The following is a 56,871-nucleotide window of genomic DNA, read 5'->3' as shown; positions in this document are numbered from 1 at the left end:
TGAGTAGAATTAACGTTATTACTGCTACTTTCATTTTGAGTAGAATTAACGTTATTACTGCTACTTTCATTTTGAGTAGAATTAACGTTATTACTGCTACTTTCATTTTGAGTAGAATTAACGTTATTACTACTACTTTCACCTTGTGTAGCATTTTCGCCATTGCTAGTACTATTACTCTGTGAAGAAGTATCGTTATTATTGCTACCTGCACCTTGTGTATCATTTCCGCCATTGCTAGTACTATTATTCTGTGAAGAAGTATCGTTATTATTGCTACTTTCACCTTGTGTATCATTTCCGCCATTGCTAGTACTATTACTCTGTGAAGAAGTATCGTTATTATTACTACTTGCACCTTGTGTATCATTTCCGCCATTGCTAGTACTATTACTCTGTGAAGAAGTATCGTTATTATTGCTACTTGCACCTTGTGTATCATTTCCGTTATTACTACCACTTTCATTCTGTGTACTACAATTACTTTTCGTATTATTTCCTTGATTACCGTTAATTTTGCGAATCTTCGCGACAATTAATAAAACTAATGGTAAAAAAACCATGAAAACGAAGGAAAATATAGGCCATGTGTCTCTATTGTAAATATCTGAATGAATGATATTAGGATGAACAATTTGTGAAAGTCCAAGGATAATCATTCCGAATGGAAAAATGAGCGGTCGATGATTGTTAATTTTACATATTTGTGCGATGCCGACGACCGCAGCGTAAAAGTACATAAAAGTTCTAATATAAATTGAAATAATCCACATGGTTGCCATAATAACTTCAATACGCTGCAAAAAATTCCCGATTGAAATTCTTTGAGCTAATGAATAGCTTGGAAATGTCCTAGCTGCTGTATTTGCCGGACCTAGGACAAGGATAGACAGTGTAATGATAGTAACTAAGACAATCCCTCCAATAATTGAACCAATGTAAAAGCCTTTTTGTGCAGATTTTTGGACGTTAACTGCAGAAGGGAAAATCATTAATAATATGACAAGTGGGAATGAAAAAAGACTTATAAATCGAATCATACTAAAGAATATTGATTTTTTTGGCGTTTCCAATATTGGCTGCAAATTTTCAATCTTGATGGATGGTGAAATACAAATTACAAAGAAAATAAAAATTAAAATAAATACAGGAAATAGTATTTCTGCAGAACGGGCAAAAACTTCAATTCCGAGAAATGCAGCATAAATAATGATAATACTGAACAGAAATGCAAAGGCCATCGTAGGTGTTTCTGGCATGATTTCCGTTTTCATGAAAATTCCAATGAAATATAATAATTCACCTGCAGAAAGAAGGGCTATAAGAATAAAGCCAATCGAAGTTAATTTTCCGAAAAAACGACCTAGTATCTTTTCATTAGCCTCTATAAATGTAAGGGTAGGTGTCCGTTTTCCTAGAGTAACGAAAAGCTTTATTAAGGGTAAACTTAAAACGACACCAATGATAGCTGCAATCCATGCATCTTGCTTTGCTTCGATTGTTACACTAGCAGGGAGAATTAAAATGGCTGTCCCAATTGAAAAGAGAAGGGTAATGATCATAAATTGTCTTGAACTAATTATTTCTTTTTCCATATGAACGAAACCCCTTTCTCTTAACATAAAGTTCCCTCTTATTTTATCAGGGAGACGATTAACTCTTTAATAGGTGAAAAAATAAAGGTAATCAAATCAAGTGGACTTGGAATTTTGATTCTTAATGAGACCCCAATATTTAATGCAGCGCCGATCAATAAAAAAATCGAAAAAATAACAATCGTTTTCGTTTCTTTATTTTTTTTTAATTTTGGAATGAAGGCAAAGGCAATAACAGCAGAAATTATTAGTATGAATATCGTCATAATCATGGCTTATTCTCCCTTCGTCTTATTCACTAATGAGTTTTCCATCGTTCCTAATCCTTGTGTGTTGACATGTACTTTAACTTTGACTGGTAACTCTTGAAATATCGTTAGCCAGTCTTTTTTGATTTTTTTCCACTCTTTAGGATTTGTGCGATGAAGTTCTTCACCAAAACCAAAAATATCGACCTGGTAATTTTGTTGAACTGAACGAATTGTTTCTTCGATTCGTTTTTTAATAAGTTCTTCTGTTTTTTTATTTATTAAGTGAATCGATTTTTCTTTCGTAAGGTCTATATTACATAGAACTTCTCCGACATTTTGGTTAACATCTATAACAACATCGATTTTGGGAGCTCCATTTTCAAATTTACCTTTTACTTTCGTCTTTGAGTGAGTAATCTCTGTTGCTAACGTACCACCCTTAGGGCAAGCAAGAATTTCAATTGTACTGTCTATTTTGTCCTTTAAAAAACCTAGGCTTCTACTCTCATCTTCCGTTAAAAGCCCAATGAGTTTACCTTCTTTAAAAACAGCTAAGCCCGCATACTTCAATAGCACAGGAGATTTCGATCTTTTAACATTCGTTTGCTCCTTGCCAATATTTTTATCCCCCTGTATTTCAATAGCAGACATGACTACACTAGTTTCTTTAGTATTTAAAGTATTGATTAATTCATCAATTTTTATGGATTCGGTTGTACCCCAAGTTTTCTCTGACGTTTTAAGAGAATTTAGTAATTTATTTGCTGGTACTTTTTCGATAGGTGTTAATACATTTAATACTTCATCGGCAGTCGCGTCATGGGCAACGATGACATCGAAATCATTTCTGAATTCATGATCTCTTGAAACCAAATCTAACGGTTCGTTAATTCCTTCTTCTGCCAATTCGTTACCGAGCACAACTATTTGAAGATGAGCAAAATAAAGTTTTCTAGCTGTTACTGTTGTCATTTTTCTAATGGCCTCAAAGACCGTTGCCCCTGTTGAATGATAGGTAATAACAGGTGATCGTCCTGAAGAAGGCTGTTTTGAGGAAATTTCACCAGTATCCACAACTTGAACAGTTATTTCAAATTCATTATCTACTTTATCTATACCTAATGCTGCGACAATCGCTAATTCATTGAGTTCACGCTTACTCCAACAACCACCTAAAAGCAAAGTAACAATCATTAGTAAACAGAGTGCTTTAAATTTTGACATAGTTCATTCCTCGTTTAATTCCTTTTTTTCGTATCGAAATATTTATGACCCCTGACAGTATTTTTTTGACTAATTAAGCGTGGTCGAGTCAATAAAGCTCTACGAGGGAACAACACTAGTGCGTCTTTTTGATCTTTTAGAATTAATGGGCCGAATGGACTTAAATATGGAACACCAAAAGTTCGTATGCTGCACATGTGTAGGACGATGATCATAAGGCCTAACATTACACCAAACAATCCAACAATTGCTGCTAAAATCATTAATGGAAAACGAAGAGCACGAACGGTATTTGATAAGCCATAAGCGGGGAATAAAAAGCTACAAATGGCTGTTAATGCTACAATAATAACCATTACGGCTGATACAATTCCAGCTTCTACGGCAGCTTGACCGATCACTAATGTTCCAACAATGGATACGGCTGGTCCAATGGTTCTAGGCATTCGAAGACCCGCTTCTCGTAACACCTCGAATGCAACCTCCATAATGAGTGCCTCTACAACGGCGGGGAAGGGGACTCCTTCTCGTTGAGATGCAATACTTATCAGCATAGGGGTTGGTAGCATTTCTTGATGGAAGGTAGTGATAGCTACGTAAAGAGATGGTGCCACCATGGCTAGGCTAATTCCGAAAAACCTCAAAAGGCGTACAAGAGAACTAATCATCCAATGCTGATAATAATCTTCAGCAGATTGTAAAAAGGCTGTAAAAAGGGCAGGTACAATTAGGACAAACGGTGAACCGTCCACTAAAATAGCAATTTTTCCGTCTAATATTTCGCCAGCTATAACATCAGGTCGTTCAGAATTATAAACTGTAGGGAATATCGAGGATTTTGAATCTTGAATAAAATCTTCGATGTAGCCACTTTCTAAAATACCATCAATATTAATACGGTCTAAACGGGCAAGAACCTCAGCTACTATTTTGTCATTAGCAACGCCATTTAAATACATAACAGCAACTTCCGTTTTCGTTACTTCACCGATAATACGGGACTTGATCCAAAGATTCGGACTTTTAATTTTTCGACGGACAAGAGCCGTGTTAGTACGTAACGTTTCCGTAAAGGATTCCCTTGGTCCTCTAATGACCGACTCTGTTGATGGCTCCATTACCGCTCTATCTTTTGCACCTTTTGTACTTGTCACGATACCAGTTGAAGATTCATCTAATAAGATGACCGTATCACCATTCAAAATAGAATTGTACAGTGCTGAAAAATTGAAAATATCATTCACATCGCCGACTGTTAAACAAGAATCTCTTAAATATCGAATAATCTTTTCTATTTCTTCATCCTGATTATCCTCAATATCAAGCATTAGTTTAGAAATCACAGAATTAGAAATGCTTATTTTATCGGATAAGCCATCTACATAGATAATCGCCAACGTATATTTTTCAGCTTTTCCAATGGTAATTTCTCGTATGACAAGGTCATTACTATTCCCGAGTGTGTTTTTAATCAACTTTAAATTTTGAGAAAGAGAACTATATAGTTGGTCATTGTTTTGGGAGGTATCGGCAATTTTAGAAATAGACATGTTTTTTCCTCCTCAAGTTTTTACATAAATATAGAATGTACAACTTTGAGAGAAGATAAACCAAAATTAGAAGTGAACTCATATAAAAAAGCAGTGTTCCCTTCGTCTAACGAAAGGAAACACTGCTTTATTTTTTATACTCATATTTTAATTCGTCATTTGTAGCATCCACATCTACATATAAATCGTGATCATTGAAAAACCATAAGTCTTTTTCATCAATATAGTAGATAACATCGTCAATTACTGTCTTTACACCAATTTCGATTGGTTCTTCACGTGTCATACCAAGAGAAAAGCCTTCATGAAAAGGACTGGAACCACCATATCTAGCATAAAAACGAATAGTATCTCCGGATTCTACTTCCATCTCTTGTTTGAACCATTGTAGGGCTTCATCTGTTAGTACGATATTCATTAGAATGTTCCTCTCCTCGTTACAGCCATTTCACCTTTGGCTCGGTACCATTTTTAATGCGGGCAATATTTGCTCGGTGACGGTACATGATAAAAGTAAATAAACATGCTACTAAAATACCTAACGCAAAATCGCCTGTAACAAAATAATATACGATTGAATAAATAAGTGCTACTAAAGCGGCAATCATAGAAGTTAAACTTACAATCTTCGTTATTTTTAATGTTACAATAAAAGCAATAAATAGTAAGACAAATAGTGGCCATGAATATCCTAAGAGAACTCCAGCTGATGTTGCTACCGCTTTCCCTCCACGGAAACCTGCAAAGATAGGGAACATATGACCAATAACGGCTACTAGTCCAAGTATTAGCGAGTGGATAGAGACATCAGAGAATAGAGGAAGAGCTACAAGTAATACGGCTACTGTACCTTTTAAGACATCCATAATCGTTACGACTATTCCTGCTTTTTTTCCTAAAATACGAAAAGTGTTTGTCGCACCTAGATTACCACTTCCGTGTTGACGAATATCAGTTTTATAAAAAACTTTGCCTATCCATAACCCAGAAGGGATCGAGCCGATTAAATAAGCACATAAAATAATAAGTCCATTTAGCATAGCTGGACTCCTTTCATCCATAGATTATTACTTGGTACTAATAATATGTAATAAATATTCTACACTTTTTCTCTACAATCTACAATGTCATGAAGGAGATTTCTTCGTGTATCTTGAATTCATTATAAAAGATAACTATTTTTCAAGGATTTTTATATGTAGTTGAATATATGTTAGGCTTTTTGACATGATTCATGTTGGTTGCATGAAAGCCCTTTCTAAAAATATAGGTATAAAGGCAATTTTGTCAATCATCCATTCCTTTGGTAGAATAGAAGTCTATCTTTAATTTCTAGAGTAAGTTAGTATGAATTTTCTAATAGACAGAAGAAATCTATTAAGTACTGAATTGTATATTTTTCAGGGGATATTCAAATGCTTCTGTATGGAAGACCAAAACCTATAGCGATCGGTATCGTTTTGAAATGAGAGTAATGACCAGAAGATAGCCCTATGTTGTTTCATTTATGCAACTAATGTTTACGATCCTGCGTCAAGGGAATAGGATAGTTAGTAATACATATTAAAGCAACTATTGCAACTTTTTCTTTCGGTAAAAAGCTCAAAACGACAAAGCTGTGAGGAAATTTTAAAAATTTATTGGGTCTGTCACTAGCTATTGACAGGAAATGCTATTATTATTAGGAAGAGAACATAAATAGAACATGCGTTTTGTTTTTTGGAGGGGAAATTTTTGGCGAATAAACAGTCACCAAGCGTCTATAATGATGACGCCATTCAAGTATTAGAAGGATTAGAAGCGGTACGAAAACGACCCGGCATGTATATCGGTTCTACAGATGGCCGTGGACTTCATCACCTAGTATATGAAATCGTAGATAATGCGGTGGATGAAGCACTGGCTGGCTTTGGTTCTCATATCATTGTCCATATTCATAAAGATCAAAGTATCAGCGTTCGAGACTTCGGCCGTGGAATGCCAACAGGTATGCATAAGATGGGGAAACCCACTCCCGAAATTATCTTTACTGTCTTACATGCTGGTGGTAAATTCGGGCAAGGTGGCTATAAAACAAGTGGTGGCTTACATGGCGTAGGTTCGTCTGTTGTTAATGCCTTATCTACTTTTTTAGAAGTAACGATTCACCGCGATGGTAAAAAGTATCGTCAACGTTTTGAAAACGGTGGCCATCCTGTGACGACATTAGAAGAAATTGGACAAACAAAGCAGACAGGAACGCTTGTTCATTTTCTGCCAGATGACACGATTTTCTCTGTAACAAAATACAATTATGATACGCTTGCAGAACGATTACGGGAGTCAGCGTTTTTATTAAAAGGCTTAAAAATTGAGTTAATCGATGAACGCGAGGAAGGCAAAGGTGATGTTTTCTTTTATGAGAACGGCATTGAAGCTTTCGTTGCGTATTTGAATGAGGAGAAAGACGTACTTCATCCTGTTAAGTATGTGGAAGGGATTCAAGACGAAATTGAAGTTGAATTCGCCTTTCAATACAACGATGGCTACTCAGAAACAATCCTTTCATTTGTTAACAATGTGCGTACACGAGATGGTGGGACACATGAAACTGGTGCCAAGGCGGCTTTAACACGTGTTTTTAATGAATATGCACGAAAAATTGGCCTGTTAAAAGATAAAGATAAAAATCTTGAAGGGACAGACATTCGAGAGGGCTTAGCAGCGATTGTTTCTGTTCGTATACCAGAGCATTTATTGCAATTCGAAGGTCAAACGAAGGGGAAACTTGGGACAAGTGAGGCACGCTCGGCAGTAGATAGTGTTGTTTCGGAGCAAATTTTATATGTGCTTGAGGAAAACGCTGAATTGTCTGCATCACTTGTTCGTAAAGCTATTCGTGCGCAGCAAGTACGTGAAGCGGCTCGTAAAGCACGTGAAGATGCACGAAACGGCAAGAAGAGCAAAAAAGCAAGTACCATTCTTTCTGGAAAATTAACACCTGCACAATCTCGAAATGCGGCGAAAAACGAGCTGTATTTAGTCGAAGGTGACTCTGCAGGTGGCTCTGCAAAACAAGGACGAGATCGTACGTTCCAAGCGATTTTACCTTTGCGAGGTAAAGTTATTAATACAGAAAAAGCAAAGCTTCAGGATATTATGAAAAATGAAGAGATTTCAACGATTATCCATGCCATTGGTGCTGGCGTCGGAACAGATTTTTCTGTCGAGGATGCAGCGTATGACAAAGTCGTTATTATGACCGATGCTGATACGGACGGAGCGCATATTCAAGTGCTGCTACTAACGTTCTTCTATCGTTATATGCGACCATTGATTGAAGCTGGAAAGGTATTTATCGCATTACCACCACTTTATAAAGTATCAAGAGGCACTGGTAAAAAAGAAGTGATTGAATATGCTTGGACCGAAAATGATTTACAAAAGGCCATTAAAAAAGTTGGTAAGGGTTACATATTACAGCGCTATAAAGGTCTTGGTGAGATGAATGCTGACCAGCTGTGGGATACGACGATGAACCCTGATACACGTACATTAATTCGTGTAACGATTGAGGATGGTGCACGTGCTGAGAGACGTGTGACAACATTAATGGGCGATAAGGTAGAGCCGCGCCGTAAATGGATCGAAGCTAATGTAGACTTCGGTATGGAGGATGATTCAAATATTTTAGAAAATGAATTCATCCAACAAGAGGAGGACCAAGCATGAGTAGTACGGAAAAATTCCAAGATTTACCCTTAGAAGAAGTGATGGGTGACCGCTTTGGTCGCTATAGTAAATATATTATACAAGACCGCGCGTTGCCTGATGCACGTGACGGTCTTAAGCCTGTGCAACGACGTATTTTATATGCGATGTTTACAGAGGGCAATACGAACGAAAAACCATTCCGTAAATCAGCCAAAACTGTCGGTAATGTTATCGGTAATTATCACCCACATGGTGACAGCTCCGTATATGAAGCAATGGTGCGCATGAGTCAGGATTGGAAGGCGCGCCATATGCTTATTGAAATGCATGGGAATAACGGCTCTGTTGATGGTGACCCTCCGGCAGCGATGCGTTATACAGAGGCAAGGCTTTCTGCAATTGCAGCGGAAATGCTCCGTGATATTGGCAAGAAAACTGTTGAATTTGTACCGAACTTTGATGATCAGGATATGGAGCCAACTGTTTTACCAGCTCGTTTCCCGAATTTACTAGTCAACGGCTCAACTGGTATTTCGGCTGGATATGCGACAGATATTCCTCCTCACGCACTTGATGAGGTGCTAGATGGTGTTCTCATGCGCTTAGATAAGCCGAACACTACTGTTGATGAATTAATGACTGTAATTAAAGGGCCTGATTTCCCAACAGGTGGGATCATTCAAGGTGTCGATGGTATTAAAAAGGCGTATGAGACTGGTCGTGGTAAAATTATCGTGCGCGCTCAAGCAGTCGTGGAGCCAATTAAAGGTGGCAAAGAGCAAATCGTTATTACGGAATTACCGTATGATGTCAATAAAGCAAATCTTGTGAAGAAAATCGATGAACAACGCGTGGATAAACGACTTGAAGGAATTGCAGAAATTCGCGATGAATCGGATCGTACCGGCCTACGTGTTGTCATTGAACTGAAAAAAGATGTTCCAGGACAAGGGATTTTACAATACTTGTTCAAAACAACTGATTTACAAGTAGCCTATAATTTTAATATGATTGCTATCCATAATCGTCGTCCGACAATGATGACATTGCCATTGTTACTGGATTCTTATATTGCCCATCAAAAGGAAGTTGTGACGAACCGCTCCGTTTATGATTTACAAAGAGCTAAAGATCGTTCGCATATCGTTGATGGCTTGATTAAGGCGCTTTCTATTTTAGATGAAGTTATTGCAACGATTCGTTCGTCTAATGATAAACGAGATGCGAAAACGAATTTACAGGTGAAATTTGACTTTACAGAAGTGCAATCAGAGGCGATCGTTAGCTTGCAATTATACCGATTAACGAATACAGATATCACAGAGCTTCGCCATGAACAGGATGAACTAAATAAACTGATCGCCAAGCTTGAAGGTATTCTTAATAGTGAAGCAAAGCTTGTACGTGTTATTAAACAGGAACTACTTGACATTAAAAAGCGCTTTGCAGAGCCACGTCGTTCAAAAATCGAACAAGAAATTGAAGAAATCAAAATTACGTTAGATGTCCTTGTCCCAAGTGAAGAGGTCGTAGTGACTGTCACAAAGGATGGCTATATTAAGCGTACATCTACACGTTCACATGCAGCTTCGAATGGTCAGGATTTTGCGATGAAGGATTCCGATTATTTATTATATGAAGCAAATTTAAATACACAGCATCATCTACTGCTGTTTACAAATCGAGGCAATTATATTTATCAGCCTGTCCATGAACTACCTGATATTCGTTGGAAGGATCTTGGTCAGCATATTTCTAGTATTGTGCCGACAGGGGAAGATGAATCTATTATTGCTGTATATGGTTTTGAGACATTTGAACAGGCCAATACGTATATTTTAACGGCTACGAAAGATGGACAAATTAAACGCTCACCTGTAGCAGATTATGCTGTTACACGTTATTCGAAACCAATCAAAACGATGAATGTTAAGTCAGGCGATGAAATGATTTTTGCAGGTATCGTGACAGACGAAGTAGAACTAATGTTAACAACAGATACTGCCTATGCTATTCGTTTCCCAATGGAGGAATTGCCAGTAACGGGTGTGAAAACAGGCGGTGTAAAAGGGATTACGCTGAAAGTCGGAGAAGCATTAGTCGGCATCAATGTTTTACCGCCAAATGCCACGGCATATGTTGCGATTGTGACACATCGTGGTGCGGTGAAGAAAATGAATGTTGCCGAGGTAGAGATGACGAGTCGTGCAAAACGTGGCTTAAAAGTGTTAACAGAATTAAAAGCGAACCCACATCGTATCGTGGCTGTAGTCAAGGTAACTGATGAGGAACGGCTAACAATCGAAACGGAAAAAGGCGTGCAAGAGATCCTTGATGTACAAGCATTAACTCGAGCAGATCGCCATTCCAATGGCTCCTTTAAAGTGGATATAGCTACAGACGGTGCTATTTCACATGTCTTTACGGTCAAAAAAGAAGAGAAATAAAACTGATTTTATAGCCCATGCTCCTTAGAGAGCTGGGCTTTTTTTCTATATAGTCTAATCAAAAGAAAGGGTAGGTGTATAGTGACAATAAAGTTTTTAGGCAAATTGGTGAATCGGGTGTAGCTTTACAAGTAAGTTGTTATGAAGATTACTGATTCTTATTCAACGTCTTACTACTAAAAGCAAAAATTAAAAACCACAAAAGGTTCTTGATTTGATTATCAACAATAGTATTTAACAGTGCCTATTAAAACTTCGAACAATATACCGCTTCTTGATTTCAGGAGGGGATTCCTTTTAAATAAAAAATGTTTTACCAAAAAAAGCGGTGAATATTCTCAGGAAATGGAATTGTTGAAGAGAAAGATGAGGCTTTAAATTATATTTACGGGGCTTTCAGAAAACAGAGCCTTGTCATTTACGGATAGATATGGGTATAATAATCACGAAAAGTTCATATGGAAAGAATGTAGGGGGGCTGGTGTTGCCAGCTGAGATTGTGTCCGATAGACGCTGACTCTTTGAACCTGATTTGGCTCGTACCAGCGTAGGGAACATCTATTCAAAAAGTAAAAGTTTTTGATATTGATTACAAAACGTCTGGGAGGAATCCTAGGCGTTTTTTATGTTTTCAGACTTTTATTCATGCACAGACTTTGGGTTTGGGTGTAAACAGACCGTGAATACGCTTTCTTCTGGTAAACACATTCATTTATGAACAATTTCACACTACTTTACTTGGAGGATTCAGCATGAAAAAATGGTTATTGATCCTGTTGGCTACACTGTTAACATTAGTGGGCTGTAGCGAAAAAGAGGATAAAAAGGATACTAAGGGATTAACAAAAGTATCAGTCGTTCTCGATTGGACACCGAACACAAATCATACAGGTTTATATGTAGCGAAAAAACTTGGCTTCTTTAAGGAACAAGGCTTAGATGTCGATATTTTATTACCTGGCGAAACGGGTGCTGATCAGCTTGTGGCGTCTGGCAAGGCTCAGTTTGGCGTAAGTTATCAGGAAGGGATTACACAGGCCCGTGTGCAAGGTGTACCTTTAGTATCGATTGCAGCGATTATTCAGCATAATACTTCTGGCTTCGCATCCATTGCATCAAAAGGCATTTCGTCACCAAAGGATTTTGAAGGTAAAACATACGGTGGCTGGGGTGCACCACTTGAAAAGGCTGTACTACAATCACTTATGCAAACAGAAAATGCGGATATTAATAAGTTAGATATTGTCAATGCAGGCGATATAGATTTCTTCACAATGATGAAAAAAGATATTGATTTTGCGTGGATCTATTATGCATGGACAGGTATCGAAGCAGAACTACGTGGCGAAAAACTGAACATGCTATATTTAACAGATTATAGTGATCAGTTAGATTATTACACGCCTGTACTCGCTACAAATGAAAAAATGATTAAGGATGATCCTGAGACGGTCAAAGCATTTGTCGCTGCTGCAGCAAAGGGCTATGAATATGCGATAATACATCCGAATGAGGCAGCTGATATTTTACTAGAAGCTGTACCTGATTTAGATAAAAACCTTGTGCATAAAAGTCAGGAATGGCTAGCAGATAAGTATCAAGACGACGCTAAACAATGGGGCGAGCAAAAGCTAGCTGTCTGGGAAAACTACGCGAAATGGATGGCCAGCAACAAAGTTTTAGAGGGCGAATTTAACGCAAAACAAGCATTTACAAACGACTTTTTACCGAAAAAGGAGACAAAGTAATATGGCAAACTCATTAATAAGTGTACAAATTATCCCGAAAACTGAAAAATATGAGGATGTGATCCCATATGTCGATGCAGCGATTGCGGTTATCGACGCTTCAGGAGTTAAATATGAAGTTCACCCGTTAGAAACGACAATGGAAGGTGAGCTACCGGTTTTATTACAAATCATTGAAAAAATGAATGACAAGATGATTGAGCTGGGCGCGATCAATGTCATCACGCAAGTGAAAATTTTATATCAGCCATCTGGTATTACAATGGGTACATTGACGGAGAAATACCAGTGATGAGGCAAGCTTTCAAACAAGGAAGGACGATAATTTTTATCGCCTTCCTCTTATTCATATGGGAACTAATTGTCCGCTTTGCTGATACTCCACATTGGCTTTTGCCTGCACCGAGTGCCATTTTGAAAGAAGGTTTTCAATCGTATGAGACGTTTGTGCCACATGCTTTAGCGACTGTTCAATTAGCACTTCTTGGTCTAGCTATCGGGATAGTATGTGGGCTAACGGTTGCCGTGCTATTACATCGTTTTACGTTTGTGCGGGAGCTATTTTATCCTATTCTGATTATGTCACAGAATGTCCCGGTGCTCGTTCTAGCACCACTCTTAATCATATGGTTTGGCTTCGGTTTATTGCCAAAGCTCATTATTATTTGTCTTGTGTGCTTTTTTCCTATTGTTATTTCGGCAATGGATGGCTTTCGTCAAACTTCGCCTGAGCTGAAGCATTATTTTAGGATGATTGGTGCAACGAAAGCACAAACCTTTTGGAAGCTTGAATGGCCTTATGCGTATCCAGCGATTTTTTCAGGCGTAAAGATTGCGGCAACCTATAGCGTCATGGGAGCTGTCATTGCGGAATGGTTAGGTGCGAAAATGGGGATTGGTGTCTATATGACATTAGCACAATCTTCATTTCGAACGGATCGCGTGTTTGTAGCTATTTTTGCTATCGTATTTTTAAGCTTACTATTATTTAGTGCTATACAATTGTTAGAAAAACTTGTTGTGAAGGGGAGAGGACTCCATGCTAAGCATTCAAAACATTGATAAATCCTTTGATGCTCTTCCGGTTATTCGCAATTTATCGTTTGAGGTGAAGGACGGGGAATTTGTGGCGATTATCGGACCGTCAGGCAGTGGAAAAAGTACACTCTTTCAATTAATTGGTGGTGTTACTTCTATTGATAAGGGTGCTATTTTATTAAACGATACAGATATCCAGCAAAAAAGAGGGACGATTGGCTATATGCCACAGCAGCCGTGTTTATTACCATGGCGTACGATAGTAGAAAATGTCACGATGGTCGAGGAACTTCATGGAAAACCAAACGTGAACTTGGCCAAGGAATGGTTAGACAAAGTAGGGCTTGCAGCGTTTGAAAATGCGTATCCCAATGAGCTGTCAGGGGGTATGCAACAGCGTGTATCGTTTATTCGTGCCATTGTTAGTGATAAGCCCATCTTATGCTTAGATGAGCCGTTTTCTGCACTTGATGAGTTTACAAGGCTTGAAATGCAGGCGTGGCTTTTATCGATATGGGAGGAATATCGAAAGTCTATATTATTCGTTACACATAGTATCGAGGAAGCTCTGTTTTTAGCTGATCGTATCATTGTACTCACGAAACGACCAGCGACAATGAAAAAGGAAATAATCGTACCTTTTGCAAGGCCACGCCAAGAAGAAATTCGTCATTCCGCTTCGTTTACGGCTTTGAAGCAACAGTTATTCACGTATTTAACAGAAGAAAAGGATGAAGCGAATGTTGATTGATGCACATATTCATTTAGATCAGTATAAGGAAAACGATATACCAACTTTACTAGAGGAAGTTGAACATGTCATTGCCGTTAGCATGAATCTTCCATCGTGTGAAAAGACGTTGAAACTGTCGAAAGCCTATGCAAAGGTAAAGGCAGCTTTTGGTTTTCATCCTGAACAACCGTTACCAAGTGATGTGGAGGAAGACGTTTTATTCGATTGGATACGCCAACACGCTCATGAAATGGTGGCAATTGGCGAGGTAGGGTTGCCTTATTATTTGAGGCAGGAGAAGGCGATTGATGTTCGTCCGTATGTAGCATTGTTAGAACGGTTTATTGTATTGGCAAAGGAGTTAAATAAACCGATAGTGTTACATGCTGTTTATGAGGATGCGGCGATTGTTTGTGATTTGCTAGAAAAACATCATGTAACGAAAGCGCATTTTCATTGGTTTAAAGGCGATGAGGAAGTGATTGAACGGATGATTTCTAAAGGGTATTTCATTTCTGTCACGCCGGATTGTACGTATGAGGCAGAAATTCAACAACTTATTAAAAAATATCCAATCGAACTAATAATGGTAGAAACAGATGGGCCATGGCCGTTTGAAGGTCAGTTTGACAATAAGAGAACATCACCTTGGATGATGGATCATTCCATCGAGGTTATCGCTTCGATAAAGGGGCTTACAATACAGGAAGCGGCGCGCATCATCACAAGAAATACGACAAAATTTTATAATTTATAGCAAATAACGCAGCTACTCTTTTGAAGGGCAGCTGTGTTTTTGTTAAAAGTAATAGAATCGCTGATAAAACGTTGAACATCGCTGATAGAAGAGCCAGAATCGCTGGTAAAACGTTGAACATCGCTGATAGAAGTGCCAGAATCGCTGATAAAACAAGCTCAAACATTGCTGATAAAAAGAGCCAGAATCGCTGATAAAACGTTGAACATCGCTGATAGAAGAGCCAGAATCGGTGGTAAAACGTCAAACATCGCTGATAAAAGAGCCAGAATCGCTGATAAAGCGTCGAGCATCGCTGATAAAGCATCAAACATCGCTGATAAAACGTCGAACATCGCTGATAGAAGTGCCAGAATCGCTGATAAAGCGTCGAGCATCGCTGATAAAAGAGCCAGAATCGCTGATAAAACGTCAAACATCGCTGATAGAAGAGTTAGAATCGCTGATGAAACGTCAAACATCGCTGATAAAAGAGCCAGAATCGCTGATAAAACGTCGAACATCGCTGATAAAAGAGCCAGAATCGCTGATAAAACGTCAAACATCGCTGATAGAAGAGTTAGAATCGCTGATAAAGCGTCGAACATCGCTGATAAAAGAGCCAAAATCGCTGATAAAGCATCAAACATCGCTGATAAAAAATTACAGAATCACTAACTTTGGTTACGCTGGTGTTCATAGGAATCTCTCGCTATTAAGCGAAGTGGGGTAGTTTATTTGACATTATTTTCATTAGGTACTATCATTAAACGGAAAACAAGGAAAATAAAAATATTTTTTCATTTTCCTAAAGGCAGGTTATCACGTTGAAAGATAGAATTTTAAAGGTATCCATAAGTGAAGCTGAACGAAAAGGATTCCGGTTTACAATGGGGGATTTAGCAAAGCAACTAGGTATGAGTACTAAAACATTGTATGGATACTATCCCTCAAAGGAAGAACTACTAAATGAAATGATTGATCTAGCAATTGAAGAGCTGAAAATGAAAGAGAAAGAAATTCTGCATGATGCAACGTTAAATCTTGTAGAAAAACTACAAAAAAGTCTTGTACTAATTCCGGCTGATTTTAAGTTTGCTCAGCTCAAATATTTAGAGGAACTTCAACGATATTATCCAAAGCAATGGGAAACTCTTGATGAATTTATTCATGAACAATGGACAGGTATCTTTTCGTTGTTAGATGAAGGGATTGCTGCAAAAAAAATACGTCCCTTTAATAAAGAGATATTTATAGAAGTCTATATTGGAGGGCTTTATCGATTGATGGAACATGCATCGAAAAATAGAAATATGAGTTCGCTTCAGGATACAATGCAGGAAATGGTGGACATTCTTATGCTTGGGATTCTTAAAGATAACGTTCATGAAGAAAATTAAATGGGGGCTGTAAATGAGTAAAACTTTAAGATACCTATTTTTAGTGACAGATATCTTTTTTATAGTCTATTGGCTAGTCACCTTTTTTCATTTGATTCCAGAAGAGTATTTATATCAGGATTATCAAAATGAATTATTAGTTATATGGAATTGGTCGTTTTTCCCGCTAGATATTTTAATCTCAGTTACGGGTTTTATTAGTCTCTATCTATTTAAAATAAAAAATGAAAAGTGGAGAGCATTTGCCTTACTATCTCTGACACTAACATCTTGTTCTGGATTGCAGGCGATTGCTTTTTGGACAATAAAGCTTGATTTTGATCTTATGTGGTGGATACCTAACCTTTTTCTTTTACTGTATCCGTTGTACTTTATACCAAAACTGATTACTTCTAAACATCAAAATGTCTCATTACAAGCAAAACACAACCACTAATCGTCTTCAACGTGGTTGTGTTTTCTGTGCTTTGTAAAATTTTGTTCAATATTTTCTTTTTTCGTTTTCGTTACACGCTCATGTGTACTGAAAGGGGAAGATTGACGATTTTTTTCAACGTCCTTCCCTTTAGTGCGTTTTATATGCATGCGTTTCTTTTTTGCTTTTGAGTTTGTCATGTTACCTTACCTCCAACTATCATTTGTAAATATAGTACCGAATACGGAAGAAAAAGTAAAACCTCGTAAGTATTTAACTTACGAGGCGATTGTCCTATTATTAGTGAGATACGTCTTGTACAGAAATACCTGTGTTTGCTTTAACATCCACTTCACGATATTTCTTAGCATCTGATTCCTTAGAAAGTAATGTTCCGATGAGACCCCCAAGGAAGCCAAGTGGTACAGAAATTATTGCTGGGTTCGTTAACGAAATTAACGGATTCCCAACGAAAATTGCTTTTCCTTCAACTGGATTCCAAAGGTTTGGTGAAACTGCAACAAGAACTAAAGCAGAGATTAAACCTGTCAACATTGCTGTAATAGCACCAGCTGTATTAAAGCGTTTCCAGTAGATAGTATAGATGATTACAGGTAAGTTAGCTGAACCTGCAATACAGAATGCAAGTGATACTAAGAACGCTACGTTTAATGTTTGTGCACCAAGTGCTAAAAGGATTGAAATAACAGCGATTGTGATAGAACCGATACGAGCTGCAAGTACTTGCTCCTTCTCTGTGATTTTGCCTTTTTTAATGATTTGACCATAAATATCATGCGAAAGGGCAGATGCGCCAGAAAGTACAAGACCAGCTACTACCGCTAAGATTGTTGCGAAAGCTACCGCACATACGAATGAGAATAGAATGTCCCCACCAAGTGCTTCCGCGAGAAGTGGAGCAGCCATGTTACCCGCCGCGTTTGCTTCAATAATTGCTTCTTTACCAACGAATTTAGCTGCACCGAATCCTAAGAAGATTGTAAGAATGTAGAAGATACCTACAATCCAAGTAGCCCAAATAACAGAGGAACGAGCAGTTTTCGCATCTTTTACTGTAAAGAAGCGCATTAGGATATGTGGAAGACCAGCTGTACCTAATACTAAAGCGATTAACATTGAAATAGTATCAACGCCATTTTGATATTTAAGACCTGGGTTCAAATAAGCTGCACCGCTATCAGTTGCAGTTTCCATTTCTTTGAACATCGTTGCAATACTAAAGCCGAACTCTTTTAATACTAAGAATGAAATAATAACTGTACCTAACATTAAAAGACAAGCTTTAATAATTTGTACCCAAGATGTTGCAGTCATACCACCGAATAGTACGTAAGTCGTCATCATAAAACCTACGATTAGAACGGCAACCCAATAGTCGATTCCTAAAAGTAATTGAATAAGTGCTCCTGCACCAACTAGTTGTGCAATCATGTAGAATAAGACGATTGTAATAGTGCTTAAAGCTGCTGTACCACGAACTTTAGAGCTATCAAAACGCGCTGTGATCATGTCAGCTAATGTAAATTTACCAAGATTACGTAATGGTTCAGCGACGATGTATAGAACCACTAAGTAAGCTACTAAATAACCGATAGAGAAGAAGAATCCATCAAATCCAAATAATGCAACTGCTCCAGCGATCCCTAAGAAAGATGCTGCTGATAAGTAGTCACCAGCGATGGCTAGTCCATTTTGCCAGCCTGTTAACCCACCGCCTGCAGTATAGAAATCACTTGCAGAAGAAGTTCGTTTTGATGCCCACCATGTAATAACTAATGTTAAACCAACAATGGCTACGAAGAAGAATATGGCTGTAAAACTCATTCCGTTATTCATCGGCGGCCACCTCCGTTCTCGTATTCAGTGATAATCGCCTTTGCCTCTTTATCAAAGCTATTTGCTTTTGCTACATATAAGTGACATAAGCACCAAGTCATGATGAATAACCCTGCTGAATATACCCACACCCAAGTAATTTCCCCAAATGCCTTTTGGTGTAGTACTGTCGTGTACGAAGTAAGAATTGGAAGCAACATGTATGCTGCTAAGAAGAACACAGTCATTGACCAAAGAAATGATTTCTTTCTTCGCACAAGCGCTTTAAACGATTCTTGATTTGCAATCGCATCATAATCAATCATGATGCTCTTATTGCCTTGATTGTTCCCCATTAACATTCCCCATTTTGTGTTTATTTTTACTGCTTAAAGACTCAATTTTGCTAGATTAGTGAATTCACATCTTCATTTTATGAGACAGTTCACAAAATTGCAATACTTTTCAGAAAAAATTATAAAAAAATAGTTTTTGAAAAAATAGTCTTAAAAGAGAATATACAAGACAAATGTAAGAAATAAAAGGGTTTTGGAAAATTCTGATAAATAAATGAAGTTAGGTCAATTCTAGATTTCCGAGCGGAAAATATGGTTGAAATTTCAAAAGGGAAATGATTTTTTATAAAAAATAAACACTATTTACTCAGTGAAAATCGTTTTTTTTTGAAAGAGAATAGTATTGTTCGATAAATAAATTGGCAATTTTTTTATAATAAAAAGTTAAAAAACCCGATAAAAAATCGAGTTTTTTAACTTGATATTTTTATTATGAATGATAGGACGATTGATATAGCCTTTTGCAATTATTTGGATTGCAGAAAGTGATCAATGAGAGATATCAGAAACAGATACACCTGTGTTTGCTTTCACACGAATTTCCTTGTAAATACGATCTGCTTCTTCCTGTGGTACTTTGCTAGAAGATAGAACAGTGCCTAAATAACCTGCGATAAAGCCAAGTGGAATTGTAATGACCGCTGGAACTGCTAACGGTACGATAGGATTACCAACAAAAATAGCTGCACCTTCAACAGGACTCCATACATTCGGCCCCATAGCACCTAACACTAAACATGATACTAAACCAGTTACCATCGCAGTTATAGCACCTGTTGAATTGAATTTTTTCCAGTAAATTGTGTAAAGAATAACTGGTAAGTTTGCTGAAGCACCGATACAAAATGCAAAGGATACTAAGAACGATACATTCAAGTTTTGCGCAAATAATGCAAGGATAATGGATACAATGGCAATAGAAATCGAGCCAGTACGAGCGGCTACAACTTGTTGCTTTTCTGTTAATTTACCATCTTTAATGATTTCTCCATAAATATCATGGGAAATCGCAGAAGCTCCTGTTAAAACTAAGCCCGAAACAACTGCTAAGATGGTTGCGAATGCTACGGCACCGATAAATGCCATTAACACATCACCGCCCAAATAATTAGCAAGAAGTGGGGCTGCGGTGTTACCAGCTTTACTTTCAGCAAGAATTTTATCGATTCCTACAAAATTTAATGCGCCAAAGCCTAAGAAAATAGTTAATGAGAAGAAAATAGCTGTAATCCAAGTTGTCCATGAAATAGAAGAACGAGCAGTTTTGGCATCTTTAACAGTGAAGAAGCGCATTAAAATATGCGGTAACCCAGATGTACCTAAAACAAGCGCCATCATCATCGAAACCGAATCAATTGAACTTGTATATTTCATCCCTGGTACAAGGAATTTCTCGCCATGATCCACAGCGATCGTATCAAACATTTTCATAAGAGAGAAGTCGAATTTAATTAATACTAAAGTAGCTAATACGCCTGTCCCAAATAAAAGAAGGCTAGCTTTAATAATTTGCACCCAAGAAGTAGCTGTCATGCCACCGAATAATACATAAGTAGTCATCATAACACCTACGATTAACACTGCAATCCAATACTCAATACCAAATAATAGTTTAATAAGGGCACCTGCACCTACTAATTGTGCAATCATATAAAGGATTACGATGATAATTGTTCCTGACGCAGCAACCCCGCGAATGCGTTTTTCATTAAAACGGGCAGTAAGCATATCTGCTAAAGTATAACGACCTAAATTTCGCATCGGCTCCGCAATTACATAAAGAAGCACTAAGTTAGCTACTACATAGCCTACAGAGAAGAAGAAGCCATCAAAACCAGTTAATGCAATCGCACCGGACACGCCAAGAAATGCAGCGGCAGATAAGTAGTCACCAGCGATCGCAAAGCCATTTTGCCAACCTTTAAGACCACCACCAGCTGTATAAAAATCAGCCGCAGAAGATGTACGTTTCGCTGCGATATATGTTACTACAAGAGTTAAACCAACGATTGCTAAAAAGAAACCAACGGATACTAAGTTCATTTATTTTCCACCTTTCGCCTGATACTCAGCTAGTACTGCTGCCGCAGCTTTATCGAATGAAGAAGCTTTTTTCACATACACTGTACAAAGTACGATTGTCATAATGAATAATCCTGCTGAATAAACCCAAACACCCGTAATATTTCCGATAATTTTTTGTTGTAGTACAGGTTGGAAAGCGAGGATTGGTAACAAAATATAAAGTGTTAAAAATATTGCTGTAATCGAGAAAAGGAAGGTATTCTTCTTTTTCACGAACTTGTTGAACGATTCCATAGCTTCAATTGCGCTATAGTCAACTGAATCTATACTTTTGTTCTCAGAAATGTTTGCCATTATTATTCCCCCTAAAGTGATATATTTCTTTCTTAAACGACATATTTCTTTATTACTCGTCGTTATACTCACTTATTTTATGGGGAAGATTCTTATAATGCAATACTAAATTTTGAGTTTTTTAAATTTTTAATAACTTTTGAATCGTGGAAATAACGTAGAAATAATAAGGATTTAATAGAAATAATCCGTATGAAAGAGAATGGTATTTTTTTTATAGAATAATATTCCGATAATAGTTTAATGATGATAATTGTGAATGTAGAAGAAAATTTGAACATGAAAGAGAATTTTTAAGAATTTATTATTGTGTCTTCGTATAGAGGATTTGCTTGGAAACTAAAAAAACTTTGTTATATAACAATTATATGATGCCTTGGGAAATAACCAAAATAGTAAAAAACAGCTTTAATTAATTTTTTAAAAAAGTGTGAATTGTCCGGAATATACAGGATAGTAATATACCAAAATCGTACAATATACATTGAAATGACATAAAAAAATGAAAGGATAAGCGCATATCTTGTATTAAGTACCTATTATTTATACAATAAACAACGATGGTAAATTGAAGGGAAGTGAGCAAATATATGAAAAAGAAAAGTGCAATGCTCGTGTTGATACTAACATTAAGTAGCATTCTAACTGCTTGTGGAAGTTATAAATTTGAACCTGAAATGAACATAGAAGTACAGGATTTTTCGGTTACAAATCAAAAAAATGAAAAGGTTAGCCTTAATGACTTTAAGGGCAAGCCATGGTTAGCGATGTTCGTCTTTACTAATTGTAATACCATTTGTCCACCAATGACGTATAACATGACAGAGGTGCAAAAAGGGATTCAGGATAAGGGCGTGGAAGATTATCAAATTGTAGCTTTTAGCGTTGATCCTCAAGTGGACAAGCCAGAAGTTTTAACGAATTATTTGAAAACGTATTCAGTGCCTGACGAAAGCAAATGGCAACTATTAACTGGCTATGATCAAAAGTTTATTGAACAGTTTGCAATGAAATCGTTTAAATCACGCGTGAAAAATGATCCAAATACTGACCAAGTTGTACATATGGGAAGGTATTACTTAGTTAATGCTGATGGGATTGTTGTGAAGGATTATCCTGCTGTAACGGATGTACCAGTTGAGACGATTGCAGCAGATATGAAGGCGTTAACTAAATAATAAAAAATAACTCAGAGGTTGGAATGACTTCTGAGTTATTTTTTATGGCCGTAAATATGAAAGGGGTTCCACAATCTTATCAAAACGTTGAGGTGTTCGAGTACCTATCAATAAATTTGTTTTTTTTTTTTTAGAAACCTGAATATTAGTGTTAATAGTAGCAGAACAATTGGTGTCAGTTCGATGTATTTAAAAGCATTTACACGTATTTATAATTAGAATGAAGAAGTGAACTTCCTTCCGCCTTTTTCTGCTGTGATATGCGCATATCCTCACATTTGCCACAAAACATACTAGCTATAGTGATCAAAAGTAAAATCTATTCTAAGCCTCTAACATCTTCGTAACTCATCATTCAAACTTTAAATTACCGATAATTATATTATGTCTACTAAAAATCAAAACAAAAGAAACTGATGCATTTTACCCGTATGGGAAATCATTTCATAAATCTTCTATTTGATAAAATGTATTTTTTACCAAACGTGTATATATTTAATTTTATCAGCTTATATATTATTAGAATGATTTAACTGCTTTTGCTTGAGCCCGGACGAAATAATGCCGATTCATAACTGCCGTAAACATCATGAAACCTTCTTGAAGCCGTGAATCGTGTTGTGGTTGAAACTGCTACAGAGAATGGTAGATTGAATTTCTTTTTAAGTCGATATAAATCTCTAACATTTTACCGTGATTAACGGCTTCTTAATAAAGCCAATCAGCAAAAAGAAACAACTAAAGAGTAACTCTAAAATATACGACAAATGTTGTTTATTTTAGAGTTACTTGACGTTGATAAAAAATTATTTGAGGAGATGAAATAAATGAAAAAGCTGATCGAATTTAAAAATGTAACGAAAGAATACAAAATAGGAGAAGTCCCAATCAAGGCTCTGAATGGTGTTGATTTTTCCGTAAATGAAGGGGAATTCGTCGTTATTTTAGGGGCAAGTGGTGCGGGTAAAAGTACGATTTTAAATATTCTTGGCGGTATGGATACAGTTACCTCAGGGCAAGTCTTTGTTGGGAATCAAGAAATAACAAGGCTGAACGAAAAAAACTTAACTGAATATCGTGGTGAGAAAGTTGGCTTCGTCTTTCAATTTTATAATTTAATTTCGAATTTAAACGCTCTCGAAAATGTTGAATTCGCCACTGAAGTATGTAAAAACCATCTGGATGCTAAAGATATTTTACATAAAGTCGGATTAGCGGATCGTATTAAAAATTTCCCTTCCCAGCTTTCTGGAGGAGAGCAACAAAGAGTCGCTATAGCTAGAGCAGTTGCGAAAAATCCCTTACTTTTACTCTGTGATGAACCAACCGGCGCTTTGGATTATGTAACTGGCAAGTCTGTATTAAAGCTTCTGCAAGATTTAAACAGGGAAACAAAGAAATGTGTTGTTTTAGTCACACATAATTCTGCCATTGCTCCTATGGCTGACAAAATTATTAAAGTAAAAAGCGGAATGATCGAAAGCGTTACGATCAATGAGGAAAAACAAAGTGTTGAAGGGATTGAGTGGTAATCATGAAATTGTTTTTAAAATTATTGAGGGACATCAAACAGTCTATGGGGCAATTTATAGCCGTTGTGATTGTTATCGCAGTAGGTGCTTTTTTCTACGCGGGACTAGTAACCTACAGCAATAATCTTAATGCGTATACGAAGGATTACTTTCAAAAACATAATTTAAGCGATTTAAATGTGTACTACAGTCAACTTTCTAAAAATGATGTCACCCGGTTAAGTAAAATTGAAGGTATCCATAAAATCGAAGGACGTTATACCTTTGATGGTACGCAAAGCTTTGAAGATTACAAAACGTCATTAAAAATTCATTCGATCCCTGACAACAATGAAATAAATACGCCTACTATAACTGAAGGTAGTATCCCATTAAAAAAGGATGAGATTTTATTAGATTCTCATTATGCAAAAGAACATCATTATCGTGTCGGCGATCAAATCACGATAAATGCGAATGAAAGCAGTTTTAACTTTACGATTAGTGGCTTAGGTGAAAATGTTGAACATGCAAAAAAGAATGACATTCAAGACCATAAAACATATGGAGTCGCTTATATTGCTGAAGAGTCATTACCCGAAATCTTAAATGGCTTTTACTTTAACGAAATCATCGTGGATGCTACAGAAGGTTACGATATTGAAAAGTTAGGCAAATCAATTGAAGAACAGTCCAAGCAACTCAGCTATTTAGATCAAATAAGTAAGGAACGGACTTTCAACTATTCTAAAATCAATCAAACGATTAATAATAATAACTTAATGAGTAAAGTTATACCTTTAGTACTTTTTTTGATTGAAGCGATTATCCTATTTCTCGCCATGTCGAGGACGATCGCTTCTCAACGGAATCAAGTTGGTATTATGAAGGCTTTAGGTGTAAAAAACAGCAACATTATGCTTCACTATATGGGATACCCTGTGCTGGCAGGTATACTAGGCTCCATCATTGGTTGTGTAATTGCCGTTTTTGTATTTATTCCTTTAGTAACTAAGTCGTGTGCAAGGGCCTACTCTTTGCCTGACATAACATTCTCACTCTCTCTATTTTCGATCATTCCACCGATTATTTTCTCCAGTGCTTTCGGGGTTCTGTCATGTTACTTAAGCGGTAGAACTATATTAAAAGAACATGCGGCTCAGGCTATGCGTCCTAAACCGCCAAAGAAGATGAAAAAGCTCTTGATAGAAAGAATTCCAGGTCTATGGAGTCATATTTCCTATAGTTATAAACTCATTCTGAGAAATATATTTTTAAATAAACAAAAAGCATTAGCAAGTTCAATTGGTGTTGTTGTAAGCACCGTTTTATTGATTACTGCTTTCGGTACTCAAGCTTCCTTACTAAAAGTAGCAGACCAAATTGAAGATGTTTATACTTATGATTTAAGAGTCGATTATACGATGGGCACAAATTTTAATACGCTAAAACTACCTTCTGAAATTAAAACTAGTTATTTGTTATCCACTCTTCCTATTGAAATGATAAAAGATAATGACAAAGAAAGCGCCAATTTAGTTGTTACTGAAAAAGAAAACAATCTCATTCATTTCTTTGACGAAAATGACAATAGGATATCTTTAGAAAATAACGGTGTGCTTGTACCCAAATCTTACGCTGACAAATATCATATTTCTAAAGGGGATCGTATCAACATAAAGTTTACAGCGCCAGAGCTAAAAGACACTTCTGTAGAAATGAAGGTTTTAAATATATCTACACAGTATTCGAATCCATCATTTTATAGTACACCAGAGTACTTAAAGAGCTTTAACATAGACTACAATCCAACCTCACTTTTAGTTCAAACAAATAACTCTACAGATGCTATGAGCGCTCATAAGTTTTTTGGAAAAGATCGCCGTGTAGATACAATTGCAAATAAGAATGATTTAAAAAAATCAGCTCAATACATTGTGAAACAAAACAGTTTTGTATTTATCATGTTTATCACAAGCGCCATCATACTGTCCTTTGGCGCCATCTATACGATATCCTCCATCAACATATATGAAAGGAATCGTGAGCTAGCAACACTGAAAGTACTAGGCTATCAAAAAAATAAAATAAACAGATTAATATTTTTGGAAAACATTATCCTAACGACATTTGCGGTCATTGTAGCTTTACCAATCAGTGGCTATGTCTATCAAATTATAGTAAAGGCTCTATCAAGCACCCATCAACAAATCCCAGATAAATTAAATATGTTTATCATATTAATCTCTATAATTGTCGCGTTCTTACTTACTATAGTGTCTAACTTACTTCTTAGAAGGAAAGTGACGAAAATAAATATGATTGAATCGCTTAAAAGTGTGGAATAGAGTTTTTGTGGTAAAGGTGTAAAATGGTAACCTTAATCAAGGAGCATCGATTGCCTAAAGATGTAGACAAAGAACGATGTGTGGTTAAATACACGATTATAATGTAACGAATCAGTCCGATTCTCTTTGGGCTGATTTTTTAATTTGGACGAAAGCTTTTGTTAAAAATATGTAATGTCGTTTGTATTTTTGTTAAAAGTGAACAATGTTATTTAATAACTCATATCATACAATCAGATTAAGCAAATAGAATAAAAATATGAAAAAAACGGGAGTGTTAAACTATGTAAATACTATATTTTTTGTGCGAAGTATACAAAATAATAAAAGAAGTGTGATCTCTCTTTTCTAACGATGGTCACTAGTTAATCAACAGACGTATTCGACAATAATAGGAGGGAATGGATTGTATGTTAGTAAAATTATTAGAACCATTAAATGTTCCAGATTCGATCATTGAAAAATTAGCGGAACCAATCAAACAGGGCGGTCATGAATTTGTATATTACAACGAAAAAACTACTGATTGGGCAGAATTAGCAAGTCGTAGTGAAGGTGCAGATGTTATTATGATTGCGAATAATCCTTATCCTACAGAAGTAATTGATCAAAATGACAAGTTAAAATTAATCAATGTTGCCTTTACAGGGGTTGATCATGTAGGTATCACTCAAGCTAGAAACCAGGATATTATGGTATGTAATGCAGCTGGATATGCGAATCAAGCGGTTGCGGAATTAACAATTGGCTTAGTATTAGATGTATATCGTCGTATTACTAAGGGTGATAGTGAAAATCGTGCCGATAATTTCCCAGGGGCATTCCAAGGTAGTGAAATTAAAGGTAAAACAGTTGGTTTGATTGGTACAGGTAAAATTGGATTAATGACTGCCCGATTGTTTAAAGCATTTGGTGCAAACTTAATCGCTTCAGATCAATCCAGCAGAAATCCAGAAGCTAAAGATTTAGGTATCGAGTATATGGAATTAGATGAGTTATTAGCACAATCTGATATTGTGTCATTACATATTCCATTACTACCAAGCACGAAAGGATTAATTTCTAAAGAAAAATTACAATTAATGAAGAAATCAGCCATTTTAATCAACTGTGCACGAGGACCAATTGTTGATAATGACGCATTGGCGGATGCATTAAATGAAGGGCGAATAGCAGGAGCCGGTATCGACGTATTTGATATGGAACCGCCTATACCAGGAGACTATAAACTATTACACGCCAAAAATGTAATTTTAACACCACATGTAGGTTTCTTTACTGACGAGGCGATGGAATTGCGTGCTGAAATTGCATTCGATAACACCATTGCATTTTTAGAGGGTAAACCCCAAAATATTATTAAACGCTAAATAATGTGGGTTTTTTGAAAATTTGAAACAAGGAGAAAATACAATGACATTAAAAAAAAGAGCAAGAAAAGATTTAAAAAATCGTATTTTCCATTGGCCAGATATTCAAGAGTTTAGAGAAGAAGAAGCGACAAAACATATTTTCTATGAAACACTTAATACTGTAGGAGCTGTTTGGTGTATGCATCCAGGACAAGATTTGCCAATTCACTCGCACGAGAAAGCTGATGATATTTGGATTGTTGTAGAAGGAACAGCAGATTTTTATCCAGAGTGTGGTGAAATGGTTCAAATTAAAGCTGGTGATGTTGTTGTTGCACGTGCGGGTGAAAAGCACGGAATGACTAATAATTCTGATAAAGATTTTGTTATGTTAGGGATTGCGGGTCCGACACCAATCGGTTTTATTCCGCATAAACATCATTAAGTGAAATAGCACGTCTGTTGATTAACTAGTTTTCATAGTATAAAAAGAAAGATTCCTCCTTGTAGAAGCAATACCTACAAAGGGGGAATCTTTCATGCCATCATAATAAATTGTCATACCTCAATAAAACTTTATATTATAATGTGTTGCACTGTAAATATAGGTCAGTCCGATAACCTTAAGGGTAATCGGGCTTATTTTTTGTTTGTTGCACCTACCTTGCTGTGCAGAGAGTTATCGAGGGTGCAAAAGTACTACGTAGAGATCAGTTAGCGAGAATATCATAAGTCACACTTTTATAAATATTTTAAGTATATGCTTTTGTCTAAAATGTGCAAATCCATTTCTGTTTTTGTTAAAAGTGAACAATGTTATTTACTTACTCATAACCTAAAATTAACTTAAGCAATACATAAGTAAAAAAACGAAAAATAGGAGTGTCATATTATGGGACAAACAGTTAAAAATGACCCGAATTATTACAAAAAAATAATTGTTGCACTGTGCTTAGGTTGGGTAGTTATTTGGATTTATCGTACAATACTTACGCCCATATATCCACAAATTCAAGAATCGCTAGGGAATATTAGCGATACTCAGGTCGGACTAGTTGCTTCTATTTACTTTTTTGCCTATACAGGTATGCAAATTCCATCAGGTATACTAGTTGATAAATTTGGTCAAAAAAGAGTATTAATCCCTGCGTTTATCGTTTTTGCATTAGCGGCATTTGTCATTGGGACAAGCTCGACAATCACTCAAGTTTATATAGGCGCCTTATTGGCAGGTCTTTCGACTGGTTCATACTATGGTGCAGCGTTCTCCTTATCAGCTAAATATATGCCTAAAGATAAGAAAAGTTTTTCTAATGCGATCATCAATAGTGGTGCAGCATTAGGTATGGTCATTGGTCTAGTAGGCTCATCTGTTTTAGTTGGTGGTCTTGAAATCAAATGGAATTACATGCTTTATATCACATCTATCTTAATAGTAGCTGTAACATTTGTGTTTGCTTTGTTTGTTAAACAAGACAAAAAATCACCTACAGAAGGAACATCTGAAGATAAGAAAATAGCACAAGACGCAGATTCTCAAGGCATGAATTTATTCTCACCAAAACAATTAGTCATTTATTTCGTCTATTTTGCAACATGTTATGGCTACTACATGATTGTGACATGGTTACCATCATTCCTTGTCGCAGAAAAAGGATTCGAACAAGGTTCAGTAGGCTATGTAGCTGCTTTAGTCGCCATCACAGCAGTTCCTGGTGCATTAATATTTTCTAAATATATTGATAAAAATGCACATATGCGTCTGAAATTAATTTTATTCTTGTTAATTGGTGCAGCTGTAACAATTAGTTTAACCGTGTTTGCACCTAATCCTTCAGTGCTTTATGTTGCGCTTATTTTATATGGATTACTAGGAAAACTTGCAATTGATCCAGTTTTAATAACATATGTATCTGATTCAGTACCTTCAGATAGAGTTGCTAAAGCATTAGGTTTCTTTAACTTCTTTGGTATGAGTTCATCAGTTGTTGCGCCAACGCTTACTGGTTATATTGGTGATATCACTGGAACGAAGGTATTAGCATTCTATATTGCAGCCATACTTCTTGCAGTAGCAGCGATTCTATTTTTCCTTGTCGTAATGTTACGAGAGAATAAAGCAACCTCACCCCTAACGAATGAATAAAGCAAAGCTACCTATCAGTGGAGATTTTCCCCATATCCCGCTGATGGGTAGCTTTGTGATTGTCCTCTAAACATTTCTTTCCCTAAAAAATAAGGCTGTTTTCGTATAGATTGTTGCTGTTAATTTTTATTTTTTGATATCATTTTTTCGAAATGCAGCAATGATATAGAAGGGTTATCTACATGCGAAATAAATTGCGTTTCAATAAACGAAAATTCTTTTGGTAAAGGCACGAATTGTAACTCATAGTAACGAACATAGCGTTCATAAACAGATCTGGGTAGAAGAGTGATGCCTAAACCTGCTGCCACACAACCTAAAATGGCTTCTAAAGAGCCGAGTTCCATTATGCGATAGGATTTAACCTTTTGATGCCGTAAATATTTTTCTAGCTGAAAACGATACGAGCATCCAGCTCGAAAAACTAATATATTCGTATTTTCTATAGAAACGTACTTTGTATGGCCTGGATAAATCAAAACCATCTCTTCAACAAATACTGTTTTACTTTGTAACAAACTATGCTGAATAGGTCCTGAAATAAAGGCACCGTCAAGTTCATAATTTAAAACCTTATCAATTAAAATCGCAGTTGGATTCGTTTTTAAATTTAATGCAACATTTGGATACATTGTGCAGAAATCAGATAAAATAGTAGGTAAATGAACTGCTGCCGTCGTTTCAATCGATCCTATTAGTAAGGAACCAGTGGGATTTTCTTGATCTTGCATTGCATTTTCCGCCAGTTCCATCGTTTTGAATATTTGCATCGCATAATGGTACAATTCTTCCCCTTTCGGCGTGACACTACAGCCTCTATTATGACGATAGAGGAGTTTTGTTTGTAATTGTTCCTCTAACTTATGGATTTTTATCGTAGTGTTTGATTGCGAATAATTTAGCCTTTCCGCAGCCTCTGAAATACTCCCTAATTCTACTACGAACCGAAATGCTTTTAATGCTTCAATATCCATGATCTCACCTCTGATATTGATATTATCAATACCTAGTATACAAAATTCAAATTATATTTAATACCTAAAAATTGATAAGATTTAACAGTGGTAGACATGTGAAAGTACTACTAGCTGTCACAATACAAAATCTTATTTATATAAAGAAGGGAAAATGATATATGATTTTTAGCGAATTACGTTATCCTATTATTCAAGCACCAATGGCGGGAGGAGTAGCCACTGCTAAATTAGCAATCGAGGTTTCTAAAAATGGTGGACTCGGTTTTTTAGCAGCAGGATATAAAACGTCCGATGTTTTAGAAAATGAGATAAAAGCCTGTATAGAGGCAAATGTATTATATGGGGTTAATCTATTTGTACCTTCAAATGAAATGCTCGATGAGGCTGCATTAAAAACATATAAAAAACAATTAGAAAAAGATTTTTCAATGTCATTACCTGTAATGGAATGGTCGGACGATGAATGGCTTGAAAAGCTGGCTTTGATAGAAAAATATAAAGTACCGTTTATAAGCTTCACATTTGGTTGCCCAGAAGAGCAGATTATAAAAAGATTACAAAAAATAGGCTGCAAAATTATTGTGACCGTTACAAATATAGAAGAAGCAAGAATCGCATATGAAAGATCGGCAAATGCCATTTGTGTACAAGGTATAAATGCAGGTGGGCATCGTGGAACATTTCAAAATACAAATTCGCAAAATTACGAACCTTTACACGAATTAATTATAAAAGTTAAGAATGCAGTAAATATGCCTATCATTGCAGCTGGAGGTATTATGACAGGACAACAAATAAAAGTTTTATTAATTGCTGGAGCAAGTGCTGTTCAATTAGGAACTGCATTTATTTGTTGCGATGAAAGTGGTGCGAATGAAGTATACAAACGAGCGTTGATAGAAGGACATTTTCAAGAAACAGTATTGACCAAGTCATTCACAGGTAGACTAGCAAGAGGTTTATCTAATGAATTTATGAAAAAATATGAACTTCAAGCACCTAATGTGTATCCAGCTTTGCATTATTTGACGCAGCCGATTCGGAAACAGGCATTAGAAAATGAAAACCCACAAGCTATGTCTTTGTGGGCAGGCACAGGATTTAAGATGATACAGGCATTACCAGTGAAGGATTTGCTAGAAAAACTAGTAGAAGAAGCGAATTTGTAAATTAAGAACATAACTCATAATATGTTGGAAGCTAATAACAATGGATGAACACATTAATATATTAACTGGCAACAAACTTTACGAAAATAGCCTAATTTTTTTTAGCTGTTTTATCACGATTAATAATTATTGTTAGAGCATTTAATAGAATCGTGCTGATTAATAAGAAGGTAACAGCAAATACTGAACTACTAGTTGTATCCATAAGAGCAGACCAATCCTCAATCTCAACTAGATGATGATTATAAAATAATTGGAAACTTATCGATATAGCACAGGCGCTGAGACTTAAAGTAGAAATAATTAATCTATAATTGCGGACTTGTTTATGCGTACTCAAAAGACTACCAATTGGTAACAGAAGTGCTATTACTCCAAGTACAAGGCTTCCAAGATTAAGTAAACCGTTCATAATACATTTCACCCCTTTTCAAATTAGATAACGAAATAGATTGGAAAATGTTTCTTGTTAATATTTTTGAATTTATTAAGTTTGTGACCATGAAAATAAAATCCCGCTAAAAAGCATTCCTATCAGCTTTTTAGCGGGATTTTAAGTTTAAAATGTTATTTTCTCTGATGCAAATAACGCTAATCGTATATCCAATGAAGTATCAGGTGCATCGATTGGCTGACCTAAAATTTCTTCGCATTTTTTAATACGATATTTTACCGTATTACGATGGATATATAAATCTTCAGATGTCTTTGTAAGATCACAATGATTCGCCAAATAAATTTCTAAAGTATGTTTTAGTTCTTTCACTTTCGTTGTCTTTGGATAGGCTAATGAACCTAATGTGTATGTGATAAACGGTTTTAATTTATTGGCCGGAATGAGTTGTAATAATTCTTCCACACTTTTAGATTTATAGAGTTCTATATATCCAACTTCATCACTTTCAAACTTATGATCAAAAGCTTCATTCGCTTCGAAATAAGATAGCGGTAACTGTGAGAATTCAGTGACCTCATTACCAATGCCAAATGAAAGTGTGCTATTAAATAATTTTTGATACTCTTTTTGAAGATACTTGCAGTAATCTAAATAATATTGATGTTTAGTTTGTAAAAGTATCGTAAACCGATGATTACCTGGAGACATATATAAACTGATAGACGGATCAATGTCAATCAACTTATGCGTTAGCCATTCAAAAGTCATTTGATAGCGCTCATTCAAATAGATATTATTTTCTACATTTTTCTCTTTATCAATCGCACAAATTATCACTTGGTAGAAGTTTGATGTTTGGATATGATGCTTTTTCAAAAACTCAGGATGTTGCTTGACTGACATAAGATTATCAGGATGTTCAGACATGAGTGTTTCGAAAAATCGGTTTACCTCTTGTTGTTCCGCTTCTTTAATTTTACTGTTTTTATAAATGGCGAGACTGAGTGTATTTACGGCTTGTTCTATGGCAAGCAAACTAAATGGATAAGTAAGCGTATTGACATTTGAAACCATCAGATAATATGGGAAATATTTAAAAGCTGGCACCTCAAATATAATATGTTCTTCTTGGAAAGATGCACGATTATTAGGCGGAATGTGCTTGGAATTTAAAGATCTTTTGAAGTAACTAAGATTTTTTTGAACCTGTTCTGAGTGTTCTTGGAAGTGATGGCTCATCGATTTAATTTGATAAAAAGGATTTAAGAGCATTACAGGGACACGGAGGAGCCTACTCATCCGTTCAATCATCATTTCCAAGCTTAAACCTCTCATAAGCATTGTATTTAATTCTTGTTGGATATCTAAAGCAAAATATAATTTTTCAGTTTCTTCATCCAAGATATAGGATGAAATATGATGAGTGATCGATCCAAGATTCCAACTTTCGGGGATTCTGATAATTGGGAATTTTAATTTGTTCGCAAACTCTATCACTTCATCGTCAATTTTTTCTAAAAATCGGGATAATTTAATACCTATGCCAGCAACTTGTATATCATTTAATTCTCGAATGAGATCCATTAATCCGGATTGATCGTGCTGATAATTCATACCCGTTGTAACGATAAATGAATGTGGTGCAGTGAAATTTTGGATATCAGGCGTTTCTGTAATATCGACCATTTCTACTTCTCTTTCTAAATCGCCTTCACCATTTAACAATGTTAAATCAGAAAATTGTTGGACAGACATGATTTCTTTTAATGTTGTCAAAGAATCATCTCCTTTATCTTTGTTAGAAAAAGCCAAAATAAAACTTAAATATGTAAGATGCTACAAGGATAACCTATAAATCTGATTGTATACTATTTTTGAAGGTTATTATACGTATAGTCCTTTATTTCAAAATATCAAAGGAGAATTATGTGACAAATTCGGGGTAATCAACGGAATTCTTCGATTTTTGACAAGAGCGTGACAGCGAGGGAAGCATGCCAAAATTCATTTATTTACAATTACGACTTCGTACGAAGGAAATGAGGTAGTCGATGGATAATGCTACAAATCTAGTAGATATGTACATATCAGCTGAGGAATATCTAAATTATTTTTGAAATTAACTACTTTAGAAAGAAGTGACAACGATGTGGTATCAACAATATAATCCACTTGGAAACGAAATAGTGAGCGGAATTATAGCCTTTCTTCCTATTCTTTTATTTCTACTAAGCTTAACAATCTTTAAATTAAAAGGGGTTTATGCAGCAGCATTAACTTTAGGTGCTACTATCATCATTTCAGTCGGAGTCTTCGACATGCCGATCGCTAAAGCCTTCGGGGCAATTCTCCTCGGAACAGGCAAAGCACTTTGGCCAATCGGTTATATCGTCATTATGGCTGTATGGTTGTATAAGATTTCTGTACAAACCGGTAAATTTGAAATTGTACGTGGTAGTATAGCGAATATTACAGAGGACCAAAGACTTCAATTATTGCTCATTGGCTTTTGTTTTAATGCCTTCTTGGAAGGAGCGGCAGGATTAGGTGTTCCAATCGCTATTTGTGCAGCATTACTTGTGACTCTTGGTTTTCATCCAATAAAAGCAGCTGGACTTTGCCTCATCGCCAATGCCTCTACAGGTGCATTCGGTACAGTTGGAATTCCGGTTATTACAGGTGCCGAAGTTGGAGGTATGGAAACATTAGATCTTTCAAGAATGACGGCATTGATTTTACCATTGATTTCATTTCTTGTACCATTTCTCCTCATCTTTATTTTAAATGGCCTCAAAGGAATAAAAGAAATATTCCCAGCTATTTTTCTTGTCAGTAGTGTATTTTCAGTGCTTCAACTACTAACGATTGCTACTATAGGGCCTGAGCTTGCGAACATTATTCCATCTTTAATTAGTATGGTGGTGTTAGCCGCATTTTTAAGAAAATGGCAACCTAAAACGATTTATCATGAACCTGGGGTAGAAGTAACAGGTACTTTAAAAAAATATACTATGAAAGAGATTTTGGTAGCGTGGTCACCATTTTATTTGCTTACCGGTGTCATAGCTGTTTGGAGCTTCCCTGCATTTAAAAATTTATTCGTAGATGGTGGTGCACTGGATTTTACAACTATAGCTTTGAAAATTCCTGGACTACATGATGAAATCATTCGTACACCACCAATCGTAACAGAAGCAAATTCTATGCCAGCCATCTTACAACTTAACTTTGTTTCTGCAACAGGAACGGCGATTTTATTGGCAATCATTTTAACCAGTGTGCTTTTTCCTGCGTTAAACATAAAACAAACCGTAAATTTACTAGGTGACACCATTAAAGAACTGTGGTTACCGATTTTTACGATCGTTCTTGTCATGGCTTTCGCAAATCTATCTGATTTTTCTGGACTTAGTACATCTTTAGGACTGGCGCTTGCAAAAACGGGTGACTTCTTTCCATTTGTGAGCCCAGTATTAGGTTGGATTGGTGTCTTTCTCACTGGATCTGTTGTTAATAATAACGCTCTATTTGGTAGCTTGCAGGTAGTAACTGGAACGCAGATTGGGATTTCACCATCCTTACTGATGGCAGCCAATACAGCTGGAGGAAGCGTAGCAAAATTGATTTCACCACAGTCTATTGCTATTGCAGCAGCAGCCGTTAATCAGACCGGGAATGAATCAAAAATCTTTCAATATACATTACGATATAGCTTAGGGTTGCTTCTTCTCGTTTGTATCATGACACTTTGCTTATCATTTTTCCTATAATGATTTGAAAATGAATACACCGCATGGTAAATCAGAGTTTTCTCATTGATTTACTATGTGGTTTTGTTTTTATGTTTGGATAAATTCAGTGCCCTTTAACTGATGTTGCTGATTGGAGTCACTAGAAAAGCTGGAACTTGCTCCGAAAATAATAAATCCGATTGCTTCTCACGCCTGCCTGCTTGAGAAGATCGTCGCAAAAACGACAGAATGCGCCGCTAACCAAACGAGAATCGCCACTAAAACATCGAATTCCGCCGCTAACCAAACGAAGATCGCTGCTAAAACGAAGTTCCGCCGTAAACCAAGAGAAGATCGTCGCAAAAACGTCGAGTTCTGCCGCTAGCCAAGAGAAGAACGCCGCTAAAACATCAAGTTCCGCCGCTAACCAAGAGAAGTCCGCCGCAAAAACGTCGAGAATCGCCGCTAACCAAGAGAAGTCCGCCGCTAACTAAGAGAAGAACGCCACTAAAACGACAAGTACCGCCTAACTAAGCGAAGTTCGCCGCTAAAACATCAAGTTCCGCCGCTAACCAGGAGAAGAACGCCGCTAATACATCAAAATGCGCCGCTAACTAAGCCTAGACGTAATCGAAGCCAACAACTTTATTTTTTCATTCTAGACATTTTGCCTTTAAACTAACAAACAACTTAAATTAATTTGTTGATAATGCATAAAAAGACCATCCATTATTGTTCGTTATGTCAATGAATGGTTGTGAGTAAGGTCCTATAATGAAGGTAAGTTAGAGGAAGGAGTGAAAGAGTAATGGATATTCAATCAACTTTTGAATCGTTAGATAAGAAATTCACCAGTTTTGGTGGTTTACAACAAGGTGGAATTACACGTCTATTATATTCTCAAGAATGGAATGATGCTGTTCGTGAGCTGGAAACAACATTCATAGAAGCAGGATTCGAAGCAAGTTTCGACGATATCGGCAACTTAACTGGGCGACTTATTGGAAGTAAATATCCAGAAGAAACGATTTTAACGGGATCACATATTGACACAGTAGTTGAAGGTGGTCATTTAGATGGGCAATTCGGCATCTTATCTGCACTTGTGGCTGTGAGTTATTTAAAAGATAAATATGGTCAACCACTCCGATCATTAGAAGTATTATCGCTTGCGGAAGAAGAAGGTAGTCGATTCCCTTACACATTTTGGGGTAGCAAAAACTTCTTTAACTTAGCTAAAAAATCGGATGTCGACACAATTGAAGATGCTGAAGGTATTAAGTTCGAAGATGCGATGCGCAAATCCGGCTTTGATTACCGAAAAACTACTGACGTTCGTAATGACATCAAAGCATTTGTTGAATTGCATATTGAACAAGGGAAAGTGTTAGAGACAGAAAACAAAACAATCGGTGTGGTCAATGGAATCGTCGGCCAGAAACGGTACACAATCAACTTAAAAGGCGAAGCGAACCATGCTGGGACTACGCCAATGTCATTACGTCGCGATACAGTTGTTGCCTATAGCGAAATTGTCACAGATTTAACGAAACGTGCAAGAGAAGTTGGAGAACCACTTGTGTTAACGTTCGGCCATGTCGTACCTGTTCCAAACACAGTAAATGTAGTTCCTGGAGAGATTTCGTTCTCAGTAGACTGTCGTCATATTGATCAACAACTATTAAATGATTTTGCGACAGAAATCGAAGACAAAATTAAAGCAGTCGCTACCGCAAATAACATGACTTATGACATTCATTTGTGGATGGATGAGACACCAACATTGATGGATGAAAAAATCGTTCAAATAATTGAACAAGCAGCCAAGGATAATGTAGGTGATCAATATAAAGTGATGCCATCTGGTGCAGGACATGACTCACAAATATTTGCACAATATGTTCCAACAGCCATGTTGTTTGTACCTTCTATAGATGGAATTAGCCACAATATAAATGAAGAAACGAAGATAGCTGACCTCGTTAAGGGGATTGAAGTATTGATAGATGTATTGTTTGAACTAGCGTATAAAGAATAAATAATGTGAAGGAGTCAGAAATTATGGGTTACATAAATCTAAATCAAGGATATAGAGAAGGTTTATTAGAAACACGTTCCGTGATTAAAAAAGATAATTACGCGTTAATTACACCAGACGGCTTAGTCAACAATGTTGTACCTGGCTTTAAAGATTGTGACGTAACAATCTTAGGATCCCCACGTTTAGGTGCAAGATTTGTAGATTACTTAATAACAGTAAAAAACCAAGGCGGAAACACAACTGGTTTCGCTGGTGATGGTATTCAATCATTTGTATACGTTGTCTATGGCAATATCAACGCTTATGCGGATGGTAAAAAATACGAACTAACGGAAGGTGGGTACTTATATGTACCTCCACACTTACAGTTGACGTTTGAAAATAATAATAACGGTGAAGATAGCCGCTTATTCCTATATAAAAAACGTTATCAGCCACTTAAAGGGCACCCATTAAAAGGGCATACACCAGAAATTATTTCAGGTAATGTGAACAACATTAAACAAGAAGCCTATGAAGGGATGAAAGAAGTATTAATCCAAGACTTATTACCAAAAGAAATCGGCTATGACATGAACATTCATATTCTTTCATTCAAACCAGGTGCTTCACACGGTTACATTGAAACACATGTTCAAGAACACGGTGCTTACGTATTAAGTGGACGCGGTATGTATAACTTAGACAACGAATGGATGCCAGTTGATAAAGGAGACTATATCTTTATGGGCGCTTATGTGCCGCAAGCAACTTATGCAGTTGGTTTAGATGAACCATTCTCATACATTTATTCGAAAGATGCGAACAGAGACATTGACCTATAAAGAGAGAGTATCAATAAATATTAGATTATTTAGAGTCTGACAAAATATTTTATTCATGTAAGAGAAGGAGCTGACACCATGCGTGTATCGAAGGAAGAACTGTTTAATTTAATGAAACAAAAGTTTATGAAAGCGGGATTAAATGAAGGAGCGGCACATGATGTTGCAGATGTATTAACATACGCTGATCATAGAGGCATTCACTCCCATGGCGCTGTCCGTGTTGAATACTATTCTGAACGAATTGCAAAAGGTGGTATTACAGCAAATCCAAATTACACATTTGAACAAACAGGACCAGCATCTGCTGTTTTTGATGGGGATAATGGTCCAGGTCACCAAATCGCAAAACAAGCAATGGAAAAAGCGATTGACATGGCCAAAAAATCGGGTATTGCCGTTGTTGGTATGAAGCATATCTCGCATAGTGGTGCATTAGGTTACTTTGTTGAAATGGCAGCAGAACAAGATATGGTTGCTTTAAGTATGTGCCAATCAGATCCAATGGCCGTGCCATTCGGAGGAACTGAACCTTATTTTGGTACAAATCCAATTGCATTTAGTGCACCATCTGCTGATGGTCGTATCATTACATTTGATATGGCGACAACGGTCCAAGCATGGGGCAAAATTCTAGACGCAAGAAGTAAAAACGAATCTATTCCAGATACATGGGCGGTCGATGCAACAGGTGCACCAACTACGAATGCAAGAGATGTTCATGCACTCCTGCCAATCTCGGGTCCAAAAGGGTATGGCTTGATGATGATGGTGGATATTTTATCTGGTAGTCTTCTTGGAGTCCCACATGGTGTACATGTTTCTTCCATGTATCAAGACTTAACAAAAGGACGCGATTTAGGTCAACTTCATATCGTGATTAATCCTGCGTATTTCACAGATTTAGATGCTTTCAAACGACAAATTTCAACGATGCTTGATGAATTAAAAGTGCAGAAAGCGGCAGAGGGATATGGAGAAATTTATTATCCAGGTGAACGCGGTAAGTTAAGAAGTGAGGAATATGATAAGGAAGGTATTGAAATCGTAGACGACATTTACAACTATCTTGTGTCAGACGATGTACATTTCGATCGTTATCACGGAAAAAATAGATTTGCAGAATAATAAAATGGAGGAACATCATGTTATATACAATTATAAAAGAAAACACTTATAAGGACTCCATCGTGTTAATGCTTTTATCAAACAAGTTATCTGCAATTGATGGTGTGAACAAAGTATCAATCATGATGGGAACACCGGCAAACAAAGACATTTTTAAATCGTCTGGCTTAGGCACGGATGAATTAGAAAAAGCCAAGCCAAATGATATCGTTATCGTTGTAGATACTGATCAGGAAGAAAAAGTAGACGAAGTGAAAGAAGAGGTAGAGATCGCATTAAAAGGTGAGTCTGATTCTCAAGACGCGTCTAAAGGCCAAGAAGCACATAATTGGAAACGTGCATTGGAGCTTGCGAACAATCCGAACTTAGCATTAATTTCAATTCCTGGTCAATATGCAGCAATGGAAGCGGAAAACGCACTGAACGAAGGTTTACACGTTTTCATGTTTAGTGACAATGTTGCTAAAGAAGACGAAGCGAAATTAAAACAAAAAGCGCATGAAAAAGGATTATTAGTGATGGGTCCAGACTGTGGTACTGCACTCATTCACGGCGTACCTCTTGCCTTTACAAATAACGTAAACGAGGGCGATATTGGTATTGTTGGCGCATCAGGTACAGGTATTCAAGAAGTGACAACAATCATTGATCGCTATGGTAAAGGTGTAACGAACGCTCTTGGTACAGGTGGACGTGATTTATCGACGGAAGTTGGTGCCATCACCATGTTAGATAGCATCAAAGCATTAAACCAAGATCCGAAAGTAAAAGTGATTACTGTGATCTCCAAACCACCTGCAGAGGAAGTAAAGCGCAAAGTATTAAACTTATTAAGAAATATTGATAAACCAGTTGTTACATTATTTTTAGGTGACAAACCTTCCTATCAAGAAGAGAACATCTATCATGCTTATACCCTAGAAGAAGCTGCAGTTGTAGCTGTCCAATTATCCAATGGGGACCAACCTAATTTCAAACCGACAACAGCTGAAAATGTAAACGTTTTATTAAAAGAATCACAAGTTGGTATAAAAGGTTATTATTCAGGCGGTACATTAGCAACTGAAGCAGCCATGCTAGTGAGAGATGCTTTCAAAGATACAATAACGGAAGAAAAGAACGATCGTTATATTTTAAAAACAAAAAATCATGAAATCATTGACTTAGGTGATGATGAGTATACAAAAGGTAAACCACACCCGATGATTGATCCTGAAAATCGTATCGCAGTGCTTGAAAAATCTGTCAACGACCCTGAAACAGCCGTAATCATGATTGATAACGTCATCGGTAACGGTGGTCATGCAGATATGGCAGGTGAACTAGCACCAACAATCAAACGTTTATTGGACAATGCACATCAAAATGGTCGTCAACTTGCAGTGCTTGCAACTGTTGTTGGTACTGCACAAGACATCCAAGGTTACGATAAACAAATTGACACTTTAAAAGAGAGCGGAGCCATTATCTGCAAGACAAATGACCAAATGGTTCGTACGGCTATCCAACTTGTAGGCGGTAAAGTGGAACAACCAAGTGTTGATGTACAAAAATTTGACTATACACCAGAAAACTTAGCGGTAGATGAGAAAATTATGTCCTTCATCAATATGAAACCAAGTGTTATTAATATTGGTCTAAAAAGCTTTACGGAAGCTGTTCAAAACAGTGGCTCTGATTGTGTCCAATTTAACTGGCGTCCGATTGCTGGTGGCGATGAGAAGTTAATGAAAGTACTTCAATTCTTAAACTATTATGAAGGAGGTACAATCTAATGGGTTACAAAACAATAAATGAAGCGAACGAAGCCGTTATCCAGAAAATCATTGTAGCAGCACCTTTCTTAACGGATGTTGTACCTGCTAAGTCTGTGATTCCTGAATTAGTAGATTACGTGTTATTACACGCTGGACCTCCAATTAAATACGAAAACATGACAAATCCTATGCAAGGTTCATGTGTTGGAGCAATCTTGTTTGAAGGATGGGCAGAAGACGAAAAGGGTGCACGTGACTTACTTGAAAACGATAAAATCAAATTCATTCCCTGTCACCATGTGAATGCAGTTGGGCCAATGGGTGGTATCACTTCACCTAACATGCCAGTACTTGTCGTTGTTAACAAAGAAAGTGGGAACGAAGCGTACTGTCAAATGAACGAAGGGATTGGAGCCGTATTACGCTTTGGCGCCTACAATGAGCAAGTAATCAACCGTTTACATTGGATGAAAGATGTATTAGGTCCCGTATTAAGTAAAGCGTTAAAAACATTTGACGAAGGCTTGAATGTTAACGTATTGATTGCTAAAGCTATTGCAATGGGTGATGAATTCCACCAACGTAATATTGCAGCGTCACTTGCATTTTTAAAAGAACTATCTCCAGTCATTTCAGCATTAGAAGACGTTGACAAGGAACAATGTACAGAAGTAATCCAATTTTTAGCAGACACAGACCAATTTTTCTTAAATATTGCAATGGCGACTGGTAAAGCGATCATGGATGCAGCACGTACAATAGAACACGGTACGGTTGTTACGGCCATGTGCCGAAACGGTGAAAACTTTGGTATCCGTATTGCGGGGATGGGAGACGAGTGGTTTACGGCTCCTGTTAATACGCCGCAAGGATTATACTTTACTGGTTATTCTGCAGAAGATGCAAACACAGATATTGGCGATTCAGCAATTACAGAAACAATCGGTGTTGGCGGAATGGCGATGATTGCAGCACCTGCAGTTACCCGCTTCGTTGGTACAGGAGGATTTAATGATGCGCTTGAAATAAGTAATCAAATGACTGAAATTTGTATCGGCGAAAACCCGAACTATGTCATTCCAACTTGGGACTTCAAAGGCGCATGTTTAGGGATCGATGCACGGAAAGTTGTTGAAACGGGAATTACACCAGTCATCAATACAGGGATTGCCCATAAAATTGCGGGTTATGGTCAAATTGGTGCTGGTACAGTCCATCCGCCAATCGAATGTTTTGAGAAGGCAATCACGGCATATGCTGAAAAGCTAGGTTTTAAAGGATGATATTACAAGCAAGTGCGGTTGGTCCAATCGCACTTGAATTATTGAATGAAGGAAACACCTTTACCGTGCACAGTATTTTTGAAAAAGGTTTGAATATGGTTGATAGAAATGGTGAATTGATATTCGCTGGTACCGACGAAAATGGGACATTTCCGTTCGGGATCTTGCTTGATCGTCAAACTAAACAAACGATAAAAACTCATATTAGAGTAGGCGATACCTTAACATTTCATAATAATCGTCTATTTCATAACAGTTTTGAAATGGTGTTTAATGTAAAAATACTACCGTTATATATGGATTTTGAACATGCAAATATAAATAGATTAAAAGAAAATTTCAAATACATTTCATTTGCATCATATGAATCAACAGATTTTGAACGAGCACGTGTGTTGGCCTTAATCAATAGATTACATGATCCAACCCAAAATCTTGAGAAGACATTCCGTTATTTTATTGGACGTGGACAAGGTTTAACACCAACTGGTGACGATATACTTGTCGGCATATTATACGGGCATTTTCTAAATAATTTTATCGAACATAAACATCTTGAAACTTTAAAAGCTTTAATCAAGGAACCTTTAACGACCATTGTCAGTAAGCGCTTTTTAACTTGTGCTTTAGATGGTGTATTTAGTTCGAAGATTACAGCATTACAGCATGATCCATCCTTAGAAAGCATGAAAAGTCTAATAGAAGTTGGCTCTTCATCTGGGATGGATACGTTATATGGCATTTATATGTCGGTAACTAAGGAGTGAAAGAAATGGGGAAAAGCGTAGTTATTGCATTGGGCGGTAACGCAATTTTACAGCCAAAGCAAGAAGCAACTTATGATAATCAATTCAAAAATGTAGTGTCTGCTACACGCCATATGATTGAAATGAAACAAGCGGGGCATAAAATCGTCATTACACACGGTAATGGTCCGCAAGTGGGAAATATTATTGCCCAAAACGAAGCGGCTAAAAATGTAGTCGAACCACTACCAATCCATGTTTGTAACGCAGAATCACAGGGGTTCATTGGTTATATGATGGAAACAGCTTTAAAAAACCATATTAATGAACGAGGCATTACTTCAAATGTGGTGACATTGTTAACAATGGTTGAAGTCGATAAAGAGGATCAAGCATTTGAAAATCCGACTAAACCAATCGGTGTATTTTTCTCAGAAGAAGAAGCGAAACGTTTAGAAAAACAAGGCTATACAATGTTAGAAGATGCAGGGCGTGGATACAGACGAGTTGTACCTTCACCAGAACCACAAGTGATTCATGGTATAGACGAAATTAAACGTTTAATCGATGATACGATTGTTATTTCATCCGGTGGTGGTGGTATCCCTGTATATCGTGAAGATACTGGTCAATTACAGGGTATTGAAGCGGTGATTGATAAAGACCGTTCAGGATTAAAGCTTGCCCAACAGGTAAATGCGGAAGTTTTCATGATGTTAACAGATGTACCAAATGTCTATATCAATTTCGGGAAAGAAAATGAGCAAAAATTAAGCCAAATTACAATAGAAGAAGCTGAACAATATGTTGCAGAAGGACAATTTCCACCAGGTAGTATGCTACCAAAAATGCAAGCAGCTATTGAATTTGCAAAATCAGGGAAAGAGGCAATTATTTGTTCATTGGATCAAGCAGTAGCTGCATTAGAAGGAAAAGCAGGTACACGTATAACACAATAAGGCTCTTATTAGTGACACAACATAACTAGTTAAAACCTTAAAAAGCGCAAGAAATCAATTTTAGAAACGTTGATTTCTTGCGCTTATTTGATATTTATTATTCTTTAGTTTTATCTTCTTAACTAAAGTCGTACTAATAGAGAAAATATTAAGCAATAAAGGTTCATTTGAGTCAAATGCAGCGTGTGAAGAGTTACTATTCCGTGTTCACTTTTTTGTAGGAGGACCTAGCTTCTTTATACCAGGACTGGTTCGCAGGGAAATTTGAATGCACTTTAGAAGAACTAACCGAATCCGTTAGCCGTATGATGATACAAGGGTTTCAATCGTATACTTTTAAATAAAACGACCTTCCTGTTTGGTTTATAGCGCAAGAAAAGACGTTAGAGTGTCATTGAAACAACAAATCGAGGGCTACCTTTATATAAAAGGATAGTTAGCTTTATTAAGATGGTAAGAGGCGAAGAAATTCGTCTCTTTTTCATTGTACACTCGGCATACGTAGGAATTATAGGGTGGAAGGTTCAGAAGCGGGAAGACAGTGGTAGTGGTTAGCCGATAGCAATGGGCCTGTGGTGATGCGGAATCAGAAGGCAAAGACATGCCTGAGGAACACAAATCTCATAGAAGCTCGGGATGACGGGTGAGTGTCCACTATCAACACGAAAAATGATCTTAGCGTGAATGCAAAGCTCGCTGTCTTTTTTAAAATTTTTTAAGAAAAATGCTAATTTCTTGGGGTTCGAACAAATGTTCCTATCAAGGTGAATTCGAGCTAAATAGGGAAGTCAGTAAGTTAGAGTGCTGTTTAACTTGTGTCCAACAATCGGACCATTTAATAAAGTATAATAAGGTAATACATTAAACATAGGAGTAATATGAAATAATACATGACAAATTGATTGGAGGAGTAAAAATGCAAGGCTTTAAACGCTACTGCTCGTTTGTAATTCTTATCTTGTTGTTAACAGGGTGTGCGGGTGTGGAAAAAGATAAAACGTCCTCAAATGCGAAAATAACCATTGAACCATATAACATGAGTGAAAAAGAAAGTCTGCTTATTAGCAAATCAGGAGTAGGGCATATTGAATTTTTTAAACTAAATGGCACTTTAGCTGAAGATGATGATGTGCAAATCTCAGTGGAAGTATTTGAAAAAGGTAAGTTTAAAGAAGAATTGCTAAAAACCTGGGATAACCCCGAAAAAAATTATAAAGATATTCTCATTTCGTTTGGAATAAGTGACTTTAACGATGAAGTTCGTCCCTTAAAATTGATATCTGGCATACCTTCTGGGCTTGCTACAACGAATTATTCAAATAACATGACGACTTCTTCTTTCAGTAATTTAGTAAGCGAAAAGGTTACTTTAAAGAAAAACAAACCTGTTTATTTAGCGGCATGGCTAGGCACTACAAAAAATGAGCTGCGCTCTGTAGGAAGCGAAAATGGCGAATTACCTACCGGCATTGCAGAAGTTGAGCTCGCATTTTTATACAGAGTTTTATGGACTGATAAGGAAAAGAATTAACATTAGCAGTGTAATTGGAATAAGGAGATACCGGACCTGGTATTATATATTGGGTAATTAACGGGCGCGATTGGAGAAATTAGTTCTTCTTCAAACCGAAAAAGAGAAATATAACCTAATTAGTAGGTTTGATGCCATAATTAGTCAAAACAAGGAACAAACCCGTAGAATTTGTGAAACTTTCTTAGAGAAAATGGAAAACGGAAATTATATCTTACTTGAACAATTGTTAAATCAAAAGGAGGAAAATACATGAGTACAGCTTTTCAAATCAATCAAAATAGTGAATATCTTGTCTGTAAGAATCAAGATGTGATTTACGATGGGGTTTATTTATTTACAAACCAACGTGGTGTTAGAAAGACCGCTTTAATGATGCCACCCACTCAGCCAGCTTCTTGGATTTCTGCTTATGGAAGTTTAACCGTTTCACAGATTGGAAAGGAAAATCCGAATGGCGGTATAAACGAAAAAGGTCTTGTTGTGGAGCAAACTACTCTTTGGCAAACTGAATATCCTGCTTCTAACGTACGTCCTGGGGTAAACGAGTTACAATGGATTCAATATTTGTTGGACACATGTAGTACTGTTCAAGAAGTTCTGGAAGTAGCCCCATCCATTCGGATTGACCAGAGTACATCTAAATTACACTATCTGATTGCAGACAGAAGTGGAGATAGTGCAGTAATAGAATTTTTAAATGGAAAAATGACTATCCATAGGGGGAAACTACAACTTCCAGTAATAGTGAATTCTCCTTATAAAGAAGCGTTGAAAGAAATCGAGGATGGAAAAACAAATTGGTCTGATTGTGGTGAATATCAGGAGAACTCAATGCAACGGCTATTAACGGTTTCGAGAAGAATGCAGGAAATTTCAAATCATGTCGATATAATAGATTTTGCTTTCGAAGTATTGACCTCTGTAAGACGTGAGGATACGATCTTTAGTCTTGTGTATGATATTAACCGAATGGAGGTTCATGCCTGTACCAACCGAAATCCCGAGAGAAAAACTATAAAAATGGTTGATTTTGATTTTGCCAATGGATTACCTTCTCAATCTGTCGATCTTCAGGATCTTAGAGCAAAAAATGTTACAGACCAATTTGAAACTTACAGTACAGAATTTAATCATAATGCTGTGAATTCATTTTTTAGAGACCCAACATTGACTGCAATATTTAAATGGGAAATTTCAGATGAAATGATTCAATTTTTAGCTCGCTACCCTGATTCATTTTCTTAGTTAAGCTAATGAATACCCCTGTAAAATTATCTCAAGGTCTTTTGGAACTATCAGGGGGGCATTAAGATAAAAAATAATTTATTTTGAACTCGAAGCATAGTTCAACCGTTTTACTGTAACCGATATAGTATAGATATTAAACGCCTCTCAATTAAGACATTCTATCCAACTTGTTAAAGACTATTGATAAAGAGATACATGGCTATTTCGAATCATACCGTGTTATGAAACAACAAGATGAACAATAAAAATGTTTAAAGGAGAGAAAATAAAAAATGAGTGTAGAAATTTATAACGGAGAACGTTCTGAAGAAAGTGTTCAATTTGAAAAATTGTTAACTTCCGAAAGTAATAAAAATAGTTTTTCTAGTATTGAAAACACCAAACAGTTTGTTAAGCAAATGGGAACTGAAAATAGAAAACCTTATGTTATTGGGGATGATGTTCAATTTTTAAGTGATGTTAAGGAGCGGGCATTCGAGGAAATGCAGGTATACACACTAAATGACCAAGACTCCCTAAAGTAAAAAGTTATTTTATATATACATGGTGGTGCTTGGACGAATCAACCTTTAAATTTTCACTGGTGGTTTTTAGATAAAATGGCACAATCTTTGAATGCGAAAATAATTGTTCCCATTTATCCTAAAGTACCTCATTTTAACTATAAAGATACCTATCCAAAAATCCTAAACCTTTATAAAGAAGTTCTTGAAACTGTTGAAAGATACGATCAATTGACCATTATGGGAGATTCTGCGGGCGGAAATATATCACTTGGTCTGGCTCATCTTTTAAAAATGAACCATTTACCTCAACCGAAAGATATTATTTTATTGTCTGCATGTGTTGATATGAGTTTTGAAAATCCTCATATACCTGAATATGAAGAAAAGGACCCGATGTTAGCTAGTGAAGGAATGGAAGTCATTACAAAGATTTGGGCAGCTGATAAAGATTTAAAAGACGCATTGATTAGTCCAATTTACGGTGATTTTAAAGGACTTGGGAAGATTACTCATTTTATTGGAACACACGAATGTTTATATCCAGATGCAATAAGACTGGATGAAAAACTAACAGGACAAGAAATTGAAATCAATACCTTTGTTTATCCTAAAATGAATCATGTGTTTGTTGTTATGCCAATCCCTGAAGCTCTAGATGCTCAACAGAAAATTATTGAAATAATTTGTTCGTTGAAGGAAATGGAGAGTTAACTGTACATGAAGCGGCCACCAGGAGGAAGAGATTCTAAAAAATTGCTATGACCATAAAGGCGTGTCACAAAGTTCGTGACACGCCTTTTTTCCATATTATCCAATAGTGTAGGGTAGTAAAGATAATTAATACGCCTTTGATTTTTTGTCATTAAGCACGCTTTGAGTCCTGTGATTGATTAAGTTTAGGACTGTAATATACTTTTGAAAATCTTCAGCTGTAAATTGCTCGAGGTTCTTCAAATGACTCCGATATTCCTCTAAATCTAGATTTTTATGATATTCATAAACTATTTTGCCTTTTGGTGTTAATTCAATATGGAATTCTCGATAATTGTCCAGATTTCTATATTTAATTACTAAACCCTTTTTAATTAGTTTATCAACCATTTGAGAAACAGCACTTTTTGTGCAATTTTTAATTTCTGCAATTTCAGAAGTAGTAGTTTTTATTTGATCTCCAATTAAGTTGAGTGTATGAACTTCTATCATATACAATTCATCTTCTGTCCCATATTTTCTTGGAACATTTTCGTATGAACTAATCAGTCTAGATGTCTCGTAAATCGTTTCCATTAGCTCATAAAAAATCTTCTCTTTATCCACAATGCATCTCCTCCCCATAATTGGTAGCCAATTTAATTTAATTTTAACATATTGAAAATCTATATTTTACTTTCGTTTTGAATCTAATTAATTTTTATAATATTCTGAAATTTATATTGACGATTTTACAGTTAAGGTGTTAAACTGAGAAAAATTTAATCTAAACGTGTCGAAAATTGCGATAAAGTAGAAAGTTGAATACGACAAGAGGTGGGGAGAAACATTGAAATATAATTTTGATGAAGTAGTTAATCGCAGAAATACTTATTCCTTAAAGTGGGATGGTGAAGATGTAATTAAAACAATTGGTTATACAGAAAGGTATGACTATGAGACCATTCCGCTATTTACAGCAGATATGGATTTACCCGTACCCCAACCATTGATAGATGCACTACATAAAACAGTTGATCATCGTATTTTTGGATATTCTGTTTTTCCAGATGAGTACTTTGAATCAATTCAGCATTGGTTTAAAAAGAGACATGACTGGACCATCAAAAGAGAAGAGATTGTATATAGCCCTGGAACTGTACACGCCTTGAATATAGCTATAAAAGCATTAACTAAACATGGTGAAGGTATCATTATTCAACGTCCTGTTTATCCGCCGTTCACAGCTGCGATAGAAGGAAATGGAAGAGTTGTTCGAAATAATGCATTGAAATGTGATGCTGAAGGGTATTACACAATTGATTTTGAGGATTTTGAAGCAAAAGCAAAAGAAGAGAATACTACACTGTTCATTCTCTGCAGTCCACATAATCCGACTGGTAGAGTTTTAACATATGAGGAATTAAAAACGCTTTCTGATATCTGTGCGAAGAATAATGTAATTATTGTAGCTGATGAAATTCATGGGGATCTCATTAGAAAAAAACAAAAATTTATACCCATCGCAAAAGTTGCAAACAGCTCGGATCATATCATCACATGTACAGCCATTAATAAAACCTTTAATGTTGCGGGTCTGCACTGTACAAATGTTATTATTTCAAACACTGAGATTAGGAAAATCTTTAGCGACACAATGGGAATGCAGTTACCATCACCGTTTACAATTGCAGCTCTTATAGCTGTCTATAACGAAGGAGAAGAATGGTTAGCGCAAATAACAGAATATATTGACGACACAATCGAGTATGTGAAAAATTTCATAGGTAAAAAAATGCCTACAGTCAAAGTTAGGATCCCTGAAGGAACATATGTGCTATGGATGGACTTTAGTGGATATGGCCTTTCAGCTCAAGAGATTCATGATCGTATCTATAACAAAGCCAATGTCATACTTGAAGATGGTCACTTGTTTGGAAATGAAGGTAAAGACTTTCAAAGAATTTGTATCCCTTCACCAAGACCACTTATAAAAGAAGCACTTGAAAGAATCGCTTTAGAATTCCAAGATATCGAATCCAATAATCAATCAGAAAGGGAGTATATAAAATGAAAACGATCGAATTTAAGCTTAATGCGTTAAAAGCTGCAAAAGAAATAGAAGACTATGTAATTGAGATAAGAAGAGATCTTCATAGACACCCTGAGATTGGATTACAGGAAGTACGGGCAATGAGAATAGTTACAGATGAGTTAACTAAATGGGGCATTCATTACGAAATTGTCCAAGATGGTGGAATTATTGGTTATATTCAAGGGAAACAACCGGGAAAAACTTTAATTCTTAGGGCAGATTTAGATGCACTGCCGATGAAGGAAGAGGAAAATAATTTAAAAAAGAAAAAAGTAGTATTTTCAGCGTATGATCAAGCTGCTCATACTTGTGGGCATGATGGACATACAGCGATGCTTTTGGGTGTCGCGAAAATCTTGGCTCAACACCAAGACAAAATTAAAGGAAGAGTGTTATTAGCTTTTGAACAAGGCGAAGAAATGGGTGGTGGGATTTATAATCTCTGTAAACGATTACACGAAATCGGAGGAGATGGAATTTGGGGTATCCATTTAAAAAATGATCTTCCGACTGGGAAAATATGTGTTGATCCAGGTCCAAGAATGGCTGCTTCTTTTGTTTTTGATGTCTTAATAAAAGGAAAAAGTGGACATGGTTCAAGACCAGATTTGTCAGTTGCTCCATTAGACTGTTTTACCGATTTTTATAACAATTTAAGAGCAATGAGGTTAAATACTTTAGACCCTTTTAAAACAATTACCTATTCAATTGGAACGATTAATTCAGGTTCCGCAGCAAATATAATTCCAGAAAGCTTACAGTTCTCAGGAACAGCCAGGTATTTAGAATATAGCCAAGGTACTCATGCAGCAAAAGAATTTAAGAGAATCCTAGAAAAAGTCTGTGACCTCCATAATTGCACCTATGAATTTATTATTGAGCCTAAAGAATCGGATTTAATTGTCTACAATCAAAAAGATTGTGCTCAAATTGCGATCAATGCGGTGAAAAATGCAATTGGTACAGATGCATTACAGTCAATCCCTGCTTGGATGGCATCAGAATCATTTGCGTTTTATGAAAAATACTTCCCAGGTGTGTTTGCATTCGTAGGAATACAAAACCTCGAAGAAGGGATTGGGGCCGAACACCATAATGTTTACTTTGACTTAGATGAAGATGCTTTAAAAATAGGAGTGGCGGCTACTGTACAATACACAATTGATTTTCTAGACAGTGAAAAACAAGTTCATTTTACTCCTGATAAAAGAGATATAAATAGTCTATTTATTGATAACGGGTTTCAGCGATTAATTAATAAATAAAAAGGAGATAGAAAAATGACAAAAAAAAGGCTCTGCTATTTACTCTCGTTCATTGCATATTTCGGAATGCCATTAGGAGTTCCTTTTATCAAAAATGTCGAACTATATGTCCTAGGTCTTCCATTTTTATTATTTTGGATGGTTTTATGGATCTTTTTAGGAACAGGGTTAATGATTATCGTTCATCGTATAAATCCTAATGCAAAAGAGGAGACGGAATAATATGATAATTTCAGTTGGAATCATTGCAATATTCTTAGGTATTGCTTTATTTTTGGGCATTATGGCTAGTAGAGGTAAAGATATGAGCCTTGAACAATGGAGTGTTGGAGGCCGTGGATTTGGTTCTATCTTCATCTTCTTATTAATGGCTGGTGAAATTTATACAACTAATGCATTTTTAGGGGTAAGTGGTTGGATGTACGGGAAGGGCGCCGCAGCATTTTTTAATATCGCGATGTTGAACTATGTAATTGCTTACTGGTTGACACCTAAAATATGGGCTTATGGAAAGAAACATAGTCTACTATCACAATCTGATTTTTTTGAAAAGGCATATAATAGTAAAATTCTCGGCACACTTGTAGCTATTGTAGGGTTAGCAGCTTTAATTCCTTATTTAGTCATTCAATTAAAAGGTCTTGGCATTATCGTTTCTGAAGCTTCGTATGGAGCGATTGATCCGAAATTAACAATTTGGATTGGCACAATTGCTATGATTGCATATGTCATGGTTTCAGGAATTCATGGCTCGGCTTGGACAGCTGTTATTAAAGATATTCTTATTCTGGGTGTTGTGTTATTCCTTGGTATCTACTTACCTATACATTATTATGGCGGGATTCAACCAATGTGGGAGGCAATTGAAGCTGTTAAACCAGGTTTTTTAACGCTTCCAGACTCAGGTTTTAGTGCCTCATGGTATATTTCAACAATCATGTTAACATCATTAGGGTTTTATATGTGGCCACATACATTTATCGCTACTTTTTCAGCGAAAAGTGGTAATGCCTTAAGAAAAAATGCGATTATGCTTCCTATCTATGCGTTATTTTTATTATTTATTCTATTTACTGGAGCAGCTGCAATTTTACAAATTCCAGAGTTAGAAGGAGGCGCTGTAGATTTAGCATTATTTAAAATCTCCACACAAACATTTAATCCAGTCATTGTAGGCTTTATTGGAGCTGCAGGGTTATTAACTGCAATTGTTCCAGGTTCAATGATTTTAATGTCTGCAGCTACGTTATTTGCAAAAAATGTTGTAAAACCAATTCGTCCTCAAATTAGCGATCAACAAATTGCTATCATTGCTCGTTATTCAGTTCCAGTGATCGCACTAATTGCACTGTACTTTACTTTTAGCGGTGGTGGAGCAATTACGTTATTATTTTTAATGGGATATGGTCTAGTTACTCAATTCGTACCAGCAGTTGTAAGTAACTTTATGAAGAAAAATCCATTAACTGTACAAGGTGTGTCTGTTGGGATTATTGTCGGAGTTTCAATTGTAGGTTGGCAAGCAGCTACAGGAGCTCATCTAAGTAAGCTGTTCCCAAGCTGGCCATCTTACATACAAGATATCAACATTGGTTTCCTTGCATTGACTGTTAATATTTTAGTAAGTTTAATTGTTAGTGCGTTTACAAGGAAAGTAACTGTTAAAAATGATGGAATTACAAATGAGAAAACAGTAGAAAACACTCCATAATATCATTTATATTTTCGCGATATTCAGACTTTATGAAAAACGCAAATATCAATTGATTCAAAATTTAGTAGGAGATTTACTAATTTTTCTAGTCAAATTCCTGTTAATTCGTCATCAAATGAAGTCGTTGTGAACGAAATTATTATTCTGACCAATTGTTATGAAGAATATTGTGGCTATTTTAGAATCACAACAGATTCAAGTGAAATGTCATGAAAATAACGATTTTTTCTAAAAAACATGTCAATTTAAACTTATAAATAAGGATTATAACAAATATTTGGATGATCATGGCCAAGTCAGATAAATAAAAGATGTACACGTTGAAATTAAGTAATTGATATTGGATGTTTAACAATTTAAATCCAAATTTAATTAAAAAGAATCCGTTTTAATCTAACGTGTAAAATGGATTCTTTTTTATTCAACTATATGGGTGATAAGATTAACAATTTTTATTCAAGAAATCATCGAAGTCTAAAATATTTTGTCATTGAAATAATATTTAGTTATTTACGTCCATTTATATCCGTTTCGTCTCACTATTATTAGTATACTTTTCACTGATACATAACTTCCTATAATTTATATTATGTAAACTAAAATTATTTTGCGTGGAGGAGGGACTGGATTCGTCTACTACTGTACATGGACATCTGTATATGTACAAGAACTTGCAGACACTTTGGACAAGAACTTCCGGACACCCACTGACATAGTATCTTAATTTATTTTCAATTCGGACAAGAACTTGCAGACACTCATATAAAATTAAGTGTAGTCTTTTAATAAAAATTCATTAAAATGTTGCTTTAAAATAAAGTTTGTTCAAAAATTCTTCACAAGCCAGCATTTTACGATAAATAAAAAGAATCCATTTTGTCAAAAGATTGATCAAAATGGATTCTTATCCCTCAAATTTAAGATTGGTTTTTATAAAAAAGATCGATTATTTTCTACCAACAGGCTTTGAATCTATAGGTTTTTCTGGTTGCTCTGGCCCTTCAGGTGTTGGCTCTATTGCTACTGGTAAGGATTTCCGTCTTTTAGAACAAAAGCAGTTTTACTTTCCACACCTGTAGCAGATATAGACTTTATACCATATGTGTATACTTTACTATTATTTGCAATAGTATCTACATAAACAGTATTACCTTGTGTGTTATAAACCACGTCTACTATATTTTTAACGTCTTCATATGATCCTTCTTTTGTACCATCAAATCGGTATATTACATATTTCCTCGGTTGAGTACTATTTTTATCTGTAATTGTAAGCTTCATGCCGAAAGACTCTTTACTCAATTTAACATCAGTTGGACTTAAAGGTATTGCAGAGCCTTTCCAATAAATTGTAGGTGTTAAAGCTTTATAATTGTATAGTTGCTGATTTAGATAAGAAGCATATCCAAGAGCGTTATTGTTAATACTTCTTAGAGAAAAATGCATTTGCCCTTGAGCATTTTTATTTGCTCTGTTGGCGATTACTTGGCTGATAAGTTCCGTCTTATTATTCCATGCAGTATCAGAATCATTTCCAACTTTATAATCGGCCATGCCAATATATAAATTAACAGGATGGGCTTTTGCGTACGTTTGAACTTCTCTTCCCCACCAATCTAATAAAACAGAGTAATTTGCTGCTTTAAGATTTCTGGACCAATAGATTTGAGGAGCAATATAATCGATACTTCCATCTTTAATCCACTGTCTTGTATCAGCGTAGATATCATCGTAGTTACTCATTCCATTCGTGTTACTACCAGTAGAATCTTGCCCTTTGTTTCGCCAAATTCCAAACGGAGATATTCCATATTGAACATGAGGTTTAATTGCCTTAATGCTTGCATAAACCTTTTTCACTAATTGATTAACATTATTTCTGCGCCAGTCTTCAATATTATTGAAAGAGCCACCATACTTTTTAAAAGTTTGTTGATCTTGAAAAGTCTCTCCTTTTATTTTATAAGGATAGAAGTAATCATCCATATGTACAGCATCGATATCATAGTTGCTTACTAATTCTTCTATGGTTGATAATAAGTAATTTTGAACTTCCGGCAAACCAGGGTCTAAATAGTATTGTTTACCGTATTTCACTACCCAATTAGAATTCTTACGGGCTACATTGTCGGCAGCAAGATTAGACAAAGATTGCGAAGGCATAGTGACCCTATATGGGTTTACCCAAGCGTGAAGTTCTAATCCACGCTTATGTGCTTCGTCCAGCATTATTTGCAATGGATCAAAACCTGGATTGGTCCCTTGTGTATTCCCTGTTATAAACGATGACCATGGAGCAAGCTTAGACGGGTACAGTGCATCATTTAATGGCTTAACTTGAAAAATAACTGTATTAAAGTTATCAGCTTTTAATTTGTCTAAGGTACTTTGAACCCATTGAGTATATTGGGTTTTACTCATACCTGCCTTCATATCAATATTAGATACTGTTGCAATCCAGGCTGCACGCATTTCATTTTGAGGTAGTGAATTAGCTGTAGCCTTTTGATTTGTAAAAACAGGAATAAGTAAAAGTAAAACAAAAAAAGTTACTAAGCACTTTCCAAAAAAATTTTTAAACATAAATAATGAAATCTCTCCTTTTAATTCTCAGCTATTAAAACCTAGCTGTTACTATAATCTAAGTAAATACCATTTCAGCCTATTCTATAAAAGTAGGAACTGATTTATCCTTCTAAATTTTGTCGGCAGGACCCCCTATTGGTAATTTCAATTGTTTGCGAAGCTCGTTGGAAAATTTTATTCTGTTTCTTCGCTCACTATATAATACCACAAATCCCCAATTATTCTCCCTTCACCGGTAATCTCCATTTATTTAAATTCTTGACGCCAATTTTATGATAGCGTTGA

Annotated in this window: 48 protein-coding genes, 1 pseudogene and 1 riboswitch; of the genes and pseudogenes, 32 read left to right on the top strand and 17 right to left on the bottom strand. The window is 36.2% G+C overall.

All coding sequences use genetic code 11. The features are described 5' to 3' along the window. The 6 genes from ACMZ42_RS03880 to plsY form a co-directional block, all read right to left on the bottom strand. Window positions 1-1,595: endospore germination permease (locus ACMZ42_RS03880; RefSeq protein WP_415730640.1), on the bottom strand; the 1,595-nt coding region annotated here is incomplete at its 3' end. A 38-nt stretch (window positions 1,596-1,633) separates the two neighbouring features. Further along, entirely contained in the window at window positions 1,634-1,867 is a 234-nt protein-coding gene (locus ACMZ42_RS03875; RefSeq protein ID WP_402874997.1) for a hypothetical protein, read from the bottom strand. A gap of 3 nt (window positions 1,868-1,870) precedes the next feature. Then, a complete protein-coding gene (locus ACMZ42_RS03870) occupies window positions 1,871-3,070 on the bottom strand; it encodes a Ger(x)C family spore germination protein (protein ID WP_370076533.1) in 1,200 nt (399 codons plus the stop codon). A 14-nt stretch (window positions 3,071-3,084) separates the two neighbouring features. Continuing rightward, window positions 3,085-4,620, bottom strand: coding sequence for a spore germination protein (locus tag ACMZ42_RS03865; protein ID WP_415730639.1), 1,536 nt, complete (start codon window positions 4,618-4,620; stop codon window positions 3,085-3,087). A 127-nt stretch (window positions 4,621-4,747) separates the two neighbouring features. Beyond that, window positions 4,748-5,038, bottom strand: a complete 291-nt coding sequence (locus ACMZ42_RS03860; protein ID WP_376070429.1) for a HesB/YadR/YfhF family protein — start codon at window positions 5,036-5,038, stop codon at window positions 4,748-4,750. 19 nt (window positions 5,039-5,057) lie between these two features. After that, complete coding sequence (gene plsY, locus ACMZ42_RS03855; protein WP_370076527.1) at window positions 5,058-5,660, bottom strand: glycerol-3-phosphate 1-O-acyltransferase PlsY; 603 nt, start codon at window positions 5,658-5,660, stop codon at window positions 5,058-5,060. Between the two features lie 694 nt (window positions 5,661-6,354). Between plsY and parE the strand changes: the two genes are divergently transcribed. The 7 genes from parE to ACMZ42_RS03820 all read left to right on the top strand — a co-directional run bounded on the left by parE (window position 6,355) and on the right by ACMZ42_RS03820 (window position 15,036). Beyond that, on the top strand, window positions 6,355-8,331 hold the full coding sequence (parE, locus tag ACMZ42_RS03850; RefSeq protein WP_370076525.1) for a DNA topoisomerase IV subunit B: 1,977 nt from the start codon (window positions 6,355-6,357) through the stop codon (window positions 8,329-8,331). Then, window positions 8,328-10,760, top strand: a complete 2,433-nt coding sequence (parC, locus tag ACMZ42_RS03845) for a DNA topoisomerase IV subunit A (protein ID WP_415730638.1) — start codon at window positions 8,328-8,330, stop codon at window positions 10,758-10,760. Before parE ends, parC begins: the two co-directional genes overlap by 4 nt. A 461-nt stretch (window positions 10,761-11,221) precedes the next feature. Next, window positions 11,222-11,331, top strand: a riboswitch (TPP riboswitch). 181 nt (window positions 11,332-11,512) lie between these two features. After that, window positions 11,513-12,508: an ABC transporter substrate-binding protein gene (locus ACMZ42_RS03840; RefSeq protein WP_415730637.1), complete on the top strand. Its 996-nt coding sequence runs from the start codon at window positions 11,513-11,515 to the stop codon at window positions 12,506-12,508. Window position 12,509: 1 nt separating this feature from the next. Beyond that, window positions 12,510-12,800: an MTH1187 family thiamine-binding protein gene (locus tag ACMZ42_RS03835; RefSeq protein ID WP_370076519.1), complete on the top strand. Its 291-nt coding sequence runs from the start codon at window positions 12,510-12,512 to the stop codon at window positions 12,798-12,800. After that, window positions 12,800-13,570, top strand: a complete 771-nt coding sequence (locus ACMZ42_RS03830; protein ID WP_370076676.1) for an ABC transporter permease — start codon at window positions 12,800-12,802, stop codon at window positions 13,568-13,570. Before ACMZ42_RS03835 ends, ACMZ42_RS03830 begins: the two co-directional genes overlap by 1 nt. After that, the gene (locus tag ACMZ42_RS03825) at window positions 13,548-14,297 is read left to right on the top strand and encodes an ABC transporter ATP-binding protein (RefSeq protein ID WP_415730636.1); all 750 of its coding nucleotides are present in this window, start codon (window positions 13,548-13,550) and stop codon (window positions 14,295-14,297) included. Before ACMZ42_RS03830 ends, ACMZ42_RS03825 begins: the two co-directional genes overlap by 23 nt. Continuing rightward, window positions 14,287-15,036 carry a TatD family hydrolase gene (locus ACMZ42_RS03820; protein WP_415730635.1) on the top strand — a complete coding sequence of 250 codons (750 nt, stop codon included), beginning with the start codon at window positions 14,287-14,289 and terminating at the stop codon, window positions 15,034-15,036. Before ACMZ42_RS03825 ends, ACMZ42_RS03820 begins: the two co-directional genes overlap by 11 nt. A gap of 158 nt (window positions 15,037-15,194) precedes the next feature. Here the strand turns inward: ACMZ42_RS03820 and ACMZ42_RS03815 are convergent, their stop codons facing one another. Continuing rightward, the gene (locus tag ACMZ42_RS03815; RefSeq protein ID WP_415730634.1) at window positions 15,195-15,665 is read right to left on the bottom strand and encodes a hypothetical protein; all 471 of its coding nucleotides are present in this window, start codon (window positions 15,663-15,665) and stop codon (window positions 15,195-15,197) included. 177 nt (window positions 15,666-15,842) lie between these two features. Between ACMZ42_RS03815 and ACMZ42_RS03810 the strand changes: the two genes are divergently transcribed. Beyond that, window positions 15,843-16,415, top strand: coding sequence for a TetR/AcrR family transcriptional regulator (locus ACMZ42_RS03810; protein WP_415730633.1), 573 nt, complete (start codon window positions 15,843-15,845; stop codon window positions 16,413-16,415). A 13-nt stretch (window positions 16,416-16,428) separates the two neighbouring features. Next, a complete protein-coding gene (locus tag ACMZ42_RS03805) occupies window positions 16,429-16,851 on the top strand; it encodes a DUF5360 family protein (RefSeq protein ID WP_415730632.1) in 423 nt (140 codons plus the stop codon). Here ACMZ42_RS03805 and ACMZ42_RS03800 read toward each other — a convergent pair. From ACMZ42_RS03800 to ACMZ42_RS03780, 5 genes are all read right to left on the bottom strand, one after another. Continuing rightward, window positions 16,848-17,030, bottom strand: coding sequence for a hypothetical protein (locus ACMZ42_RS03800; RefSeq protein ID WP_370076509.1), 183 nt, complete (start codon window positions 17,028-17,030; stop codon window positions 16,848-16,850). The genes ACMZ42_RS03805 and ACMZ42_RS03800 overlap by 4 nt on opposite strands. 100 nt (window positions 17,031-17,130) lie before the next feature. Next, the gene (locus tag ACMZ42_RS03795) at window positions 17,131-18,675 is read right to left on the bottom strand and encodes a cation acetate symporter (RefSeq protein WP_370076675.1); all 1,545 of its coding nucleotides are present in this window, start codon (window positions 18,673-18,675) and stop codon (window positions 17,131-17,133) included. Between the two features lie 8 nt (window positions 18,676-18,683). Then, complete coding sequence (locus tag ACMZ42_RS03790) at window positions 18,684-19,022, bottom strand: DUF485 domain-containing protein (RefSeq protein ID WP_415730631.1); 339 nt, start codon at window positions 19,020-19,022, stop codon at window positions 18,684-18,686. A 489-nt stretch (window positions 19,023-19,511) separates the two neighbouring features. Further along, window positions 19,512-21,065, bottom strand: a complete 1,554-nt coding sequence (locus tag ACMZ42_RS03785) for a cation acetate symporter (protein ID WP_370076505.1) — start codon at window positions 21,063-21,065, stop codon at window positions 19,512-19,514. Continuing rightward, window positions 21,066-21,401, bottom strand: coding sequence for a DUF485 domain-containing protein (locus ACMZ42_RS03780; RefSeq protein WP_370076503.1), 336 nt, complete (start codon window positions 21,399-21,401; stop codon window positions 21,066-21,068). A 590-nt stretch (window positions 21,402-21,991) separates the two neighbouring features. Between ACMZ42_RS03780 and ACMZ42_RS03775 the strand changes: the two genes are divergently transcribed. The 6 genes from ACMZ42_RS03775 (at window position 21,992) to ACMZ42_RS03750 (ending at window position 29,936) form a co-directional block, all read left to right on the top strand. Next, on the top strand, window positions 21,992-22,579 hold the full coding sequence (locus ACMZ42_RS03775; protein ID WP_415730630.1) for an SCO family protein: 588 nt from the start codon (window positions 21,992-21,994) through the stop codon (window positions 22,577-22,579). Window positions 22,580-23,406: 827 nt separating this feature from the next. Continuing rightward, a complete protein-coding gene (locus ACMZ42_RS03770; RefSeq protein WP_370076499.1) occupies window positions 23,407-24,111 on the top strand; it encodes an ABC transporter ATP-binding protein in 705 nt (234 codons plus the stop codon). Window positions 24,112-24,113: 2 nt separating this feature from the next. After that, on the top strand, window positions 24,114-26,438 hold the full coding sequence (locus ACMZ42_RS03765) for an ABC transporter permease (protein WP_415730629.1): 2,325 nt from the start codon (window positions 24,114-24,116) through the stop codon (window positions 26,436-26,438). A 410-nt stretch (window positions 26,439-26,848) separates the two neighbouring features. Next, window positions 26,849-27,808: a 2-hydroxyacid dehydrogenase gene (locus ACMZ42_RS03760; protein ID WP_415730628.1), complete on the top strand. Its 960-nt coding sequence runs from the start codon at window positions 26,849-26,851 to the stop codon at window positions 27,806-27,808. A 43-nt stretch (window positions 27,809-27,851) separates the two neighbouring features. After that, window positions 27,852-28,235 (top strand): cupin domain-containing protein, encoded by a 384-nt coding sequence (locus ACMZ42_RS03755; RefSeq protein ID WP_415730627.1) that lies wholly within the window; start codon window positions 27,852-27,854, stop codon window positions 28,233-28,235. Between the two features lie 447 nt (window positions 28,236-28,682). Further along, window positions 28,683-29,936 (top strand): MFS transporter, encoded by a 1,254-nt coding sequence (locus tag ACMZ42_RS03750; RefSeq protein WP_415730626.1) that lies wholly within the window; start codon window positions 28,683-28,685, stop codon window positions 29,934-29,936. A 119-nt stretch (window positions 29,937-30,055) separates the two neighbouring features. Here the strand turns inward: ACMZ42_RS03750 and ACMZ42_RS03745 are convergent, their stop codons facing one another. After that, the gene (locus ACMZ42_RS03745) at window positions 30,056-30,910 is read right to left on the bottom strand and encodes a LysR family transcriptional regulator (protein ID WP_415730625.1); all 855 of its coding nucleotides are present in this window, start codon (window positions 30,908-30,910) and stop codon (window positions 30,056-30,058) included. A gap of 161 nt (window positions 30,911-31,071) precedes the next feature. Between ACMZ42_RS03745 and ACMZ42_RS03740 the strand changes: the two genes are divergently transcribed. Further along, window positions 31,072-32,082, top strand: coding sequence for an NAD(P)H-dependent flavin oxidoreductase (locus ACMZ42_RS03740; protein WP_415730624.1), 1,011 nt, complete (start codon window positions 31,072-31,074; stop codon window positions 32,080-32,082). A gap of 91 nt (window positions 32,083-32,173) precedes the next feature. On the opposite strand, the gene ACMZ42_RS03735 is transcribed toward ACMZ42_RS03740, so the two are convergent. Beyond that, window positions 32,174-32,494, bottom strand: coding sequence for a hypothetical protein (locus tag ACMZ42_RS03735; protein ID WP_415730623.1), 321 nt, complete (start codon window positions 32,492-32,494; stop codon window positions 32,174-32,176). A gap of 147 nt (window positions 32,495-32,641) precedes the next feature. Next, the gene (locus ACMZ42_RS03730; protein WP_370076487.1) at window positions 32,642-34,255 is read right to left on the bottom strand and encodes a PucR family transcriptional regulator; all 1,614 of its coding nucleotides are present in this window, start codon (window positions 34,253-34,255) and stop codon (window positions 32,642-32,644) included. A 371-nt stretch (window positions 34,256-34,626) separates the two neighbouring features. On the opposite strand from ACMZ42_RS03730, the gene ACMZ42_RS03725 reads away from it, so the two are divergent. From ACMZ42_RS03725 to ACMZ42_RS03670, 12 genes and pseudogenes are all read left to right on the top strand, one after another. After that, entirely contained in the window at window positions 34,627-36,249 is a 1,623-nt protein-coding gene (locus ACMZ42_RS03725; protein WP_415730622.1) for a lactate permease LctP family transporter, read from the top strand. A 112-nt stretch (window positions 36,250-36,361) separates the two neighbouring features. After that, complete coding sequence (locus tag ACMZ42_RS03720; RefSeq protein WP_415730621.1) at window positions 36,362-36,595, top strand: hypothetical protein; 234 nt, start codon at window positions 36,362-36,364, stop codon at window positions 36,593-36,595. A 423-nt stretch (window positions 36,596-37,018) separates the two neighbouring features. Next, window positions 37,019-38,248, top strand: a complete 1,230-nt coding sequence (allC, locus tag ACMZ42_RS03715) for an allantoate deiminase (protein WP_415730620.1) — start codon at window positions 37,019-37,021, stop codon at window positions 38,246-38,248. Between the two features lie 23 nt (window positions 38,249-38,271). Continuing rightward, window positions 38,272-39,075 (top strand): (S)-ureidoglycine aminohydrolase, encoded by an 804-nt coding sequence (gene allE / locus ACMZ42_RS03710; protein ID WP_370076479.1) that lies wholly within the window; start codon window positions 38,272-38,274, stop codon window positions 39,073-39,075. 78 nt (window positions 39,076-39,153) lie between these two features. Continuing rightward, window positions 39,154-40,203, top strand: a complete 1,050-nt coding sequence (gene allD, locus ACMZ42_RS03705) for an ureidoglycolate dehydrogenase (RefSeq protein WP_415730619.1) — start codon at window positions 39,154-39,156, stop codon at window positions 40,201-40,203. Window positions 40,204-40,220: 17 nt separating this feature from the next. Further along, window positions 40,221-41,978: an acyl-CoA synthetase FdrA gene (locus ACMZ42_RS03700; protein WP_415730618.1), complete on the top strand. Its 1,758-nt coding sequence runs from the start codon at window positions 40,221-40,223 to the stop codon at window positions 41,976-41,978. Beyond that, the gene (locus tag ACMZ42_RS03695) at window positions 41,978-43,243 is read left to right on the top strand and encodes a DUF1116 domain-containing protein (RefSeq protein ID WP_415730617.1); all 1,266 of its coding nucleotides are present in this window, start codon (window positions 41,978-41,980) and stop codon (window positions 43,241-43,243) included. The genes ACMZ42_RS03700 and ACMZ42_RS03695 overlap by 1 nt, the downstream gene beginning before the upstream one ends. Then, window positions 43,240-44,010, top strand: coding sequence for a DUF2877 domain-containing protein (locus ACMZ42_RS03690; RefSeq protein ID WP_370076471.1), 771 nt, complete (start codon window positions 43,240-43,242; stop codon window positions 44,008-44,010). Before ACMZ42_RS03695 ends, ACMZ42_RS03690 begins: the two co-directional genes overlap by 4 nt. Window positions 44,011-44,015: 5 nt before the next feature. Beyond that, window positions 44,016-44,948 carry a carbamate kinase gene (gene arcC, locus ACMZ42_RS03685; RefSeq protein ID WP_415730616.1) on the top strand — a complete coding sequence of 311 codons (933 nt, stop codon included), beginning with the start codon at window positions 44,016-44,018 and terminating at the stop codon, window positions 44,946-44,948. 916 nt (window positions 44,949-45,864) lie between these two features. Next, entirely contained in the window at window positions 45,865-46,479 is a 615-nt protein-coding gene (locus ACMZ42_RS03680; RefSeq protein ID WP_415730615.1) for a hypothetical protein, read from the top strand. 252 nt (window positions 46,480-46,731) lie between these two features. Further along, window positions 46,732-47,727 carry a linear amide C-N hydrolase gene (locus ACMZ42_RS03675; RefSeq protein ID WP_415730614.1) on the top strand — a complete coding sequence of 332 codons (996 nt, stop codon included), beginning with the start codon at window positions 46,732-46,734 and terminating at the stop codon, window positions 47,725-47,727. 275 nt (window positions 47,728-48,002) lie between these two features. Continuing rightward, window positions 48,003-48,947: pseudogene (locus tag ACMZ42_RS03670) on the top strand (alpha/beta hydrolase fold domain-containing protein). A 126-nt stretch (window positions 48,948-49,073) separates the two neighbouring features. Here ACMZ42_RS03670 and ACMZ42_RS03665 read toward each other — a convergent pair. Next, a complete protein-coding gene (locus ACMZ42_RS03665) occupies window positions 49,074-49,553 on the bottom strand; it encodes a MarR family winged helix-turn-helix transcriptional regulator (RefSeq protein ID WP_415730613.1) in 480 nt (159 codons plus the stop codon). 223 nt (window positions 49,554-49,776) lie between these two features. Here ACMZ42_RS03665 and ACMZ42_RS03660 point away from each other — a divergent pair, with 223 nt between their 5' ends. Genes ACMZ42_RS03660 through ACMZ42_RS03645 form a run of 4 tightly spaced genes read left to right on the top strand, consistent with a single transcriptional unit; the run spans window position 49,777 to window position 53,997 of the window. Continuing rightward, window positions 49,777-51,000: a MalY/PatB family protein gene (locus tag ACMZ42_RS03660; protein ID WP_415730612.1), complete on the top strand. Its 1,224-nt coding sequence runs from the start codon at window positions 49,777-49,779 to the stop codon at window positions 50,998-51,000. Further along, window positions 50,997-52,286, top strand: coding sequence for a M20 metallopeptidase family protein (locus tag ACMZ42_RS03655; RefSeq protein ID WP_415730611.1), 1,290 nt, complete (start codon window positions 50,997-50,999; stop codon window positions 52,284-52,286). The genes ACMZ42_RS03660 and ACMZ42_RS03655 overlap by 4 nt, the downstream gene beginning before the upstream one ends. Window positions 52,287-52,301: 15 nt before the next feature. Next, complete coding sequence (locus tag ACMZ42_RS03650; RefSeq protein ID WP_415730610.1) at window positions 52,302-52,508, top strand: DUF3311 domain-containing protein; 207 nt, start codon at window positions 52,302-52,304, stop codon at window positions 52,506-52,508. Window positions 52,509-52,515: 7 nt separating this feature from the next. Continuing rightward, a complete protein-coding gene (locus tag ACMZ42_RS03645; protein WP_415730668.1) occupies window positions 52,516-53,997 on the top strand; it encodes a sodium:solute symporter family protein in 1,482 nt (493 codons plus the stop codon). 1,023 nt (window positions 53,998-55,020) lie between these two features. On the opposite strand, the gene ACMZ42_RS03640 is transcribed toward ACMZ42_RS03645, so the two are convergent. Continuing rightward, window positions 55,021-56,583, bottom strand: coding sequence for a glycoside hydrolase family 10 protein (locus ACMZ42_RS03640; protein WP_415730609.1), 1,563 nt, complete (start codon window positions 56,581-56,583; stop codon window positions 55,021-55,023). Window positions 56,584-56,871 lie beyond the last annotated feature (288 nt).

Source organism: Lysinibacillus sp. NPDC056185, from assembly GCF_047737915.1.
Classification (GTDB): domain Bacteria; phylum Bacillota; class Bacilli; order Bacillales_A; family Planococcaceae; genus Lysinibacillus.
Note: the sequence above shows the minus strand (reverse complement) of the source record. Positions and strands in the feature narration are given on the sequence as shown.

Bases quoted from the DNA above. Each gene is read 5' to 3' on its own strand.
- ACMZ42_RS03875 (WP_402874997.1), bottom strand. From the start codon at position 1,867: ATGATTATGACGATATTCATACTAATAATTTCTGCTGTTATTGCCTTT.
- ACMZ42_RS03870 (WP_370076533.1), bottom strand. From the start codon at position 3,070: ATGTCAAAATTTAAAGCACTCTGTTTACTAATGATTGTTACTTTGCTT.
- ACMZ42_RS03865 (WP_415730639.1), bottom strand. From the start codon at position 4,620: ATGTCTATTTCTAAAATTGCCGATACCTCCCAAAACAATGACCAACTA.
- ACMZ42_RS03860 (WP_376070429.1), bottom strand. From the start codon at position 5,038: ATGAATATCGTACTAACAGATGAAGCCCTACAATGGTTCAAACAAGAG.
- plsY (WP_370076527.1), bottom strand. From the start codon at position 5,660: ATGCTAAATGGACTTATTATTTTATGTGCTTATTTAATCGGCTCGATC.
- parC (WP_415730638.1), top strand. From the start codon at position 8,328: ATGAGTAGTACGGAAAAATTCCAAGATTTACCCTTAGAAGAAGTGATG.
- ACMZ42_RS03840 (WP_415730637.1), top strand. From the start codon at position 11,513: ATGAAAAAATGGTTATTGATCCTGTTGGCTACACTGTTAACATTAGTG.
- ACMZ42_RS03835 (WP_370076519.1), top strand. From the start codon at position 12,510: ATGGCAAACTCATTAATAAGTGTACAAATTATCCCGAAAACTGAAAAA.
- ACMZ42_RS03830 (WP_370076676.1), top strand. From the start codon at position 12,800: ATGAGGCAAGCTTTCAAACAAGGAAGGACGATAATTTTTATCGCCTTC.
- ACMZ42_RS03825 (WP_415730636.1), top strand. From the start codon at position 13,548: ATGCTAAGCATTCAAAACATTGATAAATCCTTTGATGCTCTTCCGGTT.
- ACMZ42_RS03820 (WP_415730635.1), top strand. From the start codon at position 14,287: ATGTTGATTGATGCACATATTCATTTAGATCAGTATAAGGAAAACGAT.
- ACMZ42_RS03815 (WP_415730634.1), bottom strand. From the start codon at position 15,665: ATGTTTGATGCTTTATCAGCGATTTTGGCTCTTTTATCAGCGATGTTC.
- ACMZ42_RS03805 (WP_415730632.1), top strand. From the start codon at position 16,429: ATGAGTAAAACTTTAAGATACCTATTTTTAGTGACAGATATCTTTTTT.
- ACMZ42_RS03800 (WP_370076509.1), bottom strand. From the start codon at position 17,030: ATGACAAACTCAAAAGCAAAAAAGAAACGCATGCATATAAAACGCACT.
- ACMZ42_RS03795 (WP_370076675.1), bottom strand. From the start codon at position 18,675: ATGAGTTTTACAGCCATATTCTTCTTCGTAGCCATTGTTGGTTTAACA.
- ACMZ42_RS03790 (WP_415730631.1), bottom strand. From the start codon at position 19,022: ATGGGGAACAATCAAGGCAATAAGAGCATCATGATTGATTATGATGCG.
- ACMZ42_RS03785 (WP_370076505.1), bottom strand. From the start codon at position 21,065: ATGAACTTAGTATCCGTTGGTTTCTTTTTAGCAATCGTTGGTTTAACT.
- ACMZ42_RS03780 (WP_370076503.1), bottom strand. From the start codon at position 21,401: ATGGCAAACATTTCTGAGAACAAAAGTATAGATTCAGTTGACTATAGC.
- ACMZ42_RS03775 (WP_415730630.1), top strand. From the start codon at position 21,992: ATGAAAAAGAAAAGTGCAATGCTCGTGTTGATACTAACATTAAGTAGC.
- ACMZ42_RS03770 (WP_370076499.1), top strand. From the start codon at position 23,407: ATGAAAAAGCTGATCGAATTTAAAAATGTAACGAAAGAATACAAAATA.
- ACMZ42_RS03765 (WP_415730629.1), top strand. From the start codon at position 24,114: ATGAAATTGTTTTTAAAATTATTGAGGGACATCAAACAGTCTATGGGG.
- ACMZ42_RS03760 (WP_415730628.1), top strand. From the start codon at position 26,849: ATGTTAGTAAAATTATTAGAACCATTAAATGTTCCAGATTCGATCATT.
- ACMZ42_RS03755 (WP_415730627.1), top strand. From the start codon at position 27,852: ATGACATTAAAAAAAAGAGCAAGAAAAGATTTAAAAAATCGTATTTTC.
- ACMZ42_RS03750 (WP_415730626.1), top strand. From the start codon at position 28,683: ATGGGACAAACAGTTAAAAATGACCCGAATTATTACAAAAAAATAATT.
- ACMZ42_RS03745 (WP_415730625.1), bottom strand. From the start codon at position 30,910: ATGGATATTGAAGCATTAAAAGCATTTCGGTTCGTAGTAGAATTAGGG.
- ACMZ42_RS03740 (WP_415730624.1), top strand. From the start codon at position 31,072: ATGATTTTTAGCGAATTACGTTATCCTATTATTCAAGCACCAATGGCG.
- ACMZ42_RS03735 (WP_415730623.1), bottom strand. From the start codon at position 32,494: ATGAACGGTTTACTTAATCTTGGAAGCCTTGTACTTGGAGTAATAGCA.
- ACMZ42_RS03725 (WP_415730622.1), top strand. From the start codon at position 34,627: ATGTGGTATCAACAATATAATCCACTTGGAAACGAAATAGTGAGCGGA.
- allC (WP_415730620.1), top strand. From the start codon at position 37,019: ATGGATATTCAATCAACTTTTGAATCGTTAGATAAGAAATTCACCAGT.
- allE (WP_370076479.1), top strand. From the start codon at position 38,272: ATGGGTTACATAAATCTAAATCAAGGATATAGAGAAGGTTTATTAGAA.
- allD (WP_415730619.1), top strand. From the start codon at position 39,154: ATGCGTGTATCGAAGGAAGAACTGTTTAATTTAATGAAACAAAAGTTT.
- ACMZ42_RS03700 (WP_415730618.1), top strand. From the start codon at position 40,221: ATGTTATATACAATTATAAAAGAAAACACTTATAAGGACTCCATCGTG.
- ACMZ42_RS03695 (WP_415730617.1), top strand. From the start codon at position 41,978: ATGGGTTACAAAACAATAAATGAAGCGAACGAAGCCGTTATCCAGAAA.
- ACMZ42_RS03690 (WP_370076471.1), top strand. From the start codon at position 43,240: ATGATATTACAAGCAAGTGCGGTTGGTCCAATCGCACTTGAATTATTG.
- arcC (WP_415730616.1), top strand. From the start codon at position 44,016: ATGGGGAAAAGCGTAGTTATTGCATTGGGCGGTAACGCAATTTTACAG.
- ACMZ42_RS03680 (WP_415730615.1), top strand. From the start codon at position 45,865: ATGCAAGGCTTTAAACGCTACTGCTCGTTTGTAATTCTTATCTTGTTG.
- ACMZ42_RS03675 (WP_415730614.1), top strand. From the start codon at position 46,732: ATGAGTACAGCTTTTCAAATCAATCAAAATAGTGAATATCTTGTCTGT.
- ACMZ42_RS03655 (WP_415730611.1), top strand. From the start codon at position 50,997: ATGAAAACGATCGAATTTAAGCTTAATGCGTTAAAAGCTGCAAAAGAA.
- ACMZ42_RS03650 (WP_415730610.1), top strand. From the start codon at position 52,302: ATGACAAAAAAAAGGCTCTGCTATTTACTCTCGTTCATTGCATATTTC.
- ACMZ42_RS03640 (WP_415730609.1), bottom strand. From the start codon at position 56,583: ATGTTTAAAAATTTTTTTGGAAAGTGCTTAGTAACTTTTTTTGTTTTA.